52 protein-coding genes, 1 tRNA gene and 1 riboswitch (1 of these 54 running past the window's edge) are annotated in these 55,680 nt (G+C 73.0%); of the genes, 27 read left to right on the top strand and 26 right to left on the bottom strand.

The window, feature by feature from the left end:
* Window positions 1–1,553: the 5' portion of a class E sortase gene (locus O7603_RS21115; RefSeq protein WP_281571531.1), read on the bottom strand. The gene continues 379 nt to the left of window position 1, outside the view; 1,553 of the gene's 1,932 nt are visible here — the first part of the coding sequence; the start codon lies at window positions 1,551–1,553; its stop codon lies beyond the left edge, outside the window.
* Window positions 1,550–2,350: a DUF881 domain-containing protein gene (locus O7603_RS21110; RefSeq protein WP_281571530.1), complete on the bottom strand. Its 801-nt coding sequence runs from the start codon at window positions 2,348–2,350 to the stop codon at window positions 1,550–1,552. The genes O7603_RS21115 and O7603_RS21110 overlap by 4 nt, the downstream gene beginning before the upstream one ends.
* Before the next feature lie 218 nt (window positions 2,351–2,568).
* Between O7603_RS21110 and O7603_RS21105 the strand changes: the two genes are divergently transcribed.
* The 5 genes from O7603_RS21105 to O7603_RS21085 all read left to right on the top strand — a co-directional run bounded on the left by O7603_RS21105 (window position 2,569) and on the right by O7603_RS21085 (window position 9,052).
* Window positions 2,569–2,832: a cell division protein CrgA gene (locus tag O7603_RS21105; RefSeq protein ID WP_281571529.1), complete on the top strand. Its 264-nt coding sequence runs from the start codon at window positions 2,569–2,571 to the stop codon at window positions 2,830–2,832.
* A 306-nt stretch (window positions 2,833–3,138) separates the two neighbouring features.
* Window positions 3,139–5,337, top strand: coding sequence for a (Fe-S)-binding protein (locus O7603_RS21100; RefSeq protein ID WP_281571528.1), 2,199 nt, complete (start codon window positions 3,139–3,141; stop codon window positions 5,335–5,337).
* Window positions 5,338–5,563: 226 nt separating this feature from the next.
* Window positions 5,564–6,877 carry a hemolysin family protein gene (locus tag O7603_RS21095; RefSeq protein ID WP_281576753.1) on the top strand — a complete coding sequence of 438 codons (1,314 nt, stop codon included), beginning with the start codon at window positions 5,564–5,566 and terminating at the stop codon, window positions 6,875–6,877.
* On the top strand, window positions 6,870–7,871 hold the full coding sequence (locus tag O7603_RS21090; RefSeq protein ID WP_281571527.1) for a hemolysin family protein: 1,002 nt from the start codon (window positions 6,870–6,872) through the stop codon (window positions 7,869–7,871). Before O7603_RS21095 ends, O7603_RS21090 begins: the two co-directional genes overlap by 8 nt.
* Window positions 7,872–8,053: 182 nt before the next feature.
* Complete coding sequence (locus tag O7603_RS21085; protein WP_281571526.1) at window positions 8,054–9,052, top strand: C40 family peptidase; 999 nt, start codon at window positions 8,054–8,056, stop codon at window positions 9,050–9,052.
* A gap of 54 nt (window positions 9,053–9,106) precedes the next feature.
* Here the strand turns inward: O7603_RS21085 and O7603_RS21080 are convergent, their stop codons facing one another.
* The gene (locus tag O7603_RS21080; RefSeq protein WP_281571525.1) at window positions 9,107–11,122 is read right to left on the bottom strand and encodes a peptidoglycan recognition family protein; all 2,016 of its coding nucleotides are present in this window, start codon (window positions 11,120–11,122) and stop codon (window positions 9,107–9,109) included.
* Between the two features lie 240 nt (window positions 11,123–11,362).
* A riboswitch (cyclic di-AMP (ydaO/yuaA leader) is annotated at window positions 11,363–11,499 on the top strand.
* A gap of 12 nt (window positions 11,500–11,511) precedes the next feature.
* Between O7603_RS21080 and O7603_RS21075 the strand changes: the two genes are divergently transcribed.
* The gene (locus tag O7603_RS21075) at window positions 11,512–12,552 is read left to right on the top strand and encodes an NlpC/P60 family protein (RefSeq protein ID WP_281571524.1); all 1,041 of its coding nucleotides are present in this window, start codon (window positions 11,512–11,514) and stop codon (window positions 12,550–12,552) included.
* 60 nt (window positions 12,553–12,612) lie between these two features.
* On the opposite strand, the gene dcd is transcribed toward O7603_RS21075, so the two are convergent.
* Window positions 12,613–13,191: a dCTP deaminase gene (gene dcd / locus O7603_RS21070; protein WP_281571523.1), complete on the bottom strand. Its 579-nt coding sequence runs from the start codon at window positions 13,189–13,191 to the stop codon at window positions 12,613–12,615.
* 99 nt (window positions 13,192–13,290) lie between these two features.
* On the opposite strand from dcd, the gene O7603_RS21065 reads away from it, so the two are divergent.
* Together O7603_RS21065 and O7603_RS21060 are read left to right on the top strand one after the other, a co-directional pair.
* Window positions 13,291–13,860, top strand: a complete 570-nt coding sequence (locus O7603_RS21065) for a pyridoxamine 5'-phosphate oxidase family protein (RefSeq protein WP_281571522.1) — start codon at window positions 13,291–13,293, stop codon at window positions 13,858–13,860.
* Window positions 13,861–14,004: 144 nt separating this feature from the next.
* A tRNA-Gly gene (locus O7603_RS21060) sits at window positions 14,005–14,078 on the top strand.
* A gap of 255 nt (window positions 14,079–14,333) precedes the next feature.
* On the opposite strand, the gene O7603_RS21055 is transcribed toward O7603_RS21060, so the two are convergent.
* The 3 genes from O7603_RS21055 to O7603_RS21045 all read right to left on the bottom strand — a co-directional run bounded on the left by O7603_RS21055 (window position 14,334) and on the right by O7603_RS21045 (window position 17,502).
* Complete coding sequence (locus O7603_RS21055) at window positions 14,334–14,891, bottom strand: hypothetical protein (protein ID WP_281571521.1); 558 nt, start codon at window positions 14,889–14,891, stop codon at window positions 14,334–14,336.
* A 401-nt stretch (window positions 14,892–15,292) separates the two neighbouring features.
* Window positions 15,293–15,997, bottom strand: coding sequence for an LPXTG cell wall anchor domain-containing protein (locus tag O7603_RS21050; RefSeq protein ID WP_281571520.1), 705 nt, complete (start codon window positions 15,995–15,997; stop codon window positions 15,293–15,295).
* Window positions 15,998–16,965: 968 nt separating this feature from the next.
* Window positions 16,966–17,502, bottom strand: coding sequence for a hypothetical protein (locus O7603_RS21045; protein ID WP_281571519.1), 537 nt, complete (start codon window positions 17,500–17,502; stop codon window positions 16,966–16,968).
* Between the two features lie 132 nt (window positions 17,503–17,634).
* Between O7603_RS21045 and O7603_RS21040 the strand changes: the two genes are divergently transcribed.
* Complete coding sequence (locus O7603_RS21040; RefSeq protein WP_281571518.1) at window positions 17,635–18,036, top strand: nuclear transport factor 2 family protein; 402 nt, start codon at window positions 17,635–17,637, stop codon at window positions 18,034–18,036.
* On the opposite strand, the gene O7603_RS21035 is transcribed toward O7603_RS21040, so the two are convergent.
* The gene (locus O7603_RS21035) at window positions 18,011–18,445 is read right to left on the bottom strand and encodes an ester cyclase (protein WP_281571517.1); all 435 of its coding nucleotides are present in this window, start codon (window positions 18,443–18,445) and stop codon (window positions 18,011–18,013) included. The genes O7603_RS21040 and O7603_RS21035 overlap by 26 nt on opposite strands.
* Before the next feature lie 241 nt (window positions 18,446–18,686).
* Between O7603_RS21035 and O7603_RS21030 the strand changes: the two genes are divergently transcribed.
* The 3 genes from O7603_RS21030 to O7603_RS21020 are packed head-to-tail and all read left to right on the top strand — an operon-like array spanning window position 18,687 to window position 20,548.
* Entirely contained in the window at window positions 18,687–19,241 is a 555-nt protein-coding gene (locus tag O7603_RS21030) for a sigma-70 family RNA polymerase sigma factor (RefSeq protein WP_281571516.1), read from the top strand.
* Entirely contained in the window at window positions 19,241–20,266 is a 1,026-nt protein-coding gene (locus tag O7603_RS21025; protein WP_281571515.1) for a CU044_5270 family protein, read from the top strand. Before O7603_RS21030 ends, O7603_RS21025 begins: the two co-directional genes overlap by 1 nt.
* 36 nt (window positions 20,267–20,302) lie before the next feature.
* Window positions 20,303–20,548 (top strand): hypothetical protein, encoded by a 246-nt coding sequence (locus O7603_RS21020; RefSeq protein ID WP_281571514.1) that lies wholly within the window; start codon window positions 20,303–20,305, stop codon window positions 20,546–20,548.
* On the opposite strand, the gene O7603_RS21015 is transcribed toward O7603_RS21020, so the two are convergent.
* The 3 genes from O7603_RS21015 to O7603_RS21005 are packed head-to-tail and all read right to left on the bottom strand — an operon-like array spanning window position 20,545 to window position 22,511.
* Window positions 20,545–21,033: a GNAT family N-acetyltransferase gene (locus tag O7603_RS21015; protein WP_281571513.1), complete on the bottom strand. Its 489-nt coding sequence runs from the start codon at window positions 21,031–21,033 to the stop codon at window positions 20,545–20,547. The genes O7603_RS21020 and O7603_RS21015 overlap by 4 nt on opposite strands.
* 37 nt (window positions 21,034–21,070) lie before the next feature.
* A complete protein-coding gene (locus tag O7603_RS21010; protein ID WP_281571512.1) occupies window positions 21,071–22,162 on the bottom strand; it encodes a hypothetical protein in 1,092 nt (363 codons plus the stop codon).
* A 28-nt stretch (window positions 22,163–22,190) separates the two neighbouring features.
* On the bottom strand, window positions 22,191–22,511 hold the full coding sequence (locus O7603_RS21005; RefSeq protein ID WP_281576752.1) for a helix-turn-helix transcriptional regulator: 321 nt from the start codon (window positions 22,509–22,511) through the stop codon (window positions 22,191–22,193).
* 81 nt (window positions 22,512–22,592) lie between these two features.
* Here O7603_RS21005 and O7603_RS21000 point away from each other — a divergent pair, with 81 nt between their 5' ends.
* Window positions 22,593–23,471 carry an LLM class flavin-dependent oxidoreductase gene (locus O7603_RS21000; RefSeq protein WP_281571511.1) on the top strand — a complete coding sequence of 293 codons (879 nt, stop codon included), beginning with the start codon at window positions 22,593–22,595 and terminating at the stop codon, window positions 23,469–23,471.
* A gap of 14 nt (window positions 23,472–23,485) precedes the next feature.
* Here the strand turns inward: O7603_RS21000 and O7603_RS20995 are convergent, their stop codons facing one another.
* The gene (locus tag O7603_RS20995) at window positions 23,486–23,902 is read right to left on the bottom strand and encodes an ASCH domain-containing protein (protein WP_281571510.1); all 417 of its coding nucleotides are present in this window, start codon (window positions 23,900–23,902) and stop codon (window positions 23,486–23,488) included.
* A 124-nt stretch (window positions 23,903–24,026) separates the two neighbouring features.
* On the opposite strand from O7603_RS20995, the gene O7603_RS20990 reads away from it, so the two are divergent.
* Window positions 24,027–24,557, top strand: coding sequence for an alpha/beta hydrolase (locus O7603_RS20990; RefSeq protein ID WP_281571509.1), 531 nt, complete (start codon window positions 24,027–24,029; stop codon window positions 24,555–24,557).
* Here the strand turns inward: O7603_RS20990 and O7603_RS20985 are convergent.
* Together O7603_RS20985 and O7603_RS20980 are read right to left on the bottom strand one after the other, a co-directional pair.
* Window positions 24,536–25,651: a questin oxidase family protein gene (locus tag O7603_RS20985; RefSeq protein ID WP_281571508.1), complete on the bottom strand. Its 1,116-nt coding sequence runs from the start codon at window positions 25,649–25,651 to the stop codon at window positions 24,536–24,538. The genes O7603_RS20990 and O7603_RS20985 overlap by 22 nt on opposite strands.
* 33 nt (window positions 25,652–25,684) lie before the next feature.
* On the bottom strand, window positions 25,685–26,236 hold the full coding sequence (locus O7603_RS20980) for a phosphoribosyltransferase family protein (protein ID WP_281571507.1): 552 nt from the start codon (window positions 26,234–26,236) through the stop codon (window positions 25,685–25,687).
* Between the two features lie 187 nt (window positions 26,237–26,423).
* On the opposite strand from O7603_RS20980, the gene O7603_RS20975 reads away from it, so the two are divergent.
* From O7603_RS20975 to O7603_RS20960, 4 genes are all read left to right on the top strand, one after another.
* Window positions 26,424–27,041 (top strand): septal ring lytic transglycosylase RlpA family protein, encoded by a 618-nt coding sequence (locus tag O7603_RS20975; RefSeq protein WP_281571506.1) that lies wholly within the window; start codon window positions 26,424–26,426, stop codon window positions 27,039–27,041.
* 100 nt (window positions 27,042–27,141) lie between these two features.
* Window positions 27,142–28,269 (top strand): PP2C family protein-serine/threonine phosphatase, encoded by a 1,128-nt coding sequence (locus O7603_RS20970; RefSeq protein ID WP_281571505.1) that lies wholly within the window; start codon window positions 27,142–27,144, stop codon window positions 28,267–28,269.
* A 226-nt stretch (window positions 28,270–28,495) separates the two neighbouring features.
* Entirely contained in the window at window positions 28,496–30,352 is a 1,857-nt protein-coding gene (locus tag O7603_RS20965; protein WP_281571504.1) for an acyl-CoA dehydrogenase, read from the top strand.
* A gap of 271 nt (window positions 30,353–30,623) precedes the next feature.
* Window positions 30,624–30,893, top strand: coding sequence for a DUF6458 family protein (locus O7603_RS20960; RefSeq protein ID WP_043961115.1), 270 nt, complete (start codon window positions 30,624–30,626; stop codon window positions 30,891–30,893).
* A gap of 39 nt (window positions 30,894–30,932) precedes the next feature.
* Here the strand turns inward: O7603_RS20960 and O7603_RS20955 are convergent, their stop codons facing one another.
* Complete coding sequence (locus O7603_RS20955) at window positions 30,933–31,469, bottom strand: histidine phosphatase family protein (protein ID WP_281571503.1); 537 nt, start codon at window positions 31,467–31,469, stop codon at window positions 30,933–30,935.
* 113 nt (window positions 31,470–31,582) lie between these two features.
* Between O7603_RS20955 and O7603_RS20950 the strand changes: the two genes are divergently transcribed.
* Complete coding sequence (locus O7603_RS20950; protein WP_281571502.1) at window positions 31,583–31,873, top strand: DUF6458 family protein; 291 nt, start codon at window positions 31,583–31,585, stop codon at window positions 31,871–31,873.
* 89 nt (window positions 31,874–31,962) lie between these two features.
* Here O7603_RS20950 and O7603_RS20945 read toward each other — a convergent pair whose 3' ends face one another.
* Window positions 31,963–32,640: a hemolysin III family protein gene (locus O7603_RS20945; protein WP_281571501.1), complete on the bottom strand. Its 678-nt coding sequence runs from the start codon at window positions 32,638–32,640 to the stop codon at window positions 31,963–31,965.
* A gap of 110 nt (window positions 32,641–32,750) precedes the next feature.
* Between O7603_RS20945 and O7603_RS20940 the strand changes: the two genes are divergently transcribed.
* The 3 genes from O7603_RS20940 to O7603_RS20930 are packed head-to-tail and all read left to right on the top strand — an operon-like array spanning window position 32,751 to window position 34,991.
* Window positions 32,751–33,392 (top strand): allophanate hydrolase subunit 1, encoded by a 642-nt coding sequence (locus O7603_RS20940; protein ID WP_281571500.1) that lies wholly within the window; start codon window positions 32,751–32,753, stop codon window positions 33,390–33,392.
* A complete protein-coding gene (locus O7603_RS20935; protein WP_281571499.1) occupies window positions 33,389–34,255 on the top strand; it encodes a biotin-dependent carboxyltransferase family protein in 867 nt (288 codons plus the stop codon). Before O7603_RS20940 ends, O7603_RS20935 begins: the two co-directional genes overlap by 4 nt.
* On the top strand, window positions 34,239–34,991 hold the full coding sequence (locus tag O7603_RS20930) for a 5-oxoprolinase subunit PxpA (RefSeq protein ID WP_281571498.1): 753 nt from the start codon (window positions 34,239–34,241) through the stop codon (window positions 34,989–34,991). The genes O7603_RS20935 and O7603_RS20930 overlap by 17 nt, the downstream gene beginning before the upstream one ends.
* A 20-nt stretch (window positions 34,992–35,011) precedes the next feature.
* Here the strand turns inward: O7603_RS20930 and O7603_RS20925 are convergent, their stop codons facing one another.
* From O7603_RS20925 to O7603_RS20880, 10 genes are all read right to left on the bottom strand, one after another.
* Window positions 35,012–36,844, bottom strand: a complete 1,833-nt coding sequence (locus O7603_RS20925; RefSeq protein WP_281571497.1) for an NHL domain-containing thioredoxin family protein — start codon at window positions 36,842–36,844, stop codon at window positions 35,012–35,014.
* A 438-nt stretch (window positions 36,845–37,282) separates the two neighbouring features.
* Window positions 37,283–39,928, bottom strand: coding sequence for a hypothetical protein (locus O7603_RS20920; protein ID WP_281571496.1), 2,646 nt, complete (start codon window positions 39,926–39,928; stop codon window positions 37,283–37,285).
* 344 nt (window positions 39,929–40,272) lie between these two features.
* Window positions 40,273–40,410, bottom strand: a complete 138-nt coding sequence (locus O7603_RS20915; RefSeq protein WP_281571495.1) for a hypothetical protein — start codon at window positions 40,408–40,410, stop codon at window positions 40,273–40,275.
* Window positions 40,411–40,630: 220 nt separating this feature from the next.
* Window positions 40,631–42,097: a dihydrolipoamide acetyltransferase family protein gene (locus O7603_RS20910; protein ID WP_281571494.1), complete on the bottom strand. Its 1,467-nt coding sequence runs from the start codon at window positions 42,095–42,097 to the stop codon at window positions 40,631–40,633.
* Window positions 42,098–42,102: 5 nt separating this feature from the next.
* Window positions 42,103–43,092: an alpha-ketoacid dehydrogenase subunit beta gene (locus O7603_RS20905; RefSeq protein ID WP_281571493.1), complete on the bottom strand. Its 990-nt coding sequence runs from the start codon at window positions 43,090–43,092 to the stop codon at window positions 42,103–42,105.
* Complete coding sequence (gene pdhA / locus O7603_RS20900; protein WP_281571492.1) at window positions 43,092–44,264, bottom strand: pyruvate dehydrogenase (acetyl-transferring) E1 component subunit alpha; 1,173 nt, start codon at window positions 44,262–44,264, stop codon at window positions 43,092–43,094. Before pdhA ends, O7603_RS20905 begins: the two co-directional genes overlap by 1 nt.
* 644 nt (window positions 44,265–44,908) lie before the next feature.
* Window positions 44,909–45,559, bottom strand: coding sequence for a hypothetical protein (locus tag O7603_RS20895; RefSeq protein WP_281571491.1), 651 nt, complete (start codon window positions 45,557–45,559; stop codon window positions 44,909–44,911).
* A gap of 272 nt (window positions 45,560–45,831) precedes the next feature.
* Window positions 45,832–47,046: a hypothetical protein gene (locus O7603_RS20890; RefSeq protein WP_281571490.1), complete on the bottom strand. Its 1,215-nt coding sequence runs from the start codon at window positions 47,044–47,046 to the stop codon at window positions 45,832–45,834.
* 53 nt (window positions 47,047–47,099) lie between these two features.
* Window positions 47,100–48,764, bottom strand: coding sequence for a GTPase (locus O7603_RS20885; protein ID WP_281576751.1), 1,665 nt, complete (start codon window positions 48,762–48,764; stop codon window positions 47,100–47,102).
* Window positions 48,765–48,824: 60 nt separating this feature from the next.
* A complete protein-coding gene (locus O7603_RS20880; RefSeq protein WP_281571489.1) occupies window positions 48,825–50,660 on the bottom strand; it encodes an ABC transporter in 1,836 nt (611 codons plus the stop codon).
* Between the two features lie 195 nt (window positions 50,661–50,855).
* Here O7603_RS20880 and dnaK point away from each other — a divergent pair, with 195 nt between their 5' ends.
* From dnaK to O7603_RS20855, 5 genes are all read left to right on the top strand, one after another.
* Window positions 50,856–52,712, top strand: a complete 1,857-nt coding sequence (dnaK, locus tag O7603_RS20875) for a molecular chaperone DnaK (protein WP_281571488.1) — start codon at window positions 50,856–50,858, stop codon at window positions 52,710–52,712.
* A gap of 47 nt (window positions 52,713–52,759) precedes the next feature.
* Window positions 52,760–53,518: a nucleotide exchange factor GrpE gene (gene grpE, locus O7603_RS20870; protein ID WP_281571487.1), complete on the top strand. Its 759-nt coding sequence runs from the start codon at window positions 52,760–52,762 to the stop codon at window positions 53,516–53,518.
* A gap of 85 nt (window positions 53,519–53,603) precedes the next feature.
* Entirely contained in the window at window positions 53,604–54,791 is a 1,188-nt protein-coding gene (gene dnaJ / locus O7603_RS20865; RefSeq protein ID WP_281571486.1) for a molecular chaperone DnaJ, read from the top strand.
* Between the two features lie 29 nt (window positions 54,792–54,820).
* Complete coding sequence (locus O7603_RS20860; protein ID WP_281571485.1) at window positions 54,821–55,264, top strand: MerR family transcriptional regulator; 444 nt, start codon at window positions 54,821–54,823, stop codon at window positions 55,262–55,264.
* 136 nt (window positions 55,265–55,400) lie between these two features.
* On the top strand, window positions 55,401–55,607 hold the full coding sequence (locus O7603_RS20855) for a hypothetical protein (RefSeq protein WP_281571484.1): 207 nt from the start codon (window positions 55,401–55,403) through the stop codon (window positions 55,605–55,607).
* The last annotated feature ends 73 nt before the right edge of the window (window positions 55,608–55,680 follow it).

Raw genomic sequence — 55,680 nt, 5'->3', positions numbered from 1 at the left:
TGCGTGACGCCCTCGACCACGACCCAGTTCTTGTCGAGCTTCGGGATGTAGAGCCCGGCGATCGGCTTGCCGTGCACCGGCGTCACCGGCTTGGCCGACGGGGTGGCGCTGGTCGAGGGGGAGACCGTCGGGTCGCCCGTCGGGCCCCACGCCTGCGCCAACTGCTCGCTCAGGTCGTTCTGGTGGGCGTCCACGATCGCCGACTTGCCCCAGACCTCGTAGCCCGCGAAGAGGAGCACCACCAGGCCGAAGGTGATCAGCACCTCGCCGGTGACCCGTACGCCGCTGCGCAGCCGGGAGGCGAGCGAGGGCCGGGTCAGCTCGGAGTAGACGCTCTTGTAGCCCTCGCCGTGCTGTTCCGGGCGCAGCTGCACCACACGCTCGCCCCGCCGGGGGCGCGGCGGCTCGGCATCCTCGGTGCCGGCCGGGTCGTCGGTCTCCGGCGCCTTCGGCACCGCGCCCATCAGCGCGGTGGAGTCGAGGGCCGGGTGTCGGGTCGGGGCGGCGGGCACGGCCGGGATCACGGCGGTCGCCGACGGATCGGCGGCCGGGGAGACCGGAGCGGCGGGACCGCCGCCGGAGGCGGTGGAGGTCCGTTCGGCCCGTCGGGCTACCTGGGGCATGAACGCCGTCGGCGCGTCCGCGGCGCTCGCCGGGACGCCGGCGGCCCGGGACGCGGACTCGTCCGTCGGGGACGCGGACCGAGGTAGGGCCGGGCCGGGCGATCCGGCGCCGGCCGCAGCGGTGGTGGGGCGGGTCGGCAGGCCGTTGTCGAACGATCCGGAACCGGCCGAAGCCGTGGTGGGGCGGGCCGGGAGGTCGCCGGGCGCGGCCGGCCGGACCGGGAGGTCGGCGGAACCCGGGTGGCGCGCCTCGCCCGGCGCGCCGGCCCACTGCCGGTGGTCACCGGGGGACGCCGCCCGCGGCGGCGCGCTGGACGGCCGGTCCGAGGGCTCGCCCGCCGGTCGGGTCGGGAAGTCGGTCGGGGCGGCCGGTCGGGTCGCGCCGGGCCACGGCGGCGGCGCGGTGGCCGGGCCGCCGGCGGGCGTGGTACGCCGGGTCGGCTCGCCGGTGGCCGGGCCGCCGGTGGGCGTGGCACGGCGGGTCGGCTCGCCGGTGGGCGCGGCGGGGCGGGCGGGACCGGCGCCAGACGGCGACGCCGTGTCGGGGGTGAACCAGCCGGGGTTCGCGGAGCGGGACGGGTCCCCGGGACCGGCGGACTGGGCCGGCGCCGCGTTCGTGCCCGAGCGGGCAGCCGGCTCCGGGCCGAACGGCGACCGGGCGGCCGACTCCGGGGCGAACGAGGGTCGGGCGGGCGACTGCGGGCTGATCGGCGGTCGGGCCGGATCGGGGCCGGTCGGCGGTTGGGCCGCCCGCTGCGGCGTGGTCGGGGACGGCGAAGGTGGCGTGCGCGGCGGCAGCACCGGGTCGGGCCAGCCGCTCCGGCCGGAACGCTGCGCGGTCGGCTCGGGGCGGTCGACCTTCGGCAGGAGGGCCGTCGGGTCGTCGCTCTGATCGCGGTGCCGGCCGTCGGGCCGGTCTTCGGTGCTCACTTAGCCACCGCCGCCGAGCGCAGGGCGGTCGAATCCCCGAACGCCGGAACGGTCACCGTGGAGGCGTTCTCCCGATAGCCGAGCTGGTAGTGGTCGACCGCGTCCTTGAACCACCGGACTCCCTCAGACTCGGCGAGCGCCTTCTGCATGGCTGCGGGATCGCCGATCGCTACGATCTTGAATGGGGGGGAGTACACCCGACCGTGCAGCAGCAGGGTGTTACCGACGCAGCGTACCGCGCTCGTGGCGAGCACGCGGACGTTCATGATTGACATGGCCTCGGCTCCGCCGGCCCAGAGCGCGTTCACCACCGCTTGGACGTCCCCCTGGTGGACCACCAGGTCGTCGTTGCTCACCCCTTCGGGCAGTTGGTCGCGCCGGGGCGCGTCGTTCAGCTCGACCGTCACGCCGGGGCCGGTCAGCGCGGTGAAGCCGGCCGACTGCCGGGTGGCCAGGGCCCGGTCCTGCTGGGCCTTGATCGGGCCGTCCTGCTCGCCCAGCGCGGTCGTCCGCTCCTCGACGTCCTGGCGGAGTGCCGCCGCGCGCTCCTCGCTCGCGGCCACCTGCTCGCGCCGTTCCTCGATCAACTGGTTGAGCTGCGGACGCCGGTCCTCACGCAGGGCGGTGCCACCCGCGGTGGTCGCGGTGGTGGTGAAGAGCAGCCCGGCCGCGGCCGCGATCAGCGGCACCCCGATCGACCAGCCCGCCCGTCGCTGCCGCGCTCGCCGCGGCAGCAGCCCGGCGACGGCGCGGCGGAGCACCTTCTGCCAGGAGGCAGCGCCGGATGTGTACTCCACCGACCGTTCCTTCCCGTCGTGTCGCGTCGGCCCGAACGGGCGCGGGGACCCGAACAGTCCCACTCTTTTCGGTCACTTAGCGCATCGGCCTGACCCCATTCGTGGCTTGGGCGGGCCTTCCGGACTACGCTAGCTGTCGAACATTATTGGCCATGGACCGTCGCCTCCGCGCCCGGTTGTCAGGCCGGACGAGGTCGTAACCCCCTCTGGAGAGCGTCGTGCCCAAGTCTCAGGTCCGCAAGAAGAAGGTGTACACCCCGCCGACGGACGTGCGCCCGACGGCCACGGCGGCGACGCGCAAGCCTAGCCCGGTCTGGCTGCCGATCACGGCGGTCGCGCTCATCGTCGGTGGCATCGGCTGGCTGGTGATCTACTACCTGTCCGAGCAGGAGTACCCGGTCATGTCGTGGGGTTACTGGAACCTCGCGGTGGGCTTCGGCGCGATGGTCACCTCTCTGATCCTGCTCTCCCGCTGGCGCTGATCCCGGCCCCGCGCCCGGTGGCCACGGCCGCCGCGCCCGGGGCCTGACCATGTCACTCGACGCCGCCCCTGCCCGGCAGTTCCGGGCAGGGCCCCCTATGGTGTGCGCAGGGCGGCGTGGCCTGGTGCGAGAAGACTCACGTTACTGCTGGGTAACCTTGCGCGTAGGCTGCACTGCATGACCGAGCGGAGCGAGGTCATCGACCGGACCGGTCGAGGGTGCGGCAGCGGCGACTCGCCGATCGTGCCCTGACCGGGCCACGGTCGCCGAGCCGCTCGACAGGCAGCAGACCGGGAGGCCAACTCGATGGGCAGCGTCCAGATCGTCGCCACGATCCTCGCGGCCGCCATCACCGCCGTGGCGGTGGGGCTTGCGGTACGCGCGGTCCTGCAGATGACGGCAGTCATCCGGCTGGGTCAGCCCGCGCCGGAGCGGTTCGCCGACAAGGGCGCCCGGACGAAGACGATGCTGGTGGAGACCGCCGGCCACACCCGGATGCTCAAGTGGAGCGTGGTGGGCGCGGCGCACTGGTTCGTGATGGTCGGGTTCATCGTGCTGTCGCTGCTGGTGCTCGAGGCGTACTTCGAGGTGGTCAGCACCCGCGGCGAGCTGCCGATCATCGGCCACTGGACGATCTTCGGTCTGGCCACCGAGGTCATCGGGGTGCTCGGCCTGGTCGGCATCCTCGTGCTGATGGCCATCCGGCTGCGAAACCGGCCCAACCGCCCGGGCGGCCGTTCCCGGTTCACCGGCTCGACCATGTGGCAGGGCTACTTCGTCGAGTGGGTCGTGCTGCTGGTCCTGATCTTCGGCTTCCTGATCCGCGGCTTCAAGGTCGCCACGGACCACTTCGACTACCCGGTCTGGGCCACCCCGGTCAGCCACGCGGTCGGCAACGTCCTGCCCGACTGGGAGGCGGGCGTGAGCGTCGCCGCGCTCATCAAGATCGCCATTTCGATGACCTGGCTCATCGTGATCTCGCTGAACGTCACCATGGGCGTCGCGTGGCACCGGTTCCTGGCGTTCCCCAACATCTTCTTCAAGCGCGAGCCGGCCAAGCCCGGCGGCTCCGGTCTCGGCCCGCTGCGGCCGATGATGAGCGACGGCAAGCCGCTCGACTTCGAGGAGGCCGACCCGGAGAAGGACCAGTTCGGTGTCGCCCAGGTGGAGCAGTTCACCTGGAAGGGCCTGCTCGACTTCAGCACCTGCACCGAGTGCGGCCGCTGCCAGTCGCAGTGCCCGGCCTGGAACACCGGCAAGCCGCTGTCTCCGAAGCTGCTCGTGCTGAGCCTGCGCGACCACGCGTACGCGAAGGCGCCGTACATGCTGGCCGGTGGCGGCAAGGACCTGACCGGTGAGGAGAAGGCGACCGCCGCGCAGCTCGCCCACGTCGACGTGCTCGCCCTGGCGGAGGCCGACAAGCCGCTGATCGGCACCGCCGAGGAGGGCGGGATCATCGACCCGGACGTGCTCTGGTCCTGCACCACCTGCGGCGCCTGCGTCGAGCAGTGCCCGGTCGACATCGAGCACGTGGACCACATCGTCGACATGCGCCGCTACCAGGTGCTGATCGAGTCGAGCTTCCCCTCGGAGGCCGGCGTCATGCTCCGCAACCTGGAGAACAAGGGCAACCCGTGGGGCGCCCCGCAGAACACCCGCGAGGACTGGACCAAGGGCCTCGACTTCGAGGTGCCCCGGGTCGGCGAGGTCGACGACTTCGAGTACCTCTTCTGGGTCGGCTGCGCCGGCGCGTTCGAGGACCGGGCGAAGAAGACCACCCGGGCCGTCGCCACGCTGCTGAACGAGGCCGGCGTCTCCTTCGCCATCCTGGGCGAGGGCGAGACCTGCTCGGGTGACCCGGCCCGCCGGATCGGCAACGAGTTCGTCTTCCAGATGCTCGCCCAGCAGAACGTGGAAACGCTCAACGAGGCGTTCGAGGGCCGGGAGAAGACCAAGCGCAAGATCGTCGCCACCTGCCCGCACTGCTTCAACACCCTCGGCAACGAGTACGGGCAGCTCGGCGGCGAGTTCGAGGTCGTACACCACACGCAGCTGCTGGCCCACCTGGTCGCCACCGGCAAGCTCACCCCGGTGCAGCCCGTCGACGGCGGCGTCACCTACCACGACCCGTGCTACCTGGGCCGGCACAACCGGGTGTTCGCCCCGCCGCGCGAGGTGCTGGGTACCGCCGTCGAGGGCGAACTCACCGAGATGCCGCGCAACAGCGAGCGCTCCTTCTGCTGCGGCGCCGGCGGCGCCCGGATGTGGATGGAGGAGAAGATCGGCAAGCGGATCAACGTGGAGCGGGTCGAGGAGGCCATGGCCACGGGGGCGAAGACCGTCGCCGTCGGCTGCCCGTTCTGCTCGACGATGCTCAGCGACGGCGTCAACGGCAAGGGCGCCGGCGAGCAGGTCGAGGTGATCGACGTGGCCAGCGTGCTGCTGCGCTCGGTGAAGCCGGAGCAGGCGCAGGGCGACAAGGAGGCCGAGCCGGTCGCCGGCTGAGCCGCGTACCGCAGATTTCACCCGCCCGATGGCGGTGGCACCGGATGCCACCGCCGTCGGCTTTTTCGTCGGCGGCGATCCCGGGCGACAGCCCTGATCCGGCAGCGGTACGCGGGCACCCGGTCGGGCGAAGTAGGCCGCGCGGGCACTCGTGCCCCTGGTGCCGCCGTGGAACAATCGCGCCCGAGGTGAGGCGATCATCGATGCCCTGCTCCTGACCACGCTGCTGCCCCTGGTCGGCTTCGCTGCGCTGACCATGGGTAACGCGTTCTTCGTCGCGGCGGAGTTCGCGCTGGTCACGGTGGACCGGGCCGAGATCGACCGGCGGGCCGAGGGCGGCGACGCCGCGGCGTCCGCCGTCCGTCGGGCGCTGCGGGAACTCTCGTTCCAGCTGTCCGGCGCACAACTCGGCATCACCATCACCGCGCTCCTCACCGGCTACCTGGCCGAGCCCGCGCTGGCCCGCCTCTTCCTGCCGCTGTTGCGGCCGGTCGCCGGGGACGCGGCCGAGCGGTTCACCCCGTTTCTCTCCCTGGCGCTGGCCACCCTGATCTCCATGCTCGTCGGCGAACTGGTCCCGAAGAACCTCGCGCTGGCCCGGCCGATGCCGACCGCGCTGGCGACCGCCGGTCCGATGCGTGGTTTCTCCCGTACGTTCGGCTGGTTGATCCGGGCGCTCAACGGGTCGGCGAACCGGCTGGTCCGGGTGCTCGGCGTGGAGCCGCAGGAGGAGTTGGCGAGTGCCCGCTCGCCGGAGGAGCTGGGTCTGCTGGCGGCCATCTCGGCCCGGGCCGGCGCCCTGCCCCCGGACACCGCGATGCTGCTGCGCCGGACCATCCGGTTCGGCGACAAGCGGGCCGCCGAGGCGATGACCCCCCGGGTCGACGTGGTCGCGCTGCGCGCGTCCGCGAGCGTGGCCGAGCTGCTGACCCTCTCCCAGGCGACCGGGCGCACCCGCTTCCCGGTCTACGAGGAGACCCTGGACCTGGTCACCGGCGTGGCCGGGGTCCCCGACGCGCTCGGCGTGCCGCCGGACCGCCGGGCCACCACCGTGGTCGGCTCGGTGGCCCGCGAGCCGGTGTACGTGCCGGAGAGCCTGGACCTCGACGGGGTGCTCGCGGCGCTCCGGGCCGCCGGCGCCGACCTGGCCATCGTGGTCGACGAGTACGGCGGCACCGACGGGGTCGTCAGCGTCGAGGACCTGGTGGAGGAGCTGGTCGGGGAGATCGCCGACGAGTTCGACCCGGCGGCGGTGGTGGACGCCGGGCCGGTCGAGCTGACCGTGCCGGGTGGCGAGCGCACGCTCCTCGTCGACGGCGTGCTGCGCTCCGACGAGCTGGCCGAGCGGACGGGGTTCCGGCTGCCCGAGGGGCCGTACGAGACGCTGGCCGGCTTCCTGATGGCCCGGCTGGGGCACATCCCGGTGGCCGGCGAGACGGTCGAGGCGGGCCGCTGGGAGTTCACCGTGGTCGAGGTCGAGCGGCACCGCGTCGAACAGGTCCGGGTGCTCCGCCCGGAGGAGCCGGACGACGATGGCTGAGCTGCTGCTGACCGTGCTGCTGCTGCTCGGCAACGGGTTCTTCGTGGGCAGCGAGTTCGCGCTGATCGCGTCGCGTCGGACGGTGCTGGAACCGCTCGCCGCCACCTCCCAGCGGGCCCGCTGGGCGCTCTCGGCGATGAACCAGATCCCGCTGATGATCGCCGGCGCGCAGCTCGGCATCACGATCTGCTCCCTGGGGCTCGGGGCGATCGCCGAGCCCGCCGTGGCCCACCTGCTGGAGTCGCCGTTCCACGCCGTCGGGCTGCCGGAGCGCGCGGTGCACCCGGTGGCCTTCGTGCTCGCCCTCGGCGTGGTGGTCTTCCTGCACACCGTGGTCGGCGAGATGGTGCCGAAGAACATCACCCTGGCCGGGCCGGAGCCGTCCGCGCTGTGGCTGGGACCGGCGATGCTCGCCTTCTGCGTGGCCACGAAGCCGCTGCTGCTCGCGATGAAGTGGGCCGCGCGCCGGGTGCTGCGCCTCTGGCGGATCGAGGCGACCGAGGCGGTGAAGACGGTCTTCACCGCCGAGGAACTGGCCGGGCTGGTCGCACAGGCCCGTACGGAGGGGCTGTTGGACGCCGAGGAGCACGCGCGGATCACCGGCGCCCTCGCCCTGCACGCCCGGACAGCGGCCGACGCCCTGCGGCCGTGGTCGACGGTGGTGACCGTCGCCGAGGACGTCTCGCCCGCCTCGCTGGAGGTGCTGGCGACCCGGACCGGCCGGTCCCGCTTCCCGGTGGTGCAGCGGGAAGCGCGCCGCGTGCTCGGGTTCGTGCACGTCAAGGACGTGCTCGGATACGCCGGACCGGCCCGGCGGGCGCCGGTGCCCCCCGAGGTCTACCGGCCGCTGGCGGTCGTACCGCCGGACCGGACGCTGGCGGATCTGCTGCTCGCCATGCGGCGCGAGCGGCGGCACATGGTGCTGGTCAGCGACGGCCGGCGACCGCTCGGCGTGGTGACGCTCGACGACGTATTGACCGCCATCGTCGGCTGAACGTTGAACACCCTTGGTACGCAAGCTGTTGCGCCAGCGTGACGGCGCGCGCGCTCGCCTTGATTCCGCTCCGGCGCTTCCCTATCGTGGGGCACCGACCGCTGTGGGTCGTCTGCCTCGCTCCTTCCCCTCGGCGAGGCGCCCGGCGGTCGGTTGCAAAGGAGTCGGTGCCGGTGGCAACCATGCCCCCCCATCGTCACGCACCGGGACGGTCTGCCCGTCCGGGTGGCCTGCGCCGGGTCGCCCACCGCCTGCTCACGCTGGTCGCCGCCGCGGCCGTCGGCGCCGGCATGCTGGCCCTGCCGGCGCACGCCGCACCCACGGTCGACGAGATCGAGGCGCAGATCGACAAGCAGTGGGAGCAGTTGGAGCCCACGATCGAGCAGTACAACAAGGTGCGGGCGCAGCTGAAGGTCAACCGTCAGAAGTCGGCGAACCTGCAGAAGAAGATCGAGCCGCTGGCGCTGCAGAGCGAGCTCGCGATGACCCGGGTCGGCGACCTCGCCTCCCGCTACTACATCGACGGCCCGTCCCAGGAGATCGGCGCGCTGCTGGTCAGCGCCAAGCCGGACACCCTGACCGAGCAGCTCACCCTCCTCGACCGCCTGGCCAGGCAGGAGCGCAAGGAGGTCGAGGGTGTGCTCAAGGTCCGCGCGAAGTACGACGGGGAGAAGCAGAAGCTGGACGCGCTGATCGCCACCCAGGTGAAGCAGCAGAACGAGCTGGCGGCGAAGAAGAAGAAGATCGACGCCGAGATCAAGCGGCTCGAGAAGTTGCTGCCGGTCACCACCGTCAAGACGGCGGCGTGCCCGACCGTCAACGGCGTGGTCAGCACGGCGGCCCGAACCGCCATCAAGACCGCCTGCGGCAAGGTCGGCAAGCCGTACGTCTGGGGGGCAACCGGCCCGAACTCGTTCGACTGCTCCGGCCTGACCCAGTACGCCTACAAGGCCGCGGGCATCTCCCTGACGCACTTCACCGGCGCCCAGTGGAACGAGGGCAAGGCGATCCCCCGCTCCGAGGCGCGCCCCGGTGACCTGGTCTTCTTCTTCAGCGACCTGCACCATGTGGGCCTCTACCTCGGCAACGACCAGATGGTGCACGCACCACGGGCCGGTAAACCGGTTCAGGTGGCGAGCATCAACAACATGCCGGTCGCCGGCTTCCGACGACCTGGCTGATCCACCGCGTACGACGAGGGCCCCCGGTCGACTGACCGGGGGCCCTCGCGTGTGTTATCGGGGTGCGCCCAGCGGGCTCGGGAGGACCAGGACGTCGTCCAGGTTGACGTACATGATCCGGTGGCCGAACTGGATCTGGGCGTACCGCAGCTCACCCCGGACGACGGTCCAGTCGCCCGGCGACGACCCGTCGAAGGTGACCGCCCGGTAGTACTCGCTCGGCACGATCCCACCCAGCGCGTACCGCTGCCCGGCGGCGAAGGTGTACTGCAACGGCGAGATCGTCTGGTACGGCACCCCGGCCGGGTAGGCGGCCTGCTCCGGGTAGGCCCGCCCGTAGACGGGGATGGTGGCCCTCCCCGGCCTCGGCGTCACGACGAACCCGGTGGCCCACTTCGCGGTCCGCGCGGAGGCGGGGTTGTGGAACCACGCCTTCTGGCCGAGGTACCAGATCGCCGTCCAGTCGCCACTTACCTCAGCCACCGCGTACGTCTGCCCGGCCGAGGCGCGGGCACCGTGGTCGGAGATGTACATCGTGTCCGGCGAGCCGTCCGGTCGCTTGCCGAGGTCGTTGACCAGCGGCGCGTCGTGGCTCGGCGCGCTGTGCAGGACAACCGCGGACGAGCCGCGCAGCGGGCAGGGCTCGGCCGGCGGCGGCGGGGTCGGCACGCCGGGCGGCTGCTGGTTGCAGCCCTGGAACGCGGGCCGGTGGGTGGCGAAGTCCGGATCGATGGTGACCAGGCCGGTACGCGCCGTGCCGGTGCTGCGGAAGGGCGCCCGGAGCAGGTCGAAGTAGTGCGACCAGTCCCAGTACGGACCGGGGTCCCAGTGCATCCCGGCGACCGTGGAGGCCACGGTGCCGGGGACGTTGTCGTGCCCGATGATGTGCTGCCGGTCCAGCGGGATGTTGAACCGCAGCGCCAGGTACCGCACCAGCTTGGCCGAGGTGCGGTACATCGCCTCGGTGTACCAGGTGCCGTGGCCGGCGAAGCCCTCGTGCTCGATGCCGATGGACTTGGCGTTGACGTACCAGTTGCCGGCCTGCCAGCCGACGTCCTTGGCCTTGACGTGCTGGGCCACGTGCCCGTCCACCGAGCGCAACGTGTAGTGCCAGCCGAGGTAGTCGGCCCGCTGCACCAGGCCGACGCTCGGACCGTAGTAGCCCTCGGTGTCGTGGATGACGATGTACTCGATCTTCTGCTGCGCTGGGCGGTTGCCCAGGTCGTGGTTTCCGTAGTCGCCGGCGCCGGGGCCGTACTTCTCGTACGGCGCCGGGATCCACTCGCAGCCGAGGCCGATCGGGCACTCCAGTCCGTCCGGCCGCTCGGCGCGGCGCAGGTCGAGCCGGTGCAGTCCGCTCGCGTCCGGGTTGACCGCCCGGGCGGCGAGGGTCACCTGGTGTCCGTCGTCGGTGCGCCGGCTCGCGCCGGAGCGGATCTGGTCGTACACCTCGTCGGCGAAGGCCGTCGCGGTCTCCTCCGTGTCGGCGCCGGAGTAGCGGGCGACCGCCCCGTACCAGGCCGCCGGGTCGCTCGCCGCGCCGACCGGGCCGCCCAGGTCCCTCTGGTACGCGGCGAGCAGCGCGGCGCCACCCCGGATGTTGGCGGCCGGATCGGAGCGGAGTTCGTCGGCGCTGGCGCCGGTGAGCGTGGCGGCGGCCGGGAGGGTCCGCGTCGCTGCGGCCGGCGGGGCGTCGGACGCCGGCCGGACGGCCGGCGGGGCGACCGCGAGCGGGCGGGACTCGTCGCCGCGCGGGTCCTCGTGCTCGTCGACGTGGAATCCGGCGGGTCCGGACGCGACGTGCGCGGCGTCGGTGAGGTGCAACGGACCGTAGCCGCCGCTGGTACTCGGTGTGCCGGCGTGGGTGTCCCAGCGGGACTCCAGGTAGGAGACGCCGAGCAGGACGGCCTCCGGCACGCCATACTCGGCCGCCGCCTCGGCGTACTGCCGCTGGCGCTCGTCGGGCGGCGCGGCGGTGGCCGGGCCGCCGCCGAGTGGTGCGGCGGTGGCGGCGACCACCGCGGCGGCGAGCAGGGCGCGTCTGCTCCTCGTCAGGGCTGAAACAGGCATCGAACCCCCCAGGTCGGACGGGTGAAGGTGGGGTCACCTTCGCCCCGCCGCGAGCGCCGCGTCAATACCTTTCCATTTATCGACATGTTCGGTAGAAAACCTTCGACACGCGCACCGGGTGTGCGTCCCCGGCCCTGGGTACGGAGTGTCACGGCCCGACGGGTTGCGGATCTATAACGAGCGTCTCTACTCTGGTCATTCGTCGGCCCGGCAGCAGGTCCGTCCAACCCGGGCGGTAACGGTCCGACACCGCCGAGTCGCTCGCTGAGCGAGCCGGGGACCCAGGTTCCTCGGGGTGAATCCGCAGCCACTGCGGTAGGGCGCCCACTTCCCGCCCGAACCCGTCAGCTAACCCGGTAGGCGGTCAGGAAGAAGGAGTACGGAGCCCGGTGGCCCACCACGCCCCGCGGCGTCCGTCCGAACGGTCGGCGACAGCCGACCCGACGACGGTTGCGTCGCGTCCACGCTGGTCCCGCTTCACCACCGCCCTCGCCGCCCTGATCGGCGTCGCCGTCGTCCTGACCGGCAGCGCCACGGCGGCGCACGCCGACCCGTCGGTCGCGGAGATCGAGCGCCAGATCGACGAGGACTGGAACAAGCTCGAACCCGTCATCGAGAAGCACAACGCCACCCGCATCGAACTGGCCGCCAAGCGCAGGCAGGCCGACGCGCTTGCCGCTCGGATCAAGCCCCTGCAGCTCCAGGTCGACCAGGCCATGGACAAGGTCAGCGCCCTCGCGGTCCGGGCGTACAAGGGCGAGAACGTCTCCACCATCAACGCCGTGCTCGGCAGCCGGACCCCCGGCGAGATGGTCGGTCAGCTGGAGATGCTCGACCGGTTCGCCCACAACCAGCAGCAGGACGTGCAGCAGGTGGCCGACCTGCGCGACGAGCTGGCCCGGCAGAAGGCGCCACTGGACGAGATGGTCGCCCAGCTCACCCGCACCGAGGCCCAGCTGGCGGCGAAGAAGAAGCAGATCAACGCCGAGATCGACCGGCTGCAGAAGCTGCGGATCAAGGTGTACGGCAACGGCGGCGGCGGCTCCCTGCGGCCCGCGCCCTGCCCGGCCACCTACCCGGGCGGCGCGGCGGGGGTGGCGGTCAAGTTCGCCTGCGCCCAGATCGGCAAGCCCTACGTCTGGGGCGCCGAGGGCCCGAACTCGTACGACTGCTCGGGTCTGATGCTCGCCGCCTGGGCCAAGGCCGGGGTCTCCCTGCCCCACAACGCGGCGCAGCAGAGCCGGGTGACGAAGGACGTCAGCCGCGCCGATCTGCGCCCCGGTGACCTGGTCTTCTACTACAGCGACATCCACCACGTCGGCATGTACGTCGGCGGCGGCTGGGTGGTGCACGCCTCGCAGGCCGGCGTGCCGATCAAGATGAAGAAGGTCGACGACGGTCCGATCCACAGCTACGGCCGGCCCGGCTGACCCGTACCGCGCCAAGGGGCCCGCTCCGGAGTCGGAGCGGGCCCCTTCGTCGTCGACGCGTCAGCGGGTCGGCCAGGTGCGCCAACTCTGCCAGGACCGGCTCGGGGTCGGGCCGCGCTGGCCCTGGTAGCGCGAGCCGTAGACGGCCGAGCCGTACGGGTGCTCGGCCGGCGACGAGAGCCGGAAGATGCAGAGCTGGCCGATCTTCATGCCCGGCCAGAGCGTGATCGGCAGGTTCGCCACGTTCGACAGCTCCAGCGTCACGTGGCCGGAGAAGCCCGGGTCAATGAAGCCGGCGGTCGAGTGGGTGAGCAGACCGAGTCGGCCGAGACTCGACTTGCCCTCGAGCCGGCCGGCGAGCTGGTCACCGAGCGAGATCACCTCGAGCGTCGAGGCGAGCACGAACTCCCCGGGGTGCAGCACGAACGGCTCCCCGTCCGGCACCTCGACCACCGAGGTCAGGTCGTCCTGCTGTACGGCCGGGTCGATGTGCGTGTAGAGGTGGTTGTTGAACACCCGGAAGAGCCGGTCCAGACGTACGTCGATGCTCGACGGCTGCACCAGGGTGGGCTCGAACGGATCCAGCCCGAGCGTGCCGGCCTTGATCTCGGAGACCAGGTCGCGGTCGGAGAGCAGCATCGGACCACCATAGCGAGGCCGGCCCGGTGGCCCGGATCCGGTGCCGGTGACCAGCGCGTCGCGATCGCCTTTCGTACATTTGTTCGATAGAATGCCGGCATGGCTTCCTGGTCCGAATTCGCCGCTGACGAGCCCCGGCTCGCCGACGGGATCCGCGTTCTCCTGCAGCAGTACGGGCCGGGCTTCGGCTACCTGGCCACGGTCCGCGCCGACGGCGGGCCCCGGGTGCACCCGGTGTCGCCGGTGATCACCGATGAGGGGCTCTTTTGCTTCATCATCGACTCCCCGAAGCGGCGCGACCTGGAGCGCGACGGCCGCTACGCGCTGCACTCGTTCCCCCCGGAGGAGAGCGACGACGAGGCCTACGTGGCGGGGCACGCCCGGCCGGTGACCGACCAGGCCCGGGTGGCCCGCCTCGCGGCCAACGCCGGAGCCGCGCCGCAGGTCGACTGGCGGCTCTTCGAGTTCACCGTCGACGTGGCGATGCTGGCGCGCCGCGACTCGGGCAGCGCCGGCGGGCCGGGCGAGGGGCGCGGCCGCCCCGCCGTCCAGGTCTGGCTCGACCCGCACGCCGCCGACCTGCCGGGTCCGACGCCGGTGGTGCCGCAGACCCGTCCCGCCCGCCGTGACCGGCAACCGGCCCGCGAGGCCCACCGCTCGGCCGCCTGACGACGTCCTGGGGAGGAACACCTCGGCGCCGGCCCCCTCGTGACGGGGCCGGCGCCGGTGGTACGCGCGGCGGCGAGTGCGGCGGCGAGCCGAGGGGGTACCTGGGTGCACCCGGCTGGTGACTCAGGTACAGTGGTGCCGCTTGCGGGTGTAGTTCAATGGCAGAACATCAGCTTCCCAAGCTGACAGTGCGGGTTCGATTCCCGTCACCCGCTCCAACCGAAAGGCCCTGGCCAGGACGTCAGTCCCGCCAGGGCCTTCGATATTTCAAGGCCAGGGATCATACGGCGTGCCATTGGCGTGCCATTAGCCCTGGGCATCCCCCCGGCTCCGTCCGGGTTCGCTGCCATCCAGTCGGGGCGGATTACCTCGCCGGGCACCACAAGGGCTACCAGCCTCCCCGGACGGGAACGCTGGACGGTCTACGACTGCCCGACGAGGAGATCCGCCAGCATGTTGAGTTGCGCGTGTGACTAGTCGCGCGTGAGTCCTGGCGGAAGGGCGTCTTTGTCGGTCCCGACCCGGCGAGCGCTGACCAGCGGATTGTCGTGCAGGGCGGTGATCAGTGCGGCGGCCCCGCCGATGTCGGTCCAGAGGTCGTCCCAGAGGGCGGAGACGAGCCAGGAGCGAGCTGCAGGGAAGAACAGATCGGGCAACGATCCTTGTCCGGCGCGCATGTGACCGGTCCGCCAGGTGAGGGCTTGTTCGGGACCTGCTTCGACCAGCACATAGGGCCAGTTCCAGTAGAGGGACACCTTCGGAGCGAGGGGAAAGACGATGTCGTGGGCGCCGGTGTCGAGATAGCCCAGCCACCAGGGCTGGTCAGGGGTGTGCTGGGTGAGTACGTCGATCACAGCGCGTTCATGGGCTTGGACACTCACGCCGTCGGGCGGGTAGAAGGTGGCGTAGGCGTCGAACACCGGCGGTATCGCTGTGGTGATCGAGAAGCCTTCCGTGGTTTTGCCAGCGATCCAGGCGATGTCGCCGGCCGTACCGATCCGCCAGCTTCGCCCGTCCTTGGTGACCTCCATGCCTGCTCCTTTCCTCGGCCACCTGCGGGCGCGCCGTGGTCGGTACTCACGCGGCCGGGTCTGTGGGCCACCACCTCCGCTACGCGCACATAGGTCGAGGGAAGCAGCCCGGCGTGCCATCAGCGTCCCATTGGGCGAGGACAACAGGGGCCGGCCGAGGCCACGAGAGACTGTCGAGACCAGGCCGCCAAGCCAGTGGCCTGTCGAAATCGACAATTCCCAAGCTGACAGCGGGCTCGATTCCCGTCACCCGCTCCAACCGAAAGGCCCTGGCCAGGACGACAGTCCCAGCCAGGGCCTTCGACGTTGCTGCGGCCAACAGCGCCGTCCACGGGCCGCCAGCCACGCTTTCTCCGGCCGGCATGGGCGGGGCCGGCCGGCCCCGGATGGGGACGACCAGGCTATGCCACGAAGCGGGAACGGCGCCGGCGTCCGATCAGGTAGCCCGCGCCACCGAGGAGCAGAAGCACACCGCCAATGCCGGCCACGGTCGCGGTGCCGGCGCCGGTCACGGGCAGCCCACCGCCCTCGCCGCCGGGAGCGCCCGGGCTGGCGGAGGAAACAGGGGTCGGTGCAGCGGTCGTCGTGGCGCTGGGCGTGGCGCTCGGCGTCGGTGTGGGCTGAGACGCGCAGTCAAGCGCACGCGCGTCGTACAGGCCGTTGTTCAGGTAAGCCAGGTAGGTATCGATGGCCCCGTCGTCGAGCACCTTTTGCGCGGCCGCCTTCACGTTGGCGCCAGCGTCCGTCAACGTCCGGACCACCGTGATTCGCAGATCCGTTGACCAGGCCTTCTGCGCATCCGCCTTGAGGAATGCGCGCAGATCATCCGCGGTGCCGTCCAATCGCTCCTGTAGCACGCGAGGCAGAACGGGCAACGAGTCGGCGTTTGCCGCAGCCAGGATCTGGGCGGCCAACACGCGCACTTCTACATCCGTGGCGGTATCCAGGTCGATGGTGACAAGCTCGCGGATATCCTTGTACACCTTGCGCTCGACCGTTTGGCAGGCCTCATTGAGCCCGGGCGACTCGGTTTGAGCCACCGCCGGTGCCGCCGGAATCAAAAAGGCCAGCGCCATGAGGACGCCGGCCGGAATCTTCCATCGCATATGGGTATTCCTCCCCGCTGCAGGCCAAAACATGGAGATATTACCGTCAGGGGGCGGAAGAGCAAGAACGAATCGATGTCGTCCCAGGGTGCCCAGGTGGACGTCCGTCTGGTCCAGGTGGGCGGGGTAGGCATCCTTGACCTCGTCATGCGTCGGTCGCCACCGGTCCCGCCTCGCCCGCTACCACGTCGCTCCCCACCACACGGCTAGCAGCGCCACAACGCCTACGAGAGCGACGCAGCCCACCACGGCGCGGACCATCATGGCGGCGGCCGTAGGCCCAAGCCGGGTCACGCGAGAGCGTGCCGAACAGGTCAGGATGCACTAGCAGCGATTTTGTGCGATTCCCAAGCTGGCCGTGCGGTTCGATTCCCAAGCTGGCCGTGCGGTTCGATTCCCAAGCTGGCCGTGCGGTTCGATTCCCATTATCTCGGGTTGAGGCCCAGGTCGGGATATGTCCTGACCTGGACCCCAGTTGTGCCGATCACTTCACCGGCTTGGCGTGCCAGATCGCGGCCCCTTGTGCTGCGGGCGTCGCCGACGACTCACGTGCAGGTTGGGTACCGCCGACGTGCCGCTATGTCGCCGAGCCGCTGTAGGGATTCCGCGTTTCGGGGTCTCAGCAGCAGGGACTGAATCTTCTGCGGGAGGAGCCGGCCGATGCCGGCGGTCAGGCTGTGGGTACCTGGTGGTGAATTCGGGGCCCGGTGGCGGGCCAGGCGTCGTCGACGTCGCGGATATGAGACGCGCCGACGACCCAACTGGCGTAGCTCCAGCCGTCGGCGAGCACGGCGAAGATGCGATCCGGTGAGGTGCGGATGACCTCAGAAACCCCTACCACCGTTGCCCCCGTCCGGCCCGATCGTCCACGCCTTTCCCTGCCGCCCCTGGGACAAACACGGTGCGGCCCTATGGGCAGCCCGAGCGGCCGAGCGATGTTCCCGCGCCAACTGTCAGCAACACCGGACTCAGTAGCTGAGCAGGGCGATGGCCATGGAGGTCACGGCGGCCGCGAGCAGCACGGTGCCGGTGCCGAGGCCGGTGACCGCGCTGACCGGCAGGGAGAGTTTCCGGGCCAGCGGGACGGCGGCTAGCGCGATCAGCGTGATCAGCGCGCCCACGACGTGGATGAGCGGGTAGCCGATCAATGCGGCGACGGGGAACAGATGCACACCGACGATCAACGCGATCCAGGCAGGGATAACGGCGCGGCGGCGGAGCGCGGCGAGGATGCCGGCGCCGAGCGCGGCGAGCCCGAACTCGATGCCGACCACGATGCCGAAGTTGCGGCTGGTCTCCGCGGTGAACGCCGTTCCGTCCGACCAGTGACGCCAGGTCAGGAGCCCACCGGCGAGCACTGCGACCAGGGCGGCGATCGAACCGGCGACGAGTGGTTTCCGCCAGGTACGCGGGGGTGCCTCCTGTGCCCATCCGTACCAACTGGACGCGAAGAATCCGAATACCACCGCGGTCGCGGCCGCGTCGCGGATGTGCTCGGGGATCATCTCAGCTCCACAGCTGCCGGCCGACGTTGCCGCAGGAACGTAGCAGGCGTGCGGACGTGGACCGGCGCTGGCCGACCGGCCGCGGGTCGTGCGGCACGGATCGTTGTCGGTGGGCCCTGTCACGATGCGCGGATGGAACCCAAGAGGGTCGCTCAGGAGTTGTGGGATCGCGTGCAGGCTCGCGACTGGGTTGGGCTCGGCGAGTTGCTGGCCGATGACGTGGTGGTGGATTGGCCGGTCAGCGGCGAACGAATCGTGGGCCGGGAGAACTACGTGGCCGTCAACGCCGAGTATCCGGAGGGGTGGGCGATCAACGTGCTGCGGATCGTCGCGGACGGCGAGGTCGTGGCCTCCGAGGTGGAGGTCCCGCACGAGACGATGGGGGAGATCTTCCGGGTGGCGTCGTTCTGGACCGTGCGCGGCGGGAAGGTCGTGGAGGGGCGGGAGTACTGGACGAGTCTGGGATCGGATCCGTCGCCGGAGTGGCGGGCCGCCTTTGTGCAGCGGGTCAGGCCAGGCCGAGCTGCTTCATGAACGTGGTGAGGTCGTAGAAGAGGTTCTCTTCGGCGATCTTCCCGTCGACCCATCGGGCCACCGTGCAGAAGTCGACGTCGAACGACTTGCCGGTGGGCGGGATCTTGCTACCGTCCGGGCCGGTCATCGGGCCGGTCATGGTGCCGGTGAAGCGTGCGATCGAGCATGTCCAGTCACCCGAGGCGAACAGGACCTTGTACGGCCGGTTGTCCAGGCGCTGATCCGGAAACGCCGTGAAGAAGTCCTTCGCCTCGGCCTCATGGTCGTGCTGACCATGCGTGTCCGGTCTACCGGGCCACCGCACGACGACGTCCTCATGGTGTCGGCTGTTGAACGTGTCGATGTCACGGGCGTTCCACGCGTCGTCGAGGGTCTGCATCAGTTCCAGGTTTTGCTGCTCGGTGCCCACCGCCGTGACCTCCTGCTTCTCACCTCCGGTCCACGGTCCGAGCCTAGGGCGGCGTGCTGACCCCTCGGGCGCGTTTGCTCAATGGCGGTCTCGCCCGCGCGGGGCGACGGGCCAACCGGATCAAGCCGCGGCGTACCCGGTGTCGTTCCTGCTCGTCCAGCGGACCGGACGGCATCGTCGGTAATCATCCGGGCCGCGGTGACACAGACCAGGGTGGAGTCTCCGACAGTCGGGAGTGTGAATGGGGCCACCGGGAGTCCGCGACGAGGGCTGGTTCACCAGCCTCTACGCCGCGGAGTACGCGCACATCGTGAAGTACGGCCAGCGGCGGCTCGCCGACGCGGACGCGGCGGCCGAACTCGCCCAGGAGGTGTTCGTCATCGCCTGGCGGCGTCGCCGGGACGTGCCGGACCGCAGCCTGCCCTGGCTGTACGGGGTGGCCCGGCGCCTGCTGGCGAACCAGTGGCGGGCTGAGCGGAGCGCGCCGGACGTCCGGCCGATCGCCGACGCGGAATTTCTGCGGGAGGCGGGTTCGCCCGGTCCTGACGCCACCGTCGGCGTCGCCGACCTCCAGGCGGCGCTGGCCACCCTCACCGATCTCGACCAGGAGATCCTCCGGCTGGTCGGCTGGGAGGAGCTGACGGTCTCCGAAGCGGCTGGGGTCCTGGGGTGCTCCCGCGCCACCGCTGCGGTGCGGCTGCACCGTGCCCGCAGGCGCCTCACCACAGCGATGTCCGGCCGGACTGCACCACTGAAGCAGCACCCGGTGCTGGCGAGCCCTCGAAAGGTTGTGTGATGTTCGGAGAACAGCGAACCCGTACGCTTCTCGGTCCGACCGACCCGGCCCGGGGCACGGTCGTCGCACCGCCCCGACTGTCCGCGCGGGAGCTGATCGACCGCGCCGAGGCCACCCCCGATCCCGCCACCGCCCATCCGGTCGCCGGTCGTCGCCACCGCCGCCCGAGCCGCCGACTGGTCCTGGCGGCCGGCGCGTTGGCCGTCGCGGCCGGTGCCTCGGCGGTCGTTCGCGGGCTCGACCCGTCGACCCCCGACGCCCCGCCGACCGCCGTTCCGCCGGGCGGCGAGTCGGGGGTGGTGCTCGTGCCGGTCGCGTACCAGTTCGACTCGGACGCGCCGGCCGGAGCGCAGTTGCGCGCGTTGGCCGGCCGGATCGCCGACGCGGAGCACGACCAGCGACGCGGGCGCTACATGTACCACCGCACGAGGGTGTGGGGCGATCCGGTGATGACGTCGGAGGACGGCCGACACCACATGGCCTTCGCCGACGAGACCAGGGTCTGGCAGACCCCCGACGGGAAGTCCGGTGAAGAGGTCACCGTGCAGCTCGAGCCGCAGTACCCGGACCAGGCGTCCCGGGACTACTGGCAGCGCAGTCTGAGGAACACGGGTACGCCGGCCCCCGCCCGGGTGCCGCTGCCACCGATGGACATCGAGCCGTTGCCGTCGACCCGGGCGCAGGTGGGTGAACTGCTCAAGGTCGAGTACGGCGCGGGCGTGGTGAGCAAGGAGGTCAGCACGGTCTTCGGGCGGTACGTCGTGCCACGCCGAACCCGCGCGGAGATCCTGCGCGTCCTCGCGGACGTGCCCGGGTTCGTCTGGCGGGGCGAGGTGACCGACCGGGCCGGCCGGAAGGGCGTCGCGATCACCTTCGACGACCGTGCGCACGACGCGCAGTCCCTACTGATCTTCGACCCGAGAACGGGCGAGCTGCTCGCCCACGAGCGGTTGTCGCTCGCGCCGATGCGGATCAGCGCGTACCTGTCGATCCTCGACACCGCCTGGACCGACCAACCCGGCTGATTCCCGGGATCGACAGGCGTCCCTATGCTCGGCCCCATGAGGAAGTTCATCGTTGGGCTCGGCGTCGTCCTGGCCGTGTACCTGGTGGTCCGTGCGGTGGCCGAGCCCTTCGTGATCGACATGAGCGACCCGGCGACGTACCGCGATGACTGGGGCGGGCCGAGTCTGGCGGGCGTGCTCGCCGTCCACTGCGGACCGGGCATCATCGCCGCGGCGCTCCTCGTCTGGGCAGTGGCCCGACGGCGGCGGTCCCGCCAGTCGACCGGTGCCGGCCGCGGCTAGGGCGCCAGCAGATCCAGGACGTGGCGCAGCCCGGGGCGGCCGTTCAGCACGACGTCGCCGACCGGTGTGAAACCGGTGCGCCGGAGCACCCCGAGCGAGCCGGCGTTGTCCAGCGCGGCCGACGCGACCAGTCGGCGCAGCCCGTACTCGTCGCGGGCCAGTGCGCACACCCGGCGGACGCCGTCGGTGGCGACGCCCCGCCGGGCCGCCCGCTCGGCCACCCGGAAGCCCAGCTCGGCGCCGCCGTCGGCGACGTCGACCAGGTTGAACCGGCCCAACACGGTCCCGTCGTCGTCCAGCAGGACGTGGAAGTGGATCAGGCCGGCGGCCTGCTCCGCCAGCAGGTCCGCGTGGCGGGCGGCGAACCCGGTGAAGTAGTCGTCGCCGCGGTCCGGCACCGACCGCGCGAAGAACGCCCGGTTCTCCCGCTCGAAGCGGAGCAGCGCCGGGGCGTGGTGGACGTCGAGCCGCTGGATTTCCGGCATCGGGCCACGGTAGCAACGGGCGTCCGACGAGCGCCGATCAGCCGAGGGCCGTGGTGTGCTGCGGGCCGGGATCGCGCCGGGGCAGGCCGGCGAGGGCCAGCCCGGCGAGCGCGCAGCCCGCGCCGACCACGAAGAAGAGCGAGAGCGCGGGCTGGCCGAGCCACTCCCACATCGGGTGCCACGAGGGGTGTGGTTCGCCGAGCTGGTGCTCGATCAGCTGCGGCGTGGCCAGCACCACCGGTGCCCACCAGAGCACCAGGGTGATGCCGTGGAGCACGGTGACCGGGCGCGCGGCCGGGTGCGGTCGCTCGGTCCGGCGGCTCGCCCAGCCGAACACCAGCCACCCCGCTGCGGCGCCGAGCAGACCGGCGGCGACAGCCGCCGGCAGCACGGCGGGTGGGGTGGCCCGGAGCAGGCCCACCGACCCCGTCGCCTGGTTGCTCGGCAGCCACAGGGTGAGGATGGTGTCGCCGCGGCTCGCCAGAAGGGTGGTGTCGGTGGGCAGCGTGCTCGGGTCGCAGCGCGGGTCGGCGCAGTCGACCGCGTTGGTGACGTGAGGCGGGTACACCCGCCAGCCGGTCTCGGTGAGGCGGCGCTGCGCGAGCGCGAGCGTCTCCTGCGGCGGAGCCCCGGCCGGTGCGGTCAGTGCGCCGGCTACGCCGGACTGCTGGTACTCGCCGCCGTCGCCGAGCAGCAGTTCCTTGGCATTGGCCGGGCGCAGCGGCTGGCTGTAGAAGGTGAAGAGCGCGGCGGCGGGCTCGACGTCGGTGAACCCGTAGCCGGGCAGGACCTCGGCGAACAGCGCGGTCGACGCGCCCGGGTCGGGCAGCGGCCGGGCGGTCTGCCAGGCGGCCCAGCTGGCGAGCGCCGCGGTGAACAGGCCGCAGATGAGGGCCGTGAGCACGGCCCAGGCGACGACGGTGTAGCTGGCCGGCCGGCCGAGTCGGCTGCGCAGGCCGTGCCGGATCAGGTCGACCGCCTCGCGCGGGGCCGGCCGGGTGCGACCCGGTGGCGCCGCCTCCAGCAGCACGGCGACCATCTCGTCGCCCCGCGCCCGGCGCCACTCGGGGGGATAGCCGAGCAGCAGCCGCCGGTAGCGGCGGGCGAGCGGGTCGCCGGTCGAGGGCATGGCCGTCCCTTCGTCTGGGTGGCGCGGGTCAGGCGGTGCGAGGCCGGAGGGCGCGTAGTCGGGCCTCGGCGGCGGCGGTGAGCTGGCGGAGCCGGGCGGTCTCGGCCTGGAGGGCCGCCAACCCGTCGGAGGTGAGCCGGTAGTAGCGGCGCAGCCGCCCCTCGACGTTCTCGTCCCGGTCGTGCGCGACGAGGCCCTGCGCGGTCAGCCGGTCCAGCGCCGTGTAGAGCGTCCCGGGAAGCAGACTGACGCGTGCCTCGGAGAGCGCGGTGACCTCCTGGATGATGCCGTAGCCGTGCCGTGGCTCACCGGCGAGCGCGGTGAGGATGAGGAACGTCGGCTCACGCATCGGTGCCACGCCGGGGACGATATATAAGTGATCGATACATGGTCAACAGTCGGCGTCGGCGGGGAGGTCTAGGCTGCGATCATGCGGATTGGCATCGTGATCCTCCCCGACCAGCGCTGGTCCGAGTCGCAGCGGCGCTGGCGGCAGGCGGACGAGTGGGACTTCGACCACGCCTGGACGTACGACCACCTCGGCTGGCGTGACCTGGTCGACGGTCCCTGGTTCGACTCGATGACCACCCTGACCGCCGCCGCGACGGTCACCTCCCGGGTCCGCCTCGGCACCCTGGTCGCCTCGCCCAACTTCCGGCACCCGGCGGCCTTCGCCCGGCAGGTCACCGCCGTCGACGACGTCTCCGACGGTCGGCTGCTGCTCGGCATCGGCGCCGGCGGCATCGGCTTCGACGCCACCGTGCTCGGCGGCGAGACGCTGCCCCCGCGCCAGCGGGTCGACCGGTTCGCCGAGTTCACCGAGCTGCTCGATCTGGTGCTGCGGCAGGACGGCACGACCTGGCGGGGCGAGTGGTTCGCCGCGGTCGACGCCCGGAACAACCCGGGCTGTGTGCAGACCCCACGGGTGCCGTTCGTGGTCGCCGCGAACGGGCCACGCTCGATGCGCCTGGTGGCCCGCTTCGGGCAGGGGTGGGTCACCACGGGCACGGGCGGCGACGACCTGGAGAGCTGGTGGGCCGGGGTCGCCGAGCTGTCGTCCCGGCTGGACCGGACGCTGGACGAGGCCGGCCGTGACCCGGCCACCCTCGACCGCTACCTCTCCCTCGACGCGGCCCCGGTCTTCTCACTGAGCAGCGCCGAGTTCTTCGCCGACCAGGTCCGGCGGGCCGCCGCCCTGGGCTTCACCGACGTGGTCACTCACTGGCCGCGGGCCAGCAGCTGGTACGCCGGGAGCGAGGAGACGCTGGTCGACGTGGCGACCCGGCTCCTGCCGGAGTTGCGCGGCTGAGGAGTTGCCGCGCCTCAGCTGCTGAGCACGCCGTCGTCGGTGGGAAGCAGGCGGAAGCGCAGGCAGACGATCTCCGTGTCGTCGGTGACCGGGGTGCCGACGCGCGCCCAGTAGGAGGAGTGCCCGGCGCGCCAGTCCTCGATCGACCGGTCCCCCTCGCCCTCGGACCGGGCGAAGTCCCAGGTAACGTCGGCGAAACGGACCACCTCGACGCCGGTGATCAGCACGACGCCGGTCAGCCGGTCGTCGTCGTCGACCAGGACCAGCCGCTCGCCGACCCGTTCCAGCTCCTCGCCCTCCTCGGCGTACTCGGTGAGCAGCCCCGCGGTCGCCGTCTTCGCCCCGGCGAGCACCAGGGCGTTGAGGTTGGCCCGCAGCTCACCGCGGGTGCCGAGGGCGAGGGTGCGCAGTCCGCCGATCCGTGGCCACATCCTGCCGAGGCTAGGCGAGAGCCACCGCCCCCGCCGCCGCTTTTCGTCCGTACCCACGCCGCCCTCCGCGGGCGTTACGGTGGCGGTGGCCACAGCGGCAGTCGGGCGGGATCGGGAGGCGACCATGGCGAGGCGGCGGGCGGTGCTGATTCCCGGCCAGTTCTACGACACGCGGGCCCCGCTCTTCGCGTACACCGGCGAGACCCTGCGCCGCGCGGGCTTCGACCTGCACGAGATCTCCTGGCAGGTGCCGGCCGGGCTCGACGAGGACCGGAGCGCGGCGTGGGTGGCGGAGCAGGTGGCGCCGGCCCTGACCGAGCCGACCGACCTGCTGGTCGGTAAGTCGCTCGGCAGCCTCGCCGCGCCGCTCGCCGTCGACCGACGGTTGCCGGCGGTCTGGCTCACGCCGCTGCTGCACCTGCCGGAGGTGATGACGGCGCTGGAGCGGGCCACCGCGCCGTTCCTGCTGATCGGTGGCCTTGCCGACCCGACCTGGGACGCTGCCGAGGCCCGCCGGCTCACCTCGCACATGCTGGAGATCCCGGACGCCGACCACTCGTTGATGGTGCCCGGTCCTCTGGTTCGCTCGGCCGATGCGCTGGGTCGGGTCTGCCTCGCGGTCGACGCGTTCGTTCAGATCAACCGGACGCTGTAGCCGGCGGCGTCGAGCACCCGCTCGTCGCCCGTCGCCGCGTGGACGTCCAGCACCGCGTCGGCGAGCTTCACCACGTGCGCGTCGCCGTGCCGGGCCGCGCGGGCGAAGACCTCCGCCGGGGTGCCGGCCGTCACGGCTGGCGGCGTGGCCGGGTCCGGTGGGGCGTACACCGCCGTCAGGGCCGCCGTTGCGGACCAGGCCGCGGCGAGGCTCGGCGCCCAGAGCGCCGGATCGAGGGCCGGCAGCGTACGGCGCACCGCGGTCGGCGCGGTGACGGCGTGTACCAGCATGACCGGTGCGGCGTGCGCGAAGCGCAGGTAGTCCAGCCCGGCCCGGTGCGTCAGCGCGGTCAGCCCCCGCTCCGCCTCGGCCGGGGTCCGTGCCGGCCGCAGGGCGGTGAGCGCGACCGTCCATTCCGGTACGTCGGGCAGCCGGCTCAGCCGCTCGCGGATGCCGCCGGAGCGGTCGGCGATCCGGGGCAGCCCGCCCAGCGCCGCGTCCACGTCCGGCCCGTGGCCGGAGCCCGGCCCGTCGCCGGAGCCCGGCTCGGGAACCCCGCCGACCGCGGCCCGGTGCGCCGGCTCGTCGTCGGAGCGCAGGGCGGCGGCCGCGATCAGCCGGGCGGCGCCCGGCACCGGTTGCCAGCGCGCCGCCCAGTAGCCGAGGGCCTGGCCGAGTTCGGCACGTCGCTGCGGGCTCGTCTCGTCGGCGCGGAGTGCGCGTACGGCGTGCCCGACCCGGATGACGCCGTGGGTGGCGCCGGCCGCGATGCCGGGCAGCAGCCGCGGCCACCAGGTGCCGAGCACGTCGCGCCAGGGCCGCTCGCGCAGTTCCCGGTCGAAATGCGCGAGCCAGTCACCGGCCCGCTTCGGGTCGCCGAGCGCGGCCCGCCAGTCGTCGATCGGGCGCAGGCCGCGCGGCAGCTCGTCGAGGCGGGCGAGGTACTCGTCCAACCAGCGGTGCACGCCACGGTCATGCCCGTGTCGCACCAGCGCCTCCACCGCCATCGGGCCGTGGTTGGACAGCCAGCCGTCGTACTCGGGGCCGGTGCGGTGCAGCCGCTGGTACGCCTCGTCGAGGATTCCGTCGCTCATGCCCCGATCCTCGGACCTGAAGCATGGTTGAGGTCAACCGTTCAGGTCGGTGGCCGCCACCAGTCCGCGTACCCGCAGCTCGGCGGCTAACTCGGGCGGGCACTCGACGGCGACGGCCGCCGTGCCGACCGGTTCGGCGCCGCGCGTCGCGCAGATGTCGTACAGGGCGCGCACCTGGGCGCCGGTGGCCACCCAGTCGTCCACCACCAGCACCCGGTCCCCGGGCCCGAGGAGCCGGTCCCGGACGGCCAGGTCGACCCGGCGACCGCGGAAGTCCGGCGGGCTCTGCGCCCAGGTCAGCGGACCGGCCGGCAGTCGACCGTCGCCCGGCTTGTGCGCGGGCACGAACCCGACCCCGAGCGCGGTGGCGGCCAGCGGGCCCACCAGCAGCCCGGTGACCGCCGGGGAGACCACCACGGTCGGCCGGGCGGCGCGGAACGGCGCCACGAGAGCCGGGCCCAGTTCGGCGAGCACCTCTGGATCCCGCCACCAGCCGGAGACGTCGCTGACCAGGTGGCTGGAGCCGGGGCCGGGGTCGATCCAGCGGAACAGCCGGACCAGGCGTTCGCTCAGCTCAGGGGCCATCCGCCCATCCTCGGGCACCGGGCCGGCGCGGGCGCGGACGGGGGCCGCCCGGCCGACCGCGGATCGGATGATCGGCTACACGTATCCCTGCAAATGCGGGCATACCACAATGATCACGTTGACTTCGGAAGTACTTCTCTCGTTACGGTCCGACCCGGTTTGTTGGGAAGATGAAAGGACCGGGCCGGTGGCAGGTAGGCACTCCCGTACCCGCAGGATCTCCTCGCCGGCCGGCCTCGCGGCCACCGCGGCGGTCGCCGTCGCCCTCGCCATCGGCGGCACCGTCGGCACGGTGCAGCTGACGTCGGGTGCGTCCTCCCGGCCGGTCGCCGTCGAACTCACGCCCACCACCGCGGCGAGCACCCTCGCGCCCAGTTCGCCGGCCGTGTCGCCGAGCGCGAGCGCGACGGCCAGCCCGACCCCCAGCCGCTCCGCGCAGGCGGCCTCGCGCGGCAAGACGCGTACGGCAGCCCCGAAGCCCTCGCCGACCGCGAAGAAGACCACGCCGGCGCCCAGCGTCGTGGAGAGCGGATCCTGCGGCGCCTCCTTCTACTCCGACGGCCAGCTGACCGCGAACGGGGAGACGTTCAACCCGGACGACCTGACCGCGGCCCACAAGACCCTGCCGTTCAACACCCGGGTCCGGGTGACCAACCCGGCCAACGGCAAGTCGGTCACCGTACGGATCAACGACCGCGGCCCGTTCATCGACGGTCGCTGCATCGACCTGTCCCGGGCCGCCTTCGCCTCCATCGCCTCCCTGGACGTGGGTGCGATGACCGTGCGGTACGAGGTGCTCGGCTGAACGGATGCCCGACGGCGATCGGACCGGCTTCGGGATCCGGCCGGGTAGAACCTACTCGGACGACGGGCCAGGTTCATTCACCCCTTCACGTCCATCAGGCATGCTGTCCCTCGTACGCACGCATCCCTTTCAGTCGGGCCGTCGCCCGCTGAGCCCCGGATCCCGCGCCGGTCTCGGCGCGGCCGTCGTCCTGCTCGCGATCGTCTCCGCGGTCGAGTTGGCGGACGGGCGTCCCGCGCACTACATCGCGCTGATGGTCGGCGCCCCCTTCCTGGCCGCCGCGCTGGCGTCCTGGCGGGTGGTGCTCGGCGTGGGCGTCGCGGCCACCGCGATCGGGGCCGCCTTCGCGCTCTGCGACTGGTCGATCTCCCTGGTCAACGGGGTGAACGTGGCGGGCATCGCGCTGGCCAGCGGGATCGCGGTGGTGGTCGCGTCGATGCGGCAGCGGCAGGCCGAGCAGATCGCCGAGCTGTCCAAGCTCGCGGCGGTGGCCCAGCAGGCGGTGCTGCGTCCGCTCGGGCCACAGGTCGGCACGCTCTCGGTCGCCGGGCGGTACATCTCGTCCACGGCGACCGCCGAGATCGGCGGCGACCTCTACGAGGCGGTCGACACCCCGTACGGCGTACGCATGATCATCGGTGACGTCCGCGGGAAGGGCCTGGACGCGGTCCGGCTGGCCAGCATCGTGCTCGGCTCGTATCGGCACGTGGCGTACGAGCGGGCCGACCTGCGCGCCATCGTCGCCGACCTGGACCGCGCGGTGGCCCGCAGCGTGGGCGACGAGGACTTCGTCACCGCCGCACTGGTCGAGGAGCGGGGCGGGACGCTGACCATCGTCAACTGTGGACACCCGGCACCGCTGCTGCTGCGACGCGGCGCGGTGATCCCGCTCGAGCCGCCCGCGCCGGCGCCCCCGCTCGGCTTCATGCCGGTCGTGCGGCCCCGGGTCGAGCGGCTGGAGCCGGGTGACCGGCTGCTGCTCTTCACCGACGGGCTGGGCGAGGCGCGTCGCGACGGGGAGTTCTTCCCCACCGCCGACCGGGCCTGGCGGCTGCTCGGTCACGGCACGGTCGGCGACGGTCTTGCCTCGCTCGAGACCGCGCTGGTGGAGTGGGTGCACGGCCGGCTCGACGACGACATCGCGCTGGTCCTGATGGAGTACGCCGGCCCGGGTGCCGGCGCGACGGCGGCCGTGCCGAGCTGGGAGGTCGGCGCGGCCGAGAGCTGAGGCGCCGGCCCGACCATCGCTGATCGCCCCGGGCGTAGGCGGCGTTCGCCCTGGTCAGCGATGCTTGCGGAGCTGCTGTGCCCGGTGTGGCCGGTGGGGTGATCGGAACCTGAACCGAAAGTGTGTAATGGCCGTCACTTCGGCGATCGTCTTGTCGGTTCCTACCCGCCGGTAATACAGTCGGGGTTACTGATCGGTAACCTGTCCGGAAGCGGGGCCAGCGAGCATGACCCACTACAAGAGCAATCTTCGGGACCTCGAGTTCAACCTCTTCGAGGTCTTCGGGGCGGACCGGGCGTTCGGCCAGGAGCCGTACTCCGACCTCGACGTCGACACCGCCCGTAGCTTCCTCGCCGAGGTCGACCGCCTCGCCCGCGAGGACCTGGCCGCCAGCTACACGGACAGCGACCGCAACCCGCCGGTCTTCGACCCGGCCACGCACACCGCGCCGCTGCCGGAGTCGTTCAAGAAGTCGTACCGGGCGTTCATGGAGTCCGAGTTCTGGCGGCTGGACCTCCCGCCGGAGCTGGACGGCACCAACGCGCCGCGCGCCCTCTGGTGGGCGCTCGCCGAGCTGGTGCTCGGCTCGAACGCCCCGGTGTGGATGTACGCCTCCGGCCCGTCCTTCGCGCACGTGCTGCACGTCGAGGGCACCGATCGGCAGAAGAAGTGGGCCAAGCTCTTCATCGACAAGCAGTGGGGCTCCACGATGGTGCTCACCGAGCCGGACGCCGGCTCGGACGTCGGCGCCGGGCGCACCCGCGCCATCCCGCAGCCGGACGGCTCGTGGCACATCGAGGGTGTCAAGCGCTTCATCACCTCGGGGGAGCACGACCTCACCGACAACATCGTCCACTACGTGCTGGCCCGCCCGGTGGGTGTCGAGGGCGCCGGTGGCGCGGGCACCAAGGGCCTCTCGCTCTTCGTGGTGCCGAAGTACCACTTCGACGAGGAGACCGGCGAGCTGGGCGAGCGCAACGGCGTCTTCGCCACCAACGTCGAGCACAAGATGGGTCTGAAGGTCTCGAACACCTGCGAGATGACCTTTGGGGAGCACGGCGTGCCGGCCAAGGGCTGGCTGCTGGGCGACAAGCACGACGGCATCCGGCAGATGTTCATGATCATCGAGTACGCCCGGATGATGGTCGGCACCAAGGCGATCGCCACCCTCTCCACCGGCTACCTGAACGCCCTCGAGTACGCCAAGAACCGGGTCCAGGGCGCCGACCTGATCCAGCAGGCCGACAAGACCGCGCCGCGGGTGACCATCACCCACCACCCGGACGTGCGGCGCTCGCTGCTGCTGCAGAAGTCGTACGCCGAGGGTCTGCGCGCGCTGGTGCTCTACACCGCCTCGTGGCAGGACAAGGTCGCCATCGCCGAGGCGGCCGCTGACGAGAAGGCCACGAAGCTCGCCAAGCGCGTGAACGACCTGCTCCTGCCCCTGGTGAAGGGCGTCGGCTCGGAGCGGGCCTACGAACTGCTGGGCCACGAGGCGCTGCAGACGTTCGGCGGCTCCGGTTTCCTCCAGGACTACCCGCTGGAGCAGTACGTCCGGGACGCCAAGATCGACACCCTGTACGAGGGCACCACCGCGATCCAGAGCCTCGACCTGGTCTTCCGGAAGATCGTCCGGGACAACGGCCGGGCACTGATGGCGGTCGCCGGCGAGATCCAGGAGTTCATCACCACCGAGGCCGGCAACGGCCAGCTCAAGGAGGAGCGGCAGGCGCTCGGCAAGGCGCTCGCCGAGGTCCAGAACATTCTGGGCGTGCTGACCGGCTGGCTGGGCGAGGCGCAGGCCGGCGACGCCCGGGCCCTCTACAAGGTCGGCCTGAGCAGCCGGCGCTTCCTGCTGGCGATCGGCGACCTGGTCGTCGGCTGGCTGCTCCAGAAGCAGGCCGACGTGGCCCTGCGCGCGCTGGCCGGCGAGGTCTCCACCGCGGACAAGGCGTTCTACACCGGCAAGGTCGCCGCCGCCCGGTTCTTCGCCCGCGAGGTGCTGCCCCGTATCGGCGCCGACCGGCGGATCATCGAGGGCGTCGACCTGGAGATCATGGACCTCCCGGAGGAGGCCTTCTGATCGAGGAGGCACTGACTTCCTCCGGCGACGACCGGCACGACGGCCGGCGGGTGACCACCCGCCGGCCGTCCCCTTTCCCCGCGATCTTGCACTTTCTGCCCAGTCATACCCGCATCAACCGGGCAAAACAGGGGGCCGGAACTGCAAGATCGCGGGGTGGCAGGGCTGCATCCCGGCCGGTCGTGCCGGGTAGGTGGCCGCCGTGGCGGGTAACCGTCGCGGGACCACGTCGGAACACGCCCGGAGCCACGCACGGGGGAGTTCAGCGCACATGGGCATTGGTAGTGGGATCTTCCTGATCGCGATCGGCGCGATCCTGACCTTCGCCATCAGAGCCAACGTCTGGTGGGTCGACCTGCGCGCGGTCGGCTGGGTGTTCATCCTCGCCGGGTTGGCTGTCCTGCTCACGACGCTGTGGTTCTGGCAGGACCGGCGGAAGCGCGCCCGCACCCTGATCGTGGAGGAGAACCGGCTGTCCCATCCGACCGCGATGATGCCGCCGCCTCCCGACCCGCCGCCGCCGACCGCGCCACCCTCCTGAGCCGCGTACCGCTGGGCCACCCGCCGACCGGTGGGTGGCTCAGTGGCGTGCGGTGTGTCGACGGGTCAGCTCGGCGTCGCCCCGGCCCAGGTCGGCCCACGGGAGCGAGGGGCGGTGGAGGGCCAGCCCGCTGGTCCGCAGCCCCTCCTCATCCGCCCGGTCCGGGTCGAGCAGGGCGGAGAGCAGCGAGATCCCGGGGTTGTGCGCGATCAGCAGCACGACCCGGGCGGTCGGATCCACCCGGTGGACCAGGGCGAGCAGGTCCTCCGGCTGCGCCTCGTACGCGTCCGCCTCGTACCGGACGTCCGGTCGCGGACCGGCCGAACCTCCCTCCGGGGGCGAACCGGTCATCCCCATCGCCACCTGGTGCCAGGTCTGCCGGGTCCGCCGGGCGGTCGAGCAGAGCACCACGTCGGGCAGGATCTTGTGCTTCGCCAGCCAGGCGCCGGCAGCGGCCGCGTCGGCCTCGCCCCGGCTGGTCAGCGACCGGTCCGCGTCCGGCAGTTCCTCGGACTGCTCGGCCTTCGCGTGCCGCAGCAGCACCAGTGTCCGTCCCTCGGCGTGCGCGTCCGTCATGCCCCCAGCTTGCCCGATTGGCGATCACGCTGCCGGGGTAAGTCGATGGATGCCGCAACCTCACCGATGGCCGCGGCGGGACGTTACGCCAGCTGACAGCCGAGGAGTCGACGATGGGCATTGGTGGCAGCATTTTCCTGATCGCGTTGGGCGCGATCTTCGCGTTCGCCGTGGAGGCCGACCTGGGTTGGCTCAACCTGGCCGTGGTCGGCTGGGTGCTCATGCTCGCCGGCGTGGCCGGCCTGCTGGTCACCCTCTACTTCTGGAACAACCGTCGGCGCACCGTGGTGACCACCGCCCCCGTCCGCGAGGACCGCGTGGTGGCCGACCGGGTCGTGCCGGTGCAGGACGACCGGGTCGTGCAGGAGTACCGCGAGGTGCGCCGGCCGGGCCGTACCGTCTGACCCCCGCCCACCGCTCCCCGAGGGCCCCGCGGCGTCGCGGGGCCCTCGGCGCGTCCGCTGCCCACCTGCGGTGCGCAGCCGCCCGCGCCTCAGGCGAAGAGCGCGAAGTAGATCGCGATGTGGTGGCAGATCGCGGCCACCAGGGTGCAGGCGTGGAAGAACTCGTGGTGGCCGAAGACCGTCGGCCACGGGTTCGGCCGGCGCAGCGCGTAGAAGACCGCGCCCACGCTGTAGATCGCGCCGCCGACCAGCAGCAGCACCAGCGCGGTCACCCCGCCCTGGTGCAGGATCTGCGGCAGCATCGCCACCGCCACCCAGCCGAGCGCCAGGTAGAGCGGGGCCGAGATCCAGCGCGGCGCGTGCGGCCAGATCATCTTCAGCGCCACACCGGCCAGCGCGCCGCCCCAGACCAGGGCCAGCATGACGGTCGCCGGTCGCCGCTCCAGCAGCAGGACGCAGAACGGCGTGTAGGTGCCGGCGATGAACACGAAGATCATCGAGTGGTCCATGCGGCGCATGATCTGGTAGCCCCGCTCCGACCACACTCGACGGTGGTAGAGCGCGCTGGTGCCGAAGAGCCCGCACACGGTCAGGCTGTAGACGACGCAGCTCACCAGCGGCGCCCAGCCGGGCCGGCTCGCGGCGATCGCGCAGAGCACGATCCCGCAGACCAGGGCGGCGAAGAACGCGTACGTGTGCAGCCAGCCGCGCATCCGGGGTTTACCGATGTCGACCGGCTTGAGCCGAAGCGGTGCGGAGGTGGTCACGACAACAGGTTACGGCACCGTAGGTTACTTGGAAGTAGTGCGACTCGTCACTCCGATCCACGGGCGACGGTGGGACCCCGCGCCGCGGCCGCGTCGGCGAAGATGGCGGGATGCGGATCCGACCCGTCGGGGCGCACGCCCTGCTGCTCGACTGCACGGAGGCCGGCACACCGGCCGGGGTGGACGTCGCCGGCCGGGTGGAGGCGTGGCGGGCGGAGCTGTCCCGGCGCCGCGACCTCGGCGAGCTGACCGCCGTGGAGATCGTTCCGGCGGCCGCCACCGTCCTGCTCGACGGCGTGCCGGACCCGGCGGGGACCGCCCGCCTCGTCGCCGCCTGGACCCCGCGCCCAACCGCCGTCGACGCCCACGCCGAGGTCGTGGTCGAGGTTCCGGTGACGTACGACGGCGCCGACCTGCCGGTCGTCGCGGAGCACTGGGCCACCACCGTACCGGCCGTGGTCGAGCGACTGACCGGCACCGAGTTCCGGGTGGCCTTCTGCGGCTTCGCGCCCGGCTTCCCGTACCTGACCGGGTTGCCCGCCGCGCTGGCGTTGCCCCGGCTGCCCACCCCCCGCCCCCGGGTGCCGGCCGGGTCGGTCGCCCTCGCCGGCCCGTACGCCGGGATCTACCCGAGCGCGTCACCCGGCGGCTGGCTGCTGGTCGGCCGAACCGGGATGCCGCTCTTCGACGTGGCCGCCGACCCGCCGACCCGGCTCACCCCGGGCACCCGGCTCCGGCTGGTGCCGGCGTGAGCCCGACGGCGGGCGAGCTCGAGGTGCTGCGCGCCGGGGCGCTCACCACCGTGCAGGACCTGGGCCGGCCGGGTCTCGCCCACCTCGGGGTGCCCCGTTCCGGCGCGCTCGACCCGAACGCGCTGCGACTGGCCAACCGGCTGGTCGGCAACCCGGAGACCGTCGGCGGCCTGGAGATCACGCTGACCGGCTGCACGCTGCGCCTTTCCCACGCGGCCGCCGTCGCGGTCACCGGCGCCGAGGCGGAGGTGCGGGTGGACGAGCGCCCGGGAGACGTCGGGCGGCCGCTCTCCGTACCGGCCGGTGCGGTGCTGCGGATCGGTCCCGCCCGGCGCGGCGTTCGCAACTGGCTGGCCGTGTCCGGCGGGATCGACGTGCCGCCGGTGCTGGGCAGCAGGGCCACCGACACCCTCTCCGGGCTGGGGCCGTCCCCGCTGAACGACGGTGACCGGCTGCCCCTCGGCGTGCCGGTCGGCCCGCCCGCGCCGGTCGACCTGACCGTCGCCCCGCCGCCCGGCGAGGAGCTGCGGCTCACGGTCCGGCTCGGCCCGCGCGACGACTGGTTCACCCCGACGGCGCTCGACCGGCTCCTCGGCACGGCGTACACGGTGAGCCCGGTGAGCAACCGGGTCGGCGCGCGACTGGCCGGCGCGGCGCTGCCCCGCGCGATCACCGGCGAGCTGCCCAGCGAGGGTATCGTGCTCGGCGCGGTGCAGGTGCCCGCCGACGGCCAGCCGTTGATCTTCCTGGCCGACCACCCGACCACCGGCGGGTATCCGATCATCGGGGTGGTGGCCGACGTGACCCCGCTCGCGCAGGCCCGGCCAGGTACTACCGTCAGGTTCCATGGACCTCAACGCTGACCTGGGCGAAGGATTCGGCATCTGGCGGCTGGGCGACGACGAGGCGCTGCTGGACCTGGTCACCTCCGCGAACGTCGCCTGCGGCTTCCACGGCGGCGACCCGTCCACCATGCGCCGGGTCAGCGAGGCCGCGGTGCGTCGCGGCGTCGCGGTGGGCGCCCAGGTCGGCTACCGCGACCTGGCCGGGTTCGGCCGGCGGCACATCGCGTACGACTTCGCGGAGCTGCGCGACGAGGTCACCTACCAGCTCGGCGCCCTGGACGCATTCTGCCGGCTCTTCCGCGCCCGGGTGCGCTACCTGAAGCCGCACGGCGCGCTGTACCACGCGGCGGCGTCCGAGGAGTCGCAGGCGGCAGCGCTGGTCGCGGCCGTCAACGAGTACGACGACCAGCTCCCCGTCCTCTGCTCGCCCGGGTCGATGCTCGCGCAGCTCGCGGTCGGCGCCGGGCTGCGGGTGGTCGCCGAGGGCTTCGCCGACCGCGGCTACCTGCCCACCGGCATGCTGGTGCCCCGGAGCGCCCCGGGCGCTCTGGTCACCGACCCGGAGCAGGTCGCCGAGCGGGCGGTCCGGATGGCCACCGAGCGCACCGTGGTGGCGGTGGACGGCACCGTGATCCCCTGCCCGGTCGAGTCGATCTGCCTGCACGGGGACAGCCCGGGCGCGGTCGCCTCGGCCGAGATGGTCCGGGCCGCGCTGATTGACGCGGGCGTCCCGCTCAGCCCCTTCGCGGGGTGAGCGGGACCCGTGGACGACGGTCAGGCGTCCAGGCCGCGCAGCACCAGCGGCAGACGGGCCGCGCCGCCGTCGACCACCCGGACCGGGACGCCCCAGTCCTGGCGCGTGAGGTGGCAGGCCGCGTGCTCGACGTCCGCGTCGCAGGTCGCCGCCTGGGCGGTCACCTGGAGCACCCCACCGGTCACGTCGGGGTTAACCACCAACCGGCGGGACAGCTCGGTGCCGGTGCCGGCCCCCTCGACCAGCAGCTCCGGCGGCGAGGCGGAGACCACCACCCGGGTGGACGGCCCGTACGTCTCGTCCAGCTTCTGCCCGGGCGCCGGAGTGAAGACGATGTCCAGGGTCAGCTCACCGGCCGCCACATCGGTCGGCTTCCGTTCGGCGCGGTGCCGAGGCCCGTCCACCGTGCTCGCGCCGGCCGCGGTGAGCGCGCCCGGGGCCAGCCGGGTGAGCCGGTGCGCGGCGGACTCCACCACCAGCACCTCACCGTCCGGGGTGAGCACCAGGTCGCTCGGCTCGGCCAGGCCGTCGGCGACCGTGGAGACCTGGTCCGTCTCCGGGTCGAAGCGCCGGACCGCGCCGTTGTACGTGTCGGCGACCAGCACCGAACCGTCGGGCAACGCGCACACCCCCAGCGGGTGCTGGAGCAGTGCCGCCTCGGCCGGCCCGTCCACGTGACCGAAGTCGAAGAGCCCCTGCCCGACCGCGGTGCCCATCACCCCGTTCTCGACGTACCGGATCGCGCTGGTCTCGCTGTCGGCGATCCAGAGCCGGGCGCCGTCGGCGGAGACGGAGAGGCCGGACGGTTGGGCCATCCACGCCTCGGCCAGCGGACCGTCGCGCAGCGCCTCGACCGTGGTGCCGGCGTACATGCCGGCGGTCCGCTTGATCGGGTCGAACCACCAGAGCTGGTGGATGCCGGCCATGGCGATGACCAGCTTGTCGTCGTACCAGGCCAGATCCCAGGGCGAGGAGAGGTCGACCGCGAGGGCGTCATGCGCGTGGTCGTCGACCGTCGAGCGCCACTGCCGCCCGCTACCGGCCACGGTCACCACCTCGCCGGTGGCCAGCCGTACGCCACGCAGGAGGTGGTTGACGGTGTCCGCGACCACCAGGTCGTACCCGGCGACCTCGGCGACCTGCGCCGGGAGCAGGCAGAGCCCCTGCGGCTCGGAGAAGGTCGCCGCGGCGGCCGGCCCGTCGGCCCGCCCCCGCTCACCCGAGCCGATCCGGCGGACCAGCGTCTCGCCGTCCGGCGCCAGCTCGGCGAGTGAGTGCCGGGCCGAGTCGGAGACGAGCAGGCTGCCCGACTCCAGCGCGACGGCCTTGCCGGGGAAGCGCAGCGTGGTCTCCGGCTCGGCGGGCGGGACGTACGGGCCGTCGCCCCGGTGCAGGGTGCCCTTCGCCTCGTGGGTCGCGATCAGCTCGTCGATCAGCCGGGCCAGTCCCTCGGCGTGACCCTCGCCGGCCATGGTGGCCACCACGTACCCCTCGGGGTCGATCACCGACAGGGTCGGCCAGGCCCGGGCCGCGTACTGCTGCCACATGTCCAGCTCGGGGTCGTCGAGCACCGGGTGGTGCACGCCGTACCGCTCGACCGCCGCCGCCAGCGCGTCCGGGTCCTTCTCGTGCTCGAACTTCGGCGAGTGGACACCGATCACGACGAGCACGTCGCCGTACTTCTCCTCGAGCGGGCGCAGTTCGTCGAGCACGTGCAGGCAGTTGATGCAGCAGAAGGTCCAGAAGTCGAGGACGGTTATACGACCTCGGAGGTCGGCGAGAGTGAGGGTCTTACCGCCAGTGTTCAGCCACTGCCGGCCTCGTAGCTCCGGCGCTCGCACGCGTGCACTCATAGGCCCATCCTGCCGCACAAACGGCGACCATCCGGCTCGACGTGGTGCAGGCAACGGCTGACGGGAGACGGCCTCGCCGAGCACAAGCGCGGCCGACGCGGTGCGGTAGCGACCGTCGCGGAGCCGGTACACCTCCGGCGGGCCGACCGGGCGGGCGAGGTCGCCGACGCCGACGACCGCCGTCCGCTCGGCGTTGCGGCGCTCGCCGAGGGCCTCGACAGCCCCGGCCGCGCAGCTCGGGGGCCCGTACTCGTGCGCTCGTGTGCCCAGTCTGCCCGACCCGGCGCGCCCGGCCGGCCCGGTACCCCGAGCGGGCTCGATCACACCCGGACACGCCGACGGGGGCCATGCGTGCGCGTGGCCCCCGTCGGCGGTGCCGGGTGCCGGCCGGGTCACCGATCGGCCGGCACCAGGGTCATCGGCCGGTCGCCACCAGGGTTACTGGGCGGCGGCCGGCTTCAGGCAGAGCACCCGGTTGGTGCCGTTGCCCGGCAGCACCACGTGCGGCTGGGCCGGGTCGGCGCACTTGTCCTTGTTGTCCACCTTGGAAACCACGGTGAACGCGTCCGCCTCGCCGCAGTCGGCCGGCGCGGCGCCCTCGCCGGACTTCTTCACGCACGTCCCCACCGCGGGGTCGAACGACGGCGCCGCGTCCCCGCCACCGACCTTGCCGAGCAGCATGAGCAGGCCCAGCGGCACGGCCAGGATCAGCACCGCGGCGACCAGCACCGCCGCCAGCACCCGGCCGTTGCGGACCTTCGGCGTCGGCGCCTCGACCTTCGGCTCCTCGTCCGGCTTGAACGCGTCGAACCGGTCCTGGCCGGACTCCGGTGCGCCCGGCGTCCAGGACGGGCCCGGCTGGTGCTGCGGAGGCGGTGGGAAGGCCGGCGGGAAGCCGCCGCCGGGCGCCGGCTCGGCCATCGGGGGCGATCCGTAGCCGGGCATGCCGGCCATGCCGGCGTCACCGGGCGGGGACGCGGGCGGCCCGAAGGGGTCGGCCGGCCCGAAGGGGTCGGGTGGCCCGAAGGGGTCGGCCGGACGCTCGGCGGGGTGCGGGCGCACCCCGTTCGCGGGGCGGGTGTTGTTCGGCGCGTCGGCGAACGAGGGCATGCCCGGGGGGAACGCCGGCGGCGCGGGTGGGCCCGAGTGCACCGGGCCGGCTTCGGCGAAGCCGTTCGGCGGGGCCATCCGGTCGTGGTCCTCGAAACGGTTCTCCGAGCCGGGGTCGGACCGGCGGTCGGCGCCGTACGGCTCGGGCTCGGCGGGTTCGTCCGCCTCGGGTCGGGCCGGTCGGCCGTACACCCGGGGCTGCGGGGCGGACGTGCCGGTCGGCTGCAGCGGCTGGTCGGTCGGCGGCATCACCCGGCTGGCCAGCGGCACCGAGGCGCTCGCGGCCGCCCGGCCGACCGCACCGGCACCCCCGTCGGGGGGCGACACGGAGGCGCGGGCGGCCACGCCGGACTCGGGAGAGGTGCGCGGCGCGGGCACTACCGGCCCGGCTGGCGGGGACGGCTCCTCGTTCCGCGCCGCCGCCTGGCCCCAACCGGACTGCTCGGGCTCGTACGCCTGCCCGGGGGTGTCGGCGCCCGGCCAGTCGGGGCGCTCACCGGTCGCCGGCTGTCCGGCGGCGGCATAGGGACCCGGGGCCGGGTATTCGGCCGGCGGGGCGTAGTCGGCCGGCGGGGCGGCGGCCAGGCTGGCGCCCGGCACCCGCTGCTCCTGCGGGGGCAGCGGCACCGCGTTGACCGGCGAGATGCCCGGCGCCGGGCCGGGCTGGTAGGCCGGTGGCTCCTCGGCCCGCTCGCCCGACCAGCCGGCTGGGGAGGAGGCGGAGTCGGCGCCGGAGTTGCCCCACGCCTCGCCGGGCGCCCATGGCGCCACCTCCGGCACGGCCGGCCGCTCGGTGCCGGCCCACTGGGCCGGGCCGTCCGAGCCGGCGCCCCAGGCCGGGCCGCCGTCGCCGCCGGGCACCGCCGCGCTGGCCCGGGCCGGCGTGCCGTTCGGCTCGCCCGCCCAGCCATTGGCCGGGGCCGCGTCCTCCTGGGCCGAGCCGTGGCCGGCCGTGCCCCAGCCACCAGGCCTGTTGTCCCCCTGCGGGTCGTCCTGCGCGATCACCCAGTCGGGCTGCCGCGGCCGGTCGCCCGGACCGCCGGCACCCCAGGCCGTCCCCGGGGCGGCGTCGTCCGGCTGCGCGCCGGCACCCGCCGGCCAGCCACCCGAGGACGCCGAGTCGTGCTGCGCGCCGGCACCGGCCGGCCAGCCGCCGGAGCCCGCCGGGTCCTGCTGCTGGCCCCAGCCGCCGGAGCGGGCGGAGTCGTCGGGCGTCGGTACCTGTGCGGCACCGCGCACGGCCGGCTCGGCCTGCGCCCAGGCGGGCGTGCCCTGCTCGGCCTGCGCCCAGGCCGGCTGGTCGTCCTGCTGCCCGCCGGCAGCCCAGCCGCCCGAGTGACCGGGGCCGTCGTGCCCGGCCGCGCCGTTGGCCCAGCCGCCGGCCTGCGCCTGCTCGTCCGGGCGAGGACCGTCGGCCCAGCCGCCGTTCACCGGGGCGGGCTGCGCCGTACCGCCCCAACCGGCGGCCTGGCCCGGGTCGTTCTGCTGCGGGCTGCCCGCGGGCTCCTGCTGCGCCCACCCCGGGGAGCGGGCGGAGTCGTCCTGAGGCCACCCCGGGGCCGCCGGTGGGGGCACCTGAGCCGCACCGCGCGCACCGGGCTGGGCCTGCGCCCAGGCGGGCTGCTCGGCCGCGCCGGCCCAGGCCGCGCCGGCCTGGTCGGGCTGCGCGCCCCAGCCAGGCTGGGCCGCCCCGCTCGCGGCCCACGGGGCGGGCTGGCCGGCCTCCGCGGGCGGGGGCACCTGGGCGGTGCCCCACTGCGGGGCCGAGGGCTGCTGGTCGTGCGGTGTCGCCCAGGCGGGCGCGGGAGCGGTCGGTCCCGCCGGTGGCGGTGGCGCCCAACCCAGGTCCGGGCCGGCCGTGCCGTAGCCGGTCCCCGGCTGCGCCGGGCGGTCGCCGTACGGCGCCGGTCCGCCGGCGCCCGGTGACACCTCGTCCGGCTCCTGGCCGGGGTGGTGCGGGCCCTCGGACGTCATCGGTGCGCCTCCTCCATCACAATCGGCCGCCCGTGCCGATCGGTCTCCTCGGCATGGCTGCCGGCGTCGCCGGCGTACCGGCCGTGCCGCGCTCCCCGCACCGTATCCGGTGGCCACCGGCGGCTTCCGAGGAGCACCGGCCGTCACTCCCCGTCGCCGGACGATGTCGAACCGCTTCTATGGGCTCGACCCCTCCGGGCCGGGGGGCGACGACCGAAGCCCACCGTACCGGGCGCTGCGGCTAGGTGGAATCCCGGTGCCAACCGCCGTGAAACGCCGATGACCCGCCCGGAGGGCCCCGGGCGGGTCATCGATCTGGAGGAGGTGAGGAACGTCGTGGTGCGTCAGCTGACGTGACGCTGGGCGATGGCGAGGATCTCCTCGCGCACCGCGGGCGAGTTGGCCGAGCGCAGCGCGTGCTCGATGGCACGGGCGCGGCGGCTGGCGTCCCGGCGGCTACGGATCCGCTCGATCATGCTCATGGTGGCTCTCCTGCTGGCTATTCGGTTGTCGGCCCCTGATGTGTCTATTGAACCGCATCCGGCCACCGAGCGCCATCGATTATTAGGTGAGCTGAGACACCCGCCGAATAATCAAAGGCGGTGGGGGCTGATCACCGACGTTTCTGTCGCCTCAACGACACGGCCGGTGTGCCGGGCGTTAACCCCTGGCACACCGGCCGTGGCTGGTGCGGGTGGACCGTCAGGTCCAGGCGAGCAGCGCCGCCTCCGGGTCGGCGAGGAAGTCACCGATGTCGCGGAGGAACTTCGACCCCAGCTCACCGTCGATGATCCGATGGTCGAAGGAGAGGCCCAGCGTGGTGACCTGACGTGGCCGGACCTTGCCCTTGTGCACCCAGGGCATCTCGCGGACCGCGCCGAAGGCCAGGATCGCCGACTCGCCCGGGGGCAGGATCGGCGTGCCGGTGTCCACCCCGAACACCCCGACGTTGGTGATGGTCAGGGTGCCGCCGGACATGTCCGCCGGCGAGGTGCGGCCGGACTTCGCCGTCTGCACCAGGTCGGTCATCGCGTCCGCCAGTTCGCGCAGCGTGAGCCGCCCGGCGTCCTTGATGTTCGGCACGATCAGGCCCCGCTCGGTGGCCGCCGCGATCCCCAGGTTGACGTACTCCTTGACGACGATCTCGTCGCCGGCCCAGGTCGAGTTGACCATCGGATGCCGCTTCACCGCGAGCAGCACCGCCTTCGCGACCAGCAGCAGCGGCGAAACCCGGACGTCGCGCCACTCCCGCCGGTCGCGCAGCCGCTCCAGCGCCTTCATCGCCCGGGTCATGTCGACGGTCAGGAACTCCGTCACATGTGGGGCGGTGAACGCCGAGCGCGACATGTTCTCGGCGGTGAGCTTGCGTACCCCCTTGACCGGAATGCGCTGCTCGCGGTCGGCGCCGAAGCTGGCCGCCGTCGGGGTCGCCGCCGTCACCGGCGCCGGCTCGACCGCCGCCCCGGCCGCCGCCCGCTGGACGTCCTCGCGGGTGATCGAACCGAGCGGACCCGACCCGGTCAGCGTGCCCAGGTCGACGCCGAGGTCCTTGGCGAGCTTGCGCACCGGCGGCTTGGCCAGCACCAGACCGCCCGCCGCCGCACCGCCCTGGCCGTTGACAGCCGGAGCCGGAGCCGGAGCCGGAGCCGGAGCCGCCGGGGTGGCGGCCGGCGCCGCGACGGCCTGCGCCGGGACGTCGCCCTTGCGCGGCCGGCGCTTCGCGGCGGTGGTACGCGGGCCGTAGCCGACCAGCACCGCAGTCCGCCCGCCCGGGGCGGGACCGCCGATCAGACCCGGCTCGACCATGCCCTCGGCCGGCGCCAGCTCGACCGCCGCCAGCGCGGCCGCGGACGGGGTGGGCAGGTCACCGGCGGGCTGGCCGGTGGTCGACGGCGCGTCCGGGGCGTCCAGCGGACCGGCGTCGGGGTCGGTGTCGATCGCGATGATCGGCGCGCCGACCTCGACCGTCGTGCCCTCCGGGTGGTGAATCGTCTGCACCCGGCCGGCCCACTTCGCCGGGATCTCGACGGCCGCCTTGGCCGTCTCCACCTCGACGATCGGCTGGTTCAGCTCGATGACGTCGCCGACCTTGACGAGCCAGCTGAGGATCTCACCCTCGGTGAGGCCCTCGCCCAGGTCGGGCAGGTTGAACGTCTTGATCCGGGACATGTCTCTCACCAACCGAAGGAGCGGTCGACGGCGTCGAGCACCCGGTCGAGGTCGGGCAGGTACTCCTCCTCCACCCGGGCGGCCGGGTAGGGAGTGTCGAAGCCGGTCACCCGCAGTACGGGCGACTCCAGCGAGTAGAAGCACTCCTCGGTGATCCGGGCCGCGAGTTCCGCGCCCAGACCCACGTTGGAGGGCGCCTCGTGCACCACCACGGCCCGGCCGGTGCGCCGCACCGACTCGTACACCACGCCCATGTCCAGCGGGGAGAGCGTGCGCAGGTCGATGACCTCGAGGCTCCGGCCGTCCTCGGCGGCGGCGGTCGCCGCGTCCAGGCAGGTCCGCACCATCGGCCCGTACGCCAGCAGGGTCACGTCGGTGCCCTCGCGGGCGACCCGGGAGGCGTGCAGCGGGTACGCGTCGGCCAGCGGCGCGTCCAGGTCGACCGGCCCCTTCTCCCAGTAGCGCCGCTTCGGCTCCAGGAAGACGATCGGGTCGTCCGACGCGATCGCCTGCTGGATCATCACGTACGCGTCCTGCGGGTTGGCGCAGGAGACCACCTTCAGACCGGCGGTGTGCGAGAAGTACGCCTCGGGCGACTCGGAGTGGTGCTCGACCGCGCCGATGCCGCCGCCGAACGGGATCCGGATCACCATCGGGATCCGGAGCTTGCCGCGCGAGCGGTAGTGCATCTTCGCCACCTGCGACACGATCTGGTCGTACGCCGGGTAGACGAAGCCGTCGAACTGGATCTCGCAGACCGGCCGGTAGCCGCGGATGGCCAGGCCGACCGCGGTGCCGATGATGCCGGACTCGGCGAGTGGGGTGTCGATCACCCGCTGGTCGCCGAAGTCCTTCTGGAGCCCGTCGGTGATGCGGAAGACACCGCCGAGCTTGCCGACGTCCTCGCCCATGATGACGACCTTCGGGTCGTTCTCCAAGGCGCGACGCAGACCGGTGTTCAGGGCCTTGCCGAGGGTGAGCGTCTCCGTGGCCATCAGTGGGCGCTCCCCTCGAACGACTCCAGGTACCGGCTGAACTCTGCGCGCTGCTCGTCCAGCAGCGGGGATCCGTGGGGATAGACGTGGTCGAAGAGCGTGCTCGGTTCCGGGTTCGGCATGGCGAGCACCCGCTCGCGCAGGTGCACCGACTCGCGGCGGGCCTGCTCGTCGACCTCGGCGAAGAAGTCGTCGTCGGCGAGCTGCTGCTTGGTCAGGAAGGCCTTCACCCGGGCGATCGGGTCCTTGGCCTGCCACGCCTCGACCTCGCTGGCGATCCGGTAGCGGGTCGGGTCGTCCGAGGTGGTGTGGGCGCCCATCCGGTAGGTGTACGCCTCGATCAGGCTCGGGCCCTGCCCGTGCCGGGCGTTGTCCAGCGCGGTGCGGGTCACCGCGTACGTGGCCAGCACGTCGTTGCCGTCGACCCGTACGCCGGGGAAGCCGAAGCCGGCCGCCCGCTGGTAGAGCGGGATCCGGGTCTGCCGCTCCAGCGGCTCGGAGATCGCGTACTGGTTGTTCTGGCAGAAGAAGACCATCGGCGCGTTGAACACGCCGGCCCAGACGAACGCCTCGTTGACGTCACCCTGGCTGCTGGCGCCGTCACCGAAGTAGGCGATCACCGCCTCGCCGTCGTCGGTGCCGGTCTTGCCGTCCATGGTCACGCCCATGGCGTACCCGGTCGCGTGCAGCGTCTGTGCGCCGATGACGATCGTGTACATGTTGAACTTGAACTCGTTCGGGTCCCAGCCGCCCTGGTCGACGCCGCGGAACAGGCCGAGCGGCATGATCGGGTCGATGCCCCGGCAGTAGAGGACGCCGTGCTCCCGGTAGGTCGGGAACGCCATGTCCTGCGTCCGCAGCGCCCGCCCGGAGCCGACCTGGGCCGCCTCCTGGCCGAGCAGGCTCGCCCAGATGCCCAGCTCGCCCTGGCGCTGCAGAGCGGTGGCCTCGGCGTCCAGCTTCCGTACCAGCACCAGGTCGCGGTAGAGGCCGCGGTACTCGTCGTCGGTGAAGTCGACGCGGTACTCGGTGCCGTCACGGCCGGTGAAGCTCTCGATGCGCTCACCCTCCGGGGTGAGCAGCTGGACCAGATCCGGGTCGGCCGCGGCCTTCCTGGAACGGGGTGCCGCCCGCCTGCCGCGGGTCGTGACCCCGGGGTCGCCCTTTGCCATCCGTCTCTCCCTGTCGTTCTGCGTCGGCACCGGGGGGTCACCCGGCCGCGCAAATCCTGCGCCTGTCCGGCTGGTGCCGGACCGGTTCCTGGCGGCCACGCCTAGCCCCGGTGGGGGTTGCCGCGCGGCGTGAGCCGGATTCGGTGCCGAACCCGGTTCGGGGAGCGCCGGCACTCAGCCGCGCCTGCCGCGAGGGTGCGCGGAGGCCGCGGCTGCGTTGCCGTCAGGCTCCATATTCGCAGAGGTGGTGAGCGCGCCCACAGTACGCCCGCCCCGCTCGACGGCACCCGATCGCTTCGCGGCATTTGTCATCGTCGGGGCGTGGCGCGTCCGCCGACGATCTGGTGGTCGTTCGTCACCGTTCGGGCAGATGCGCGTGGCGACACGCTGTAGAGGGCTGGCCAACAGAGCGTGACTGAGCCAGGCTGATTGCTGCGGGATCGCCACGATCGGGTGGTTTGCCGTATCTCCGGGCCCGGTCCGCCGCCCGGACTGTCCACGGTCGACGACGAGGGAGGCCCGGTGTCCGAGCCAGCCGACGGTCCCGGTACGCCGCTGCTCGGGCGGCACCGTTCGACCACCGGTGGCTATCGCCGGGTGGTGGGTGCGCACCGCGCCTCCGGCACCGCCACCCCGTCCCGGGGCTACCTGTTCACCGTCGCACTGCTGGCCGGCACCGCCTCGATGCCGATCCTCGCGGCGATCAGCGCCGGCTCCGCCACCGTCGGCAGCACGGCCCTGCCGGACACCAGCACCCCGTTCATTCCGACACCGTCGGTCGGGCCGGTGGTGATCCCACTGCCGATGACCACCCAACCCGCGGTCCCGCCAGCCCCCTCGCCGGCCGCCACCCCGTCGGCGACCGACGGCTGGTCGCCCGGTGTCCCGCTACGGAGGCCCGACCGGCCGACCCGGGCCGCGACGGACGACGCGCCGCTCCGCCGGCCGGTCCCGCCGCCGCCCGCGCCGCGGCCCGGCCGGACCACCCCACCACCGGCCTCCCCGCCCAGCCCAACACCGGCCCGCCCACCGTCCCCGTCGCCGACCGCCTCGCCCACCGACCCGCCGTCGCCTACCGCGACACCGACCGACCCGCCGTCGCCCACGGCGACACCGGCCGACCCGCCGTCCCCCACGGCGTCGCCGACCAGCACGATCTCGGACCCCGCCACCGAGCCCACCGCCACGGAATCGGCCACCCCGGGCGGCCCGTCCAGGTCGGCCGGCGCGCCCACCCTGTCCAGGTCGGCCGGCGCGCCCTCCCCGGGCGCCCCGACGCCCTCGGCGGGCCCCACCCTCCCGCCCGCCTGACAACCGGCGGACCTGCGGTCGGGTCTTCGCCGTGTTCTGTGCCAGAAGTCAGCCGGTGAGCCGCTCAGCCCGCCGCCCGCCGTTCGCTCGAAGGGCCCGCTGGTCGTGCCGTTTCCGGGGACGGTCCGGTGGCGCCAACCATGACGAGCGTTATGACTGAGAGGCAAAATATGCCTCTCAGTCATAACGCTCGCAGGCACTTGTCCGGTCGGCCGGGTGGTGGGCGCGGCGCGCATCGGTCTCGGGGGCAGGGGGGTCAGTCGTCGGCGAGGCGGTGCCGGTTGGCCTCGATCCACGCGTCCAGGGCGGCCGGGTCGTCCGGGTCCACCCCGTCCGCGATCAGCTGGGCCACCGCGGCCGTCGCCGGGCTGCGCCGCTCGCCGGTGCTGTAGAGGCGGGCGAACTCCGGCACCATCTCCTCGATGGCCGTATCGGTCTGCTCCACCGCCGCCTCGGGCAGGCCGCGCTGGCGGCCGGCGTACCGGGCCCAGGCCCGCAGCACGCTCGGCAGCATTGCCGCGTCGTCCATGTCCAGCACGGCCCGGCGGTGCACCCAGTCGAGCAGGAACAGGCCGGAGACGGCCGGGCTCCACCGGAGTGGGTCGGCGTCCGGAAACGTCGCCGCGTGGTCCAGCAGCAGGCTGAGGCAGAAGTGCAGCGAGGCCAGCTCGGGATCGTCGATGGTGTCGAGCCCGGCCCGGGCGGCCTCCGGAGAGGCCAGGAAGCGCCGGACCAGGTCGGTCCGGTCGGCGGTGGAGAGCGGCTCGGGCTCCCGGGGGGCCGGCGCCACCGCGGCGGGCAGCAGCGCCAGCCGGGCGCCGACCAGCGCCCGGTCGGTGGCCAGCGAACCCTCGCCGGGCAGCTCGCCGAGGTCGTCGGTGACCATGAGGTGGCGCGCCACCTCACCGCGCATCCGGGCCGGGTCCTCCTCACGGAACCAGGTCAGCTCGTCGCTGGCGCACATCTGCCGCACCTGCTCCAGGATCCGCTCGGCCGGCCCGCCCACGAAGACGTCCTTGGTGATGCCGATGTTGTGGTCCACCAGGGCCACCAGGGCGTGTTCGGGGCCGCCGGCGTCGTCGTCGTACGCGAAGGTGGCCAGGTAGGAGGTCTGGTCGCCGTACACGTCGCCGTAGGCCCAGGTGCCGGTGAGGTGCACCCGACCGAGCTGGCCGGACCAGGTCGGGGCCTGGCTGCCGGGGCGGACCCGGGCGGCGCCCTCGGCGTCGGGCACCAGCGCGGCGAAGACCGAACGGATGGTGGTCGCGGCGGCCGTCCGCCGCCGCGAGGTGGCGGCGAGGAAGCCGGTGACGAACTCGCGGACCGCGGCGCTGCGGTCGGTCTCCGCGATCGCGTAGACGCTGCCGAGCAGCGCGGTGCCGAGCATCTCGGCGTCCAGGGCGCAGTCGAGCCTGGTCACGTCGCGGGCGGCGTGCAGGACCGCCTCGTAGGGGGTCTGGGGCGTGGCCATGCTCCGACCCTACGCCGGGTGGGCGTCCGAGACAGGAGAGTGATCCGGGTGGATCAGCGCCCGGTGGCGTCCCGTAGCGCGTCCCGCGCCTCGGCATACGACGTGAAAACGACCCGGACCGGGGTGAGGACGTACTCGTCGCCCACCGCCGCGACCGCCACGTTCAGCCGCTGCTCGGCCCGGTGCCGGGCCCGGCGGGCCGCCCACCGGACGACAGGACGGGTCAACGCGGCCACGACCAGCCCGGCGAGCAGGCCCCCGAGCAGCAACAGGGTGGGCAGCGGGACCTCGCCGACGGTCGGGTTGTCGAGCTCTGGCAGGCCGAGCGCGCGCAGCACGTAGCCGAGCACCAGCCAGCCCAGCCCGACCACCGCGGCCAGGGTCACCAACCACTGCACCGCCCCGACGATCCGCCACCAGACCGGCCGCCGGCCCAGGCCGAGGTCGGTGCTGGCCACCGCGCGGTCCAGCGCGTCGGGCAGGTCGCCGAGGCGGGACCGGGCAGCGGTGGTCACCGCGGCTGGCCAGGCTGCCGGCAGCTCGGCCGCGGCCCGGTCCGCCACGGCCCGGATCGCCAGCCCGAGCGCCGACCGCTGGGCGGCGGTCGGATCCGGTACGGAGGTCGCGGCGACCAGGCTCTCCGCCGGGTCGGCGGCGTCGCCGGGCGTGCCCGGCAGGTGCAGCCGGCGCAGCGGGTCCGGCCGCAGCTTCCGCCAGCCGCGGACCAGCGGCCAGCCGGTGCTCCCGACCGCACGGTGCCGGTACGCCTGCTGCACCGCCTCGGCCACCGCCGGCACGCCGGCCGCACCGGCCAGTGCCCGGGTCAGCTCGCCGACGGTGGCGTCGTCCGGGCCACCCGCCGGTCGGGCCGACCCGACCAGCTCGTCCAGGTCGGCCACCACGGCGTCCACGTCTCCGGCGAGGCGGCGCAGCGACGCCTGCCGCTCGGCCACGGTCCGCTCCAGCGCCGTGCGCAGATCGACGATCCCGGCCGGGTCGGTCGCGGTGGTGGCGAGCAGCGGTACGCCCTCCAGCCCGTCCGCGTCGAGGAGCCGGCGCAGGTCGGCGACGACCCGGGGCAACTCGGCCGGGGCCAGCCGGTCGGCCTGGTTCAGCACGACCAGGGTGACGTCCCGGTGCCGGTGGAACTCGCGCAGGTAGCTGGTGTGGATCACCCGGTCGGCGTACTTCTGCGGGTCGACCACCCAGACCACCTGGTCGACGAGGCCGAGCAGCCGATCCACCTCCAGCCGGTGGGACCGCTGCACCGAGTCGAAGTCGGGCAGGTCCAGCAGGACGAGACCGCGCAGGGAGGACTCGTCGTCGCCGTCCAGCGCGCTCTCCCGGACGAACCGGTGCCGGGGCAGCACGCCGATCCAGTCGAGCAGCCGGGTCGCGCCCTCCTGGGGGCCCCAGACGCAGGCGTGCGTCACCCCGGTGGTCGGCCGACGCACTCCGACCGGCGAGAGCTCCAGCCGGGCCAGCGCGTTGAACAGGCTGGACTTGCCACTGCCGGTGGCGCCGGCCAGCGCGACCACGGTGTGGTCCCGGGACAGCGACAGCCGGGTGCCCGCCCGCTCGACCAGGGTGTGCGCCGGGACGAGCGGGGCGTCCGGCAGGTGCCCGTCCGCCGCGGCGAGGAAGCGGCGTACCGCGTCCAGGCGGGCGAGCAGCACGTCCGGGTCGACCCGCCGGTCACCGCGGAACGCCTCACGCATCCGGCCGACGATGTTGGTCACCGGGCTTGCCTTCCGTTCGCGACTGCGGGGCCCGCAAGCTCACTCCTCGCGCTCACCGGGGGCCGTCCTCCTCGGTGCCGCGGACAGGCCACTGCGGTGTCGGGCGTTCTCCACCCGGTCGGCGGCCACACGCAGCGCGTCGGTGGTCTCCGGGTCGGGCCGGGCAGCCTGGGTGCGGGCGAGGTAGCGGGCGGCCTCCTCGTCCAGCAGCGTCCGCACCCGGTCGAGCAGGTCGGCGCGGGCCTTGGCGGCGAGCGTACGCACCGCCTGGTCGCCGAAGATCGCCTGGAGCACCGTCTGGGCGGCCACGGTGGTGCCCGCCCCGGTGGCCACCTCCAGTCCGGTCGGGATGAACGCGGTCGAGGCGAACACGGCGATCATCACCGCCAGGCCGGTCGCGTTCACCGCGTACGCGGCGGTGCGGGCCACGAAGCGCTTGTCGCCGCCCTCGACCCGGACCAGCTCCAGCACCCCGCGCTGCCAGTCCCGGACCAGCCGCTCGGCCCGCTCGGGCAGGTCCTCGCCGGCATGGGCGAGCCCCGGTTCGAGAAGCGCGGCGCCGGCGGGGTGCGCCTTCCACCCGGTGTACGCGTGCTCGGCCGCCTCGGCGGCGACCCCGCGCAGCAGCGTCACGAGCTGGGACTCGATCGCGCTGCGCAGCTCGGCGGCCGGGCGGGGTCGTCCGGTGACCGCGGCGACCAGCCGGTCGCGCAGGCGCCCGATCCGGGCCTCCAGGGTGCGGAAGAACTCGCCGGTGCCGACGAACTCCTGCCAACGCGCCAGGACCTCGCCGCGGAGCAGCCGGCCGTCGCGCAGCCCCTCCTCGACCGTCCGGTGCGCCCCCCGGTACGCGGCGCGGACCCGCTCGTCGAGCGCGTCCGCCGCGGCGGTCTGCTCGTCGGCGGCGTCGGCGAGCCCCTCGATCGCCGGGTGCAGCGCCGCCAGCGCCCCGTCGAGGGTCTGCCGCACGACGGCGGCGCGGGCGTCCGCGTCGGCGGCCAGCCGGGCGAACCAGTCGGCGAGCGGCGCGGTGGCCCGCGCCGGCAGCAGGCCCTGGCCGTCGACCCAGGTCTCCGGGAGCACGAAGAGCGGTGCCTGGGCGAGCCCCTGCTCGGCGAGCATCTCGGAGAGGTGGGCGGCGATCTCGTCGCCCGCCTCGGGCGGCACCCGGTCGAGCACCATGGCGATCACCGCGCCCCGGGCGCGGGCGCTGCGCAGCAGTTCCCAGGGGACGGCATCGGCGTAGCGGGCGGCGGTGGTGACGAAGAGCCAGAGGTCCGCCGCCGCGAGTAGTTGACCGGCGAGCGCCCGGTTGGCGTCGACCACCGAGTCGATGTCGGGCGCGTCGAGGAAGGCGAGCCCGGGCGCGAGCGCGGGCGCGGTGACGAGCTGGAGGGTGCGCGGGTCCTCGCTGGGCTGGGTGGTGCGGGTGAGACCGGGCAGCAGCTCGCCCTGCCGGAACCAGGACGAGTCGGCCGGGCTGCACACCAGCACCGGCGAGCGGGTCGTCGGGCGAAGCACGCCGGCGGCGCTCACCCGCGCCTGGACCAGGCTGTTGACCAGCGTCGACTTGCCGGCGCCGGTGGAGCCGCCGACCACCACGAGCAGGGGCGCGTCGAGCCGGCCGAGCCGGGGCAGGAGGTAGTCGTCGAGCTGGTCGGTCAGCCCGGCCCCGGTGCGCCGGGCCGGGTCGGCCGAGGGCAGGGCCAGCGGAAACCGGGCGGCCCCGATCGCGGCCCGCAGGGCGCCCAGGGCGGCGGGGAGGCTGTCGTCCCCGGTGGTGGCGGGCGGGTCCTCCGCGTCGTCCGGCGAGCCGGCGCGGGCGGCGACGGCGGGCGCGCCGGACTGGGTGGCGGGATCGCCGTGCGTCGTCACCGCTAAAGCGTGCCCGACCGATGCAAGGGAAGACAACCGATCGGTAGCAAACCAGGGTTGCGTCGGGTCCGCTCAACCCCGACTTGACGATCAGCGAGGGCGTGGCACTATTGAGTCAAGTTCACTCAACTTGTGGTGGGTGCGCTGCGGGCGGTGCCCGTCACCTGCTCAACCTTACGAAGCGAGGAAGCGAAGATGGCACGTGCGGTCGGTATCGACCTCGGCACGACGAACTCCTGCGTCAGCGTTCTCGAGGGCGGTGAGCCCACCGTCATCGCCAACGCTGAGGGCTCGCGGACGACCCCGTCGATCGTCGCGTTCGCCCGCAACGGCGAGGTGCTCGTCGGTGAGGTCGCCAAGCGCCAGGCGGTGACCAACCCGGACCGGACGATCCGTTCGGTCAAGCGGGAGATCGGCACCAACTGGTCCGTGGACATCGACGGCAAGAAGTACACCTCCCAGGAGATCTCGGCCCGCACGCTGATGAAGCTCAAGCGGGACGCCGAGGCGTACCTGGGTGAGCAGATCACCGACGCGGTGATCACCGTTCCGGCCTACTTCAACGACGGCCAGCGCCAGGCCACCAAGGAGGCCGGTGAGATCGCCGGCTTCAACGTGCTGCGGATCGTCAACGAGCCGACCGCGGCCGCGCTGGCGTACGGGCTGGACAAGGGCTCCAAGGAGCAGACCGTCCTGGTGTTCGACCTCGGCGGTGGCACCTTCGACGTCTCCCTGCTGGAGCTGGCCGAGGGCGTCATCGAGGTCAAGTCGACCAGCGGTGACAACCACCTCGGTGGTGACGACTGGGACCAGCGGATCATCGACCACCTGGTGAAGACCTTCCGGGGCGAGCACGGCATCGACCTCGCCCAGGACAAGATGGCCCTCCAGCGGCTCCGTGAGGCGGCCGAGAAGGCCAAGATCGAGCTGTCCGCCGCCACCACCACCAACATCAACCTGCCGTACATCACCGCCGGGGCGGCCGGCCCGCTGCACCTCGACGTGACGCTGAGCCGCGCCGAGTTCCAGCGGATGACGCAGGACCTGCTGGACCGCTGCAAGGGCCCGTTCGAGCAGGCCGTGAAGGACGCCGGGATCAAGGTCTCCGACGTCGACCACGTGATCCTCGTCGGCGGCTCGACCCGCATGCCGGCCGTCACCGACCTGGTCAAGCAGCTCACCGGCCGCGACCCGAACAAGGGCGTGAACCCGGACGAGGTCGTCGCCGTCGGCGCCGCGCTCCAGGCCGGTGTGCTCAAGGGCGAGGTCAAGGACGTCCTGCTGCTCGACGTGACCCCGCTGAGCCTGGGCATCGAGACCAAGGGCGGCATCTTCACCAAGCTGATCGAGCGCAACACCACCATCCCGACGAAGCGCTCCGAGGTCTTCACCACGGCCGACGACAACCAGCCGTCGGTGCTGATCCAGGTCTTCCAGGGTGAGCGCGAGATCGCGGCGTACAACAAGAAGCTCGGCACCTTCGAGCTGACCGGCCTCCCGCCGGCGCCCCGCGGCGTGCCGCAGATCGAGGTCACCTTCGACATCGACGCGAACGGCATCGTGAACGTCCACGCCAAGGACCTCGGCACCGGCAAGGAGCAGAAGATGACGATCACCGGCGGCTCCTCGCTGCCGAAGGACGACATCGAGCGGATGCGCCGGGACGCCGAGGAGCACGCGGACGAGGACAAGCGTCGTCGCGACGAGGCCGAGACCCGCAACGTCGCCGAGGCGCTCCAGTGGCAGACCGAGAAGTTCCTCGCCGAGAGCGGCGACAAGCTCCCCTCGGAGAACCGCGACCAGCTCAACGAGGCCCTCGGTGAGCTGCGCAGCGCGCTCGGCGGCCAGGACATCGACAAGATCAAGTCGGCGCACGAGCGGCTGGCGCAGGTCTCCCAGCAGGCCGGTTCGCTGCTCTACTCGCAGCAGGCCGAGCAGGAGCAGCAGCCCGGCGGCCAGGCTGGCCCGAGCGCCGGCGCGGCCGGCGGTGCGCAGGCCGGTGGCGCCGACGACGTGGTCGACGCGGAGATCGTGGACGAGGACAAGAAGTGACGGTCCGTCCTCGGCGCGAACTCACGGCGAAGGGATGAGGTAGCCGCATGACGGAGAAGCCACGAGCCGCCGACTCGCGCAAGACCGGGTCGACGCCGGGTGGCTCCGCGCCCGCCGAGCCGGCCACCGGTGAGGCGCCGCGGGTCGTCATCCGCAACAACCGCAAGATCAACCAGCAGCCCACCGAGCCGGAGGGCACCGCGGCCGACGCGGGGTCCGACGTTCCGGCCGAAGGGCTGGTCGAGGATGCCGAGATCGTGGTCGACGAGATCGAGGTCGAGGCCGGCACGGTCGACGGGGCGACTCCCGGCGGCCCGCCGGTGGTGGACGCGCCGGCCGAGCCGGTGGACGCCGCCGCCAGCACCGCGCTCGGCGCGGAGCTGGAGGCGCTCCGCGCCGACCTCGACGAGCGGACCCGGGACCTCCAGCGGGTGTCGGCGGAGTACGCCAACTACCGCAAGCGGGTCGACCGGGACCGGGGCGTGGTCGCCGAGCAGGCGACCGGCGCGGTGCTCGCCGCGCTGCTGCCGATCCTGGACGACCTGGACCGGGCCCGGGAACACGGTGACCTGGTCGGTCCGTTCGGAACGGTGGCGGAGCAGCTCACCGCGGCGCTCGGCAAGTTCGGGTTGACCCCGTTCGGCGAGCAGGGCGACGCGTTCGACCCGACCCTGCACGAGGCGGTGGCGCACCAGACCTCCGCCGACGTGACCGAGCCGACCTGCGTGCAGATCATGCGGCGGGGCTACCAGCTCGGTGAGCGGCTCCTGCGGCCGGCGCTGGTCGCGGTCGCGGACCCGGAATAGTGCCAAGCAGTGACCGGGTCGCCCCGTCCGCCGCACGACGGTGGGCGGGGCGACCGGGCCACGACGGTCGGAAGGGGGTGGACCGGTGAGTTCGAAGGACTGGATCGAGAAGGACTTCTACGCCGTGCTCGGCGTGGACAAGGCCGCCTCCGCGGACGAGATCAAGAAGGCGTACCGCAAACTTGCCCGGGAGTCGCACCCGGACCACAACCCGGGTGACCCGAAGGCCGAGGAGCGGTTCAAGGCCGTGTCCGAGGCGTACAACGTGCTGTCGGATTCCGGCCGCCGCCGGGAGTACGACGAGATGCGGTCGCTCTTCGGTTCGGGCGCCTTCCGGCGCAACGCCCGCGGCGGCGCCCAGCCAGGTGGCATGCCGTTCGACGTGTCCGACCTGTTCGGTGGCGCGCGGGCCGGTGGCGGCGGGGAGGGCCGCTTCGGCGGCGCCGGCTTCACCGACCTGTTCAGCTCGATCTTCTCGGGCGGGCAGGCGGGGCAGACCGCCCCGCGCGGCCCGGCCCGGGGACGGGACGTGGAGACCGAGGTGGCGCTCGACTTCGGTGACGCGGTGCGCGGGGTCACCCTGCCGCTCACCCTGCGCGCCCCGGGCGTCTGCGACACCTGCGGCGGCAACGGGGCGAAGCCCGGCACCCAGCCGCGTACCTGCCCGGTGTGCCACGGCGCCGGGGTGACCACCCGCAACCAGGGCTCGTTCAGCTTCTCCGAGCCGTGCCGCAACTGCCAGGGCGTCGGCACGGTCGTCGAGGAGAAGTGCCCCGAGTGCCACGGCACCGGCGGGGTGACCAAGACCCGCACGCTGAACGTCCGGTTCCCGGCCGGGGTGGCGGACGGCCAGCGGATCCGGCTGGCCGGGCGGGGCGAGCCGGGCGAGCGTGGCGGGCCGGCCGGCGACCTGTTCGTGCAGGTCAAGGTCCGGCCGGACGAGCTGTTCGGGCGTACCGGCGACGATTTGACGCTGACCGTGCCGGTGACCTTCGCGGAGGCCGTGCTGGGCACCGATCTACGGGTACCCACGCTCGACGGCGCGGTGACCCTGCGGGTCCCGCCGGGCACGCCGAGCGGCCGGGTCCTGCGGGCGCGCGGCAAGGGTGTGGTCCGCCGGGACGGGCAGGCGGGCGACCTGTTGGTGACACTGGACGTGGTGGTGCCGGCGCGGCTGTCGGACGAGGCACGTGCGGCGCTGGAGGCGTTCGCCGAGCAGACGCCGCCGGCGGCCCGGGAACATCTCGACGCGCGGGTGCGTCGGGTCGGTTGACGCCGTGAGTGGACGCGGAGGTGAGCGGGATGTCAGGCGAGTTCGCCGGTTCGTCGGGTGACCCTGCCTACGAGGCCAAGGTGCTGATGATCTCGGTCGCGGCGCGGATGGCGGGAATGCACCCGCAGACCCTGCGCCAGTACGACCGGCTCGGCCTGGTGCAGGCCGGGCGGGCGGCCGGTGGTGGCCGCCGGTACAGCGTCCGGGACGTGGTGCTGCTGCGCGAGGTGCAGCGGCTCAGCCAGGACGACGGCATCAACCTGGCCGGGGTCAAGCGGATCATCGGGCTGGAGCAACTGCTCGAGCAGGCGCAGCAGCGGGTGGCCCGGCTGGAGGCGGAACTGGACGCCGCGTACCGCCGGATCGCCGAGTTGGAGTCGCTGGCCCGCTTCCCGGGCCGTGACCTCGTACCCACCAACCGCACCTCCACCGCGTTGGTGGTCTGGCGCCCGCGCCGCGGGCCCGACCGCTGACCCGACGCTCACCCTCCGGGACCTGACGGCCCGGCCCGCTCGTCCGGTTTTCCGGCGCGGGCCGGGCCGTTCCAATTAGCCTGCGAATGAGGTCCTTTCCGCGCAAAGCAGACCCACCGGCATGGCAGGGGGAGCGATGACGGATGTGGCGAAGCAGGTTGCCAAGCAGGCGGAGGACCGACTCGACAAGATCGCCGAGACGGTCCAGGAGCGGTTCGACGAGATCATCAAGGGACGCTTCACCGACGTGGTGAAGGAGGGGCGCTTCGCCGACCAGGTCGATCACGGAATCGACGAGGGGCGGGCGGAGACACGACCCGACAGACGGGGCGGGCCGGGCTGAGGACCGGGACGCCGACGAACGGGCCGGGACCCACGGGGGGTCCCGGCCCGGTCGTCACTGGCCGGGATGCCCT

The organism is Micromonospora sp. WMMD812 (genome assembly GCF_027497215.1).
Taxonomy (GTDB): domain Bacteria; phylum Actinomycetota; class Actinomycetes; order Mycobacteriales; family Micromonosporaceae; genus Micromonospora.
Note: the sequence above shows the minus strand (reverse complement) of the source record. Positions and strands in the feature narration are given on the sequence as shown.

Excerpts from the sequence above, each read along its gene's own strand:
- O7603_RS21100 (WP_281571528.1), top strand. The coding sequence starts at position 3,139 with ATGGGCAGCGTCCAGATCGTCGCCACGATCCTCGCGGCCGCCATCACC.
- O7603_RS21090 (WP_281571527.1), top strand. The coding sequence starts at position 6,870 with ATGGCTGAGCTGCTGCTGACCGTGCTGCTGCTGCTCGGCAACGGGTTC.
- O7603_RS21085 (WP_281571526.1), top strand. The coding sequence starts at position 8,054 with ATGCCCCCCCATCGTCACGCACCGGGACGGTCTGCCCGTCCGGGTGGC.
- O7603_RS21080 (WP_281571525.1), bottom strand. The coding sequence starts at position 11,122 with ATGCCTGTTTCAGCCCTGACGAGGAGCAGACGCGCCCTGCTCGCCGCC.
- dcd (WP_281571523.1), bottom strand. The coding sequence starts at position 13,191 with ATGCTGCTCTCCGACCGCGACCTGGTCTCCGAGATCAAGGCCGGCACG.
- O7603_RS21065 (WP_281571522.1), top strand. The coding sequence starts at position 13,291 with ATGGCTTCCTGGTCCGAATTCGCCGCTGACGAGCCCCGGCTCGCCGAC.
- O7603_RS21055 (WP_281571521.1), bottom strand. The coding sequence starts at position 14,891 with ATGGAGGTCACCAAGGACGGGCGAAGCTGGCGGATCGGTACGGCCGGC.
- O7603_RS21050 (WP_281571520.1), bottom strand. The coding sequence starts at position 15,997 with ATGCGATGGAAGATTCCGGCCGGCGTCCTCATGGCGCTGGCCTTTTTG.
- O7603_RS21045 (WP_281571519.1), bottom strand. The coding sequence starts at position 17,502 with ATGATCCCCGAGCACATCCGCGACGCGGCCGCGACCGCGGTGGTATTC.
- O7603_RS21040 (WP_281571518.1), top strand. The coding sequence starts at position 17,635 with ATGGAACCCAAGAGGGTCGCTCAGGAGTTGTGGGATCGCGTGCAGGCT.
- O7603_RS21030 (WP_281571516.1), top strand. The coding sequence starts at position 18,687 with ATGGGGCCACCGGGAGTCCGCGACGAGGGCTGGTTCACCAGCCTCTAC.
- O7603_RS21025 (WP_281571515.1), top strand. The coding sequence starts at position 19,241 with ATGTTCGGAGAACAGCGAACCCGTACGCTTCTCGGTCCGACCGACCCG.
- O7603_RS21020 (WP_281571514.1), top strand. The coding sequence starts at position 20,303 with ATGAGGAAGTTCATCGTTGGGCTCGGCGTCGTCCTGGCCGTGTACCTG.
- O7603_RS21015 (WP_281571513.1), bottom strand. The coding sequence starts at position 21,033 with ATGCCGGAAATCCAGCGGCTCGACGTCCACCACGCCCCGGCGCTGCTC.
- O7603_RS21010 (WP_281571512.1), bottom strand. The coding sequence starts at position 22,162 with ATGCCCTCGACCGGCGACCCGCTCGCCCGCCGCTACCGGCGGCTGCTG.
- O7603_RS21005 (WP_281576752.1), bottom strand. The coding sequence starts at position 22,511 with ATGCGTGAGCCGACGTTCCTCATCCTCACCGCGCTCGCCGGTGAGCCA.
- O7603_RS21000 (WP_281571511.1), top strand. The coding sequence starts at position 22,593 with ATGCGGATTGGCATCGTGATCCTCCCCGACCAGCGCTGGTCCGAGTCG.
- O7603_RS20995 (WP_281571510.1), bottom strand. The coding sequence starts at position 23,902 with ATGTGGCCACGGATCGGCGGACTGCGCACCCTCGCCCTCGGCACCCGC.
- O7603_RS20990 (WP_281571509.1), top strand. The coding sequence starts at position 24,027 with ATGGCGAGGCGGCGGGCGGTGCTGATTCCCGGCCAGTTCTACGACACG.
- O7603_RS20985 (WP_281571508.1), bottom strand. The coding sequence starts at position 25,651 with ATGAGCGACGGAATCCTCGACGAGGCGTACCAGCGGCTGCACCGCACC.
- O7603_RS20980 (WP_281571507.1), bottom strand. The coding sequence starts at position 26,236 with ATGGCCCCTGAGCTGAGCGAACGCCTGGTCCGGCTGTTCCGCTGGATC.
- O7603_RS20970 (WP_281571505.1), top strand. The coding sequence starts at position 27,142 with ATGCTGTCCCTCGTACGCACGCATCCCTTTCAGTCGGGCCGTCGCCCG.
- O7603_RS20965 (WP_281571504.1), top strand. The coding sequence starts at position 28,496 with ATGACCCACTACAAGAGCAATCTTCGGGACCTCGAGTTCAACCTCTTC.
- O7603_RS20960 (WP_043961115.1), top strand. The coding sequence starts at position 30,624 with ATGGGCATTGGTAGTGGGATCTTCCTGATCGCGATCGGCGCGATCCTG.
- O7603_RS20955 (WP_281571503.1), bottom strand. The coding sequence starts at position 31,469 with ATGACGGACGCGCACGCCGAGGGACGGACACTGGTGCTGCTGCGGCAC.
- O7603_RS20950 (WP_281571502.1), top strand. The coding sequence starts at position 31,583 with ATGGGCATTGGTGGCAGCATTTTCCTGATCGCGTTGGGCGCGATCTTC.
- O7603_RS20940 (WP_281571500.1), top strand. The coding sequence starts at position 32,751 with ATGCGGATCCGACCCGTCGGGGCGCACGCCCTGCTGCTCGACTGCACG.
- O7603_RS20930 (WP_281571498.1), top strand. The coding sequence starts at position 34,239 with ATGGACCTCAACGCTGACCTGGGCGAAGGATTCGGCATCTGGCGGCTG.
- O7603_RS20925 (WP_281571497.1), bottom strand. The coding sequence starts at position 36,844 with ATGAGTGCACGCGTGCGAGCGCCGGAGCTACGAGGCCGGCAGTGGCTG.
- O7603_RS20920 (WP_281571496.1), bottom strand. The coding sequence starts at position 39,928 with ATGACGTCCGAGGGCCCGCACCACCCCGGCCAGGAGCCGGACGAGGTG.
- O7603_RS20915 (WP_281571495.1), bottom strand. The coding sequence starts at position 40,410 with ATGAGCATGATCGAGCGGATCCGTAGCCGCCGGGACGCCAGCCGCCGC.
- O7603_RS20910 (WP_281571494.1), bottom strand. The coding sequence starts at position 42,097 with ATGTCCCGGATCAAGACGTTCAACCTGCCCGACCTGGGCGAGGGCCTC.
- O7603_RS20905 (WP_281571493.1), bottom strand. The coding sequence starts at position 43,092 with ATGGCCACGGAGACGCTCACCCTCGGCAAGGCCCTGAACACCGGTCTG.
- pdhA (WP_281571492.1), bottom strand. The coding sequence starts at position 44,264 with ATGGCAAAGGGCGACCCCGGGGTCACGACCCGCGGCAGGCGGGCGGCA.
- O7603_RS20890 (WP_281571490.1), bottom strand. The coding sequence starts at position 47,046 with ATGGCCACGCCCCAGACCCCCTACGAGGCGGTCCTGCACGCCGCCCGC.
- O7603_RS20885 (WP_281576751.1), bottom strand. The coding sequence starts at position 48,764 with ATGCGTGAGGCGTTCCGCGGTGACCGGCGGGTCGACCCGGACGTGCTG.
- dnaK (WP_281571488.1), top strand. The coding sequence starts at position 50,856 with ATGGCACGTGCGGTCGGTATCGACCTCGGCACGACGAACTCCTGCGTC.
- grpE (WP_281571487.1), top strand. The coding sequence starts at position 52,760 with ATGACGGAGAAGCCACGAGCCGCCGACTCGCGCAAGACCGGGTCGACG.
- O7603_RS20860 (WP_281571485.1), top strand. The coding sequence starts at position 54,821 with ATGTCAGGCGAGTTCGCCGGTTCGTCGGGTGACCCTGCCTACGAGGCC.
- O7603_RS20855 (WP_281571484.1), top strand. The coding sequence starts at position 55,401 with ATGACGGATGTGGCGAAGCAGGTTGCCAAGCAGGCGGAGGACCGACTC.